Annotated in this window: 40 protein-coding genes and 1 tRNA gene (1 of these 41 running past the window's edge); 21 read left to right on the top strand and 20 right to left on the bottom strand. The window is 64.0% G+C overall.

Annotated features, from left to right (window positions below):
- The 3 genes from SAS01S_RS02725 to SAS01S_RS02715 all read left to right on the top strand — a co-directional run.
- On the top strand, positions 1-631 hold the 3' portion of the coding sequence (locus SAS01S_RS02725; RefSeq protein WP_066804428.1) for an alpha-amylase family glycosyl hydrolase. 968 nt of this gene lie to the left of the window's left edge; the window shows 631 of its 1,599 coding nt (coding positions 969-1,599); its start codon lies beyond the left edge, outside the window; the stop codon is at positions 629-631.
- Positions 628-1,653, top strand: coding sequence for a glycosyltransferase family 4 protein (locus tag SAS01S_RS02720; RefSeq protein ID WP_066804424.1), 1,026 nt, complete (start codon positions 628-630; stop codon positions 1,651-1,653). The genes SAS01S_RS02725 and SAS01S_RS02720 overlap by 4 nt, the downstream gene beginning before the upstream one ends.
- A 139-nt stretch (positions 1,654-1,792) precedes the next feature.
- Positions 1,793-1,868 (top strand) — tRNA-Thr (locus SAS01S_RS02715).
- A gap of 99 nt (positions 1,869-1,967) precedes the next feature.
- Here the strand turns inward: SAS01S_RS02715 and SAS01S_RS02710 are convergent.
- The 6 genes from SAS01S_RS02710 to SAS01S_RS02685 all read right to left on the bottom strand — a co-directional run bounded on the left by SAS01S_RS02710 (position 1,968) and on the right by SAS01S_RS02685 (position 13,338).
- On the bottom strand, positions 1,968-3,989 hold the full coding sequence (locus SAS01S_RS02710) for a glycoside hydrolase family 97 protein (protein WP_066804421.1): 2,022 nt from the start codon (positions 3,987-3,989) through the stop codon (positions 1,968-1,970).
- Between the two features lie 21 nt (positions 3,990-4,010).
- Positions 4,011-5,039, bottom strand: a complete 1,029-nt coding sequence (locus SAS01S_RS02705) for a cupin-like domain-containing protein (RefSeq protein ID WP_066804418.1) — start codon at positions 5,037-5,039, stop codon at positions 4,011-4,013.
- A complete protein-coding gene (locus tag SAS01S_RS02700; RefSeq protein ID WP_066804415.1) occupies positions 5,032-6,513 on the bottom strand; it encodes a tryptophan 7-halogenase in 1,482 nt (493 codons plus the stop codon). The genes SAS01S_RS02705 and SAS01S_RS02700 overlap by 8 nt, the downstream gene beginning before the upstream one ends.
- Positions 6,510-8,078 carry a tryptophan halogenase family protein gene (locus tag SAS01S_RS02695; RefSeq protein ID WP_066804412.1) on the bottom strand — a complete coding sequence of 523 codons (1,569 nt, stop codon included), beginning with the start codon at positions 8,076-8,078 and terminating at the stop codon, positions 6,510-6,512. Before SAS01S_RS02695 ends, SAS01S_RS02700 begins: the two co-directional genes overlap by 4 nt.
- A gap of 71 nt (positions 8,079-8,149) precedes the next feature.
- The gene (locus SAS01S_RS02690; RefSeq protein WP_066804409.1) at positions 8,150-11,566 is read right to left on the bottom strand and encodes a TonB-dependent receptor; all 3,417 of its coding nucleotides are present in this window, start codon (positions 11,564-11,566) and stop codon (positions 8,150-8,152) included.
- A 332-nt stretch (positions 11,567-11,898) separates the two neighbouring features.
- Entirely contained in the window at positions 11,899-13,338 is a 1,440-nt protein-coding gene (locus SAS01S_RS02685) for an MFS transporter (RefSeq protein WP_066804406.1), read from the bottom strand.
- A gap of 138 nt (positions 13,339-13,476) precedes the next feature.
- On the opposite strand from SAS01S_RS02685, the gene SAS01S_RS02680 reads away from it, so the two are divergent.
- Entirely contained in the window at positions 13,477-14,493 is a 1,017-nt protein-coding gene (locus SAS01S_RS02680) for a LacI family DNA-binding transcriptional regulator (RefSeq protein ID WP_066804403.1), read from the top strand.
- A 149-nt stretch (positions 14,494-14,642) separates the two neighbouring features.
- Here the strand turns inward: SAS01S_RS02680 and SAS01S_RS02675 are convergent, their stop codons facing one another.
- The 8 genes from SAS01S_RS02675 to SAS01S_RS02650 all read right to left on the bottom strand — a co-directional run bounded on the left by SAS01S_RS02675 (position 14,643) and on the right by SAS01S_RS02650 (position 29,062).
- A complete protein-coding gene (locus tag SAS01S_RS02675) occupies positions 14,643-16,151 on the bottom strand; it encodes a tryptophan halogenase family protein (protein ID WP_066804401.1) in 1,509 nt (502 codons plus the stop codon).
- Positions 16,148-17,197, bottom strand: a complete 1,050-nt coding sequence (locus SAS01S_RS02670; RefSeq protein ID WP_066804399.1) for a cupin-like domain-containing protein — start codon at positions 17,195-17,197, stop codon at positions 16,148-16,150. The genes SAS01S_RS02675 and SAS01S_RS02670 overlap by 4 nt, the downstream gene beginning before the upstream one ends.
- Complete coding sequence (locus SAS01S_RS02665) at positions 17,190-17,903, bottom strand: SapC family protein (protein WP_066804397.1); 714 nt, start codon at positions 17,901-17,903, stop codon at positions 17,190-17,192. Before SAS01S_RS02665 ends, SAS01S_RS02670 begins: the two co-directional genes overlap by 8 nt.
- Positions 17,904-18,018: 115 nt before the next feature.
- Complete coding sequence (locus tag SAS01S_RS22370) at positions 18,019-18,597, bottom strand: hypothetical protein (protein ID WP_157082643.1); 579 nt, start codon at positions 18,595-18,597, stop codon at positions 18,019-18,021.
- Between the two features lie 10 nt (positions 18,598-18,607).
- Positions 18,608-22,828: an RHS repeat-associated core domain-containing protein gene (locus SAS01S_RS22075; protein ID WP_084238434.1), complete on the bottom strand. Its 4,221-nt coding sequence runs from the start codon at positions 22,826-22,828 to the stop codon at positions 18,608-18,610.
- A gap of 197 nt (positions 22,829-23,025) precedes the next feature.
- Positions 23,026-23,238, bottom strand: coding sequence for an RHS repeat domain-containing protein (locus tag SAS01S_RS22365; protein WP_157082642.1), 213 nt, complete (start codon positions 23,236-23,238; stop codon positions 23,026-23,028).
- 231 nt (positions 23,239-23,469) lie between these two features.
- Entirely contained in the window at positions 23,470-26,661 is a 3,192-nt protein-coding gene (locus tag SAS01S_RS02655; protein WP_066804393.1) for a TonB-dependent receptor, read from the bottom strand.
- 145 nt (positions 26,662-26,806) lie between these two features.
- Positions 26,807-29,062: a beta-glucosidase gene (locus SAS01S_RS02650; RefSeq protein ID WP_066804391.1), complete on the bottom strand. Its 2,256-nt coding sequence runs from the start codon at positions 29,060-29,062 to the stop codon at positions 26,807-26,809.
- 268 nt (positions 29,063-29,330) lie between these two features.
- Here SAS01S_RS02650 and SAS01S_RS02645 point away from each other — a divergent pair, with 268 nt between their 5' ends.
- Together SAS01S_RS02645 and SAS01S_RS02640 are read left to right on the top strand one after the other, a co-directional pair.
- Positions 29,331-31,817, top strand: a complete 2,487-nt coding sequence (locus SAS01S_RS02645; RefSeq protein ID WP_066804389.1) for a glycoside hydrolase family 3 N-terminal domain-containing protein — start codon at positions 29,331-29,333, stop codon at positions 31,815-31,817.
- A 126-nt stretch (positions 31,818-31,943) separates the two neighbouring features.
- Complete coding sequence (locus tag SAS01S_RS02640) at positions 31,944-32,963, top strand: LacI family DNA-binding transcriptional regulator (RefSeq protein WP_066804487.1); 1,020 nt, start codon at positions 31,944-31,946, stop codon at positions 32,961-32,963.
- Here SAS01S_RS02640 and SAS01S_RS02635 read toward each other — a convergent pair.
- The 3 genes from SAS01S_RS02635 to SAS01S_RS02625 are packed head-to-tail and all read right to left on the bottom strand — an operon-like array spanning position 32,923 to position 37,057.
- The gene (locus SAS01S_RS02635) at positions 32,923-33,789 is read right to left on the bottom strand and encodes a LysR family transcriptional regulator (protein ID WP_218016237.1); all 867 of its coding nucleotides are present in this window, start codon (positions 33,787-33,789) and stop codon (positions 32,923-32,925) included. The genes SAS01S_RS02640 and SAS01S_RS02635 overlap by 41 nt on opposite strands.
- Before the next feature lie 32 nt (positions 33,790-33,821).
- Positions 33,822-36,224 (bottom strand): sodium:solute symporter, encoded by a 2,403-nt coding sequence (locus SAS01S_RS02630; RefSeq protein ID WP_066804386.1) that lies wholly within the window; start codon positions 36,222-36,224, stop codon positions 33,822-33,824.
- The gene (locus tag SAS01S_RS02625) at positions 36,224-37,057 is read right to left on the bottom strand and encodes an HpcH/HpaI aldolase/citrate lyase family protein (RefSeq protein WP_066804382.1); all 834 of its coding nucleotides are present in this window, start codon (positions 37,055-37,057) and stop codon (positions 36,224-36,226) included. The genes SAS01S_RS02630 and SAS01S_RS02625 overlap by 1 nt, the downstream gene beginning before the upstream one ends.
- Before the next feature lie 242 nt (positions 37,058-37,299).
- Here SAS01S_RS02625 and SAS01S_RS02620 point away from each other — a divergent pair, with 242 nt between their 5' ends.
- From SAS01S_RS02620 to SAS01S_RS22360, 8 genes are all read left to right on the top strand, one after another.
- On the top strand, positions 37,300-39,531 hold the full coding sequence (locus SAS01S_RS02620) for a TonB-dependent receptor (RefSeq protein WP_066804379.1): 2,232 nt from the start codon (positions 37,300-37,302) through the stop codon (positions 39,529-39,531).
- A 13-nt stretch (positions 39,532-39,544) separates the two neighbouring features.
- Complete coding sequence (locus SAS01S_RS02615; RefSeq protein WP_218016236.1) at positions 39,545-40,498, top strand: PfkB family carbohydrate kinase; 954 nt, start codon at positions 39,545-39,547, stop codon at positions 40,496-40,498.
- A 10-nt stretch (positions 40,499-40,508) separates the two neighbouring features.
- Complete coding sequence (locus SAS01S_RS23110; protein WP_066804376.1) at positions 40,509-42,653, top strand: formylglycine-generating enzyme family protein; 2,145 nt, start codon at positions 40,509-40,511, stop codon at positions 42,651-42,653.
- Positions 42,637-44,481 (top strand): glycoside hydrolase family 127 protein, encoded by a 1,845-nt coding sequence (locus SAS01S_RS02605; protein ID WP_218016235.1) that lies wholly within the window; start codon positions 42,637-42,639, stop codon positions 44,479-44,481. The genes SAS01S_RS23110 and SAS01S_RS02605 overlap by 17 nt, the downstream gene beginning before the upstream one ends.
- The gene (locus SAS01S_RS02600; RefSeq protein WP_066804373.1) at positions 44,478-46,037 is read left to right on the top strand and encodes a carboxylesterase/lipase family protein; all 1,560 of its coding nucleotides are present in this window, start codon (positions 44,478-44,480) and stop codon (positions 46,035-46,037) included. The genes SAS01S_RS02605 and SAS01S_RS02600 overlap by 4 nt, the downstream gene beginning before the upstream one ends.
- 2 nt (positions 46,038-46,039) lie before the next feature.
- On the top strand, positions 46,040-47,245 hold the full coding sequence (locus SAS01S_RS02595) for a CaiB/BaiF CoA transferase family protein (protein ID WP_066804370.1): 1,206 nt from the start codon (positions 46,040-46,042) through the stop codon (positions 47,243-47,245).
- 136 nt (positions 47,246-47,381) lie between these two features.
- Positions 47,382-47,540, top strand: a complete 159-nt coding sequence (locus SAS01S_RS22070) for a DUF3309 family protein (RefSeq protein ID WP_084238430.1) — start codon at positions 47,382-47,384, stop codon at positions 47,538-47,540.
- Between the two features lie 96 nt (positions 47,541-47,636).
- Entirely contained in the window at positions 47,637-47,819 is a 183-nt protein-coding gene (locus tag SAS01S_RS22360) for a hypothetical protein (protein WP_066590396.1), read from the top strand.
- Between the two features lie 48 nt (positions 47,820-47,867).
- Here the strand turns inward: SAS01S_RS22360 and SAS01S_RS22065 are convergent, their stop codons facing one another.
- Positions 47,868-50,855 (bottom strand): response regulator, encoded by a 2,988-nt coding sequence (locus SAS01S_RS22065; protein ID WP_084238429.1) that lies wholly within the window; start codon positions 50,853-50,855, stop codon positions 47,868-47,870.
- Between the two features lie 299 nt (positions 50,856-51,154).
- Here SAS01S_RS22065 and SAS01S_RS02585 point away from each other — a divergent pair, with 299 nt between their 5' ends.
- Positions 51,155-51,325, top strand: coding sequence for a hypothetical protein (locus SAS01S_RS02585; protein ID WP_157082640.1), 171 nt, complete (start codon positions 51,155-51,157; stop codon positions 51,323-51,325).
- A gap of 37 nt (positions 51,326-51,362) precedes the next feature.
- The gene (locus SAS01S_RS02580) at positions 51,363-52,358 is read left to right on the top strand and encodes an ATP-dependent DNA ligase (protein ID WP_066804364.1); all 996 of its coding nucleotides are present in this window, start codon (positions 51,363-51,365) and stop codon (positions 52,356-52,358) included.
- 19 nt (positions 52,359-52,377) lie between these two features.
- Here SAS01S_RS02580 and SAS01S_RS02575 read toward each other — a convergent pair whose 3' ends face one another.
- Positions 52,378-52,938 (bottom strand): DUF4142 domain-containing protein, encoded by a 561-nt coding sequence (locus tag SAS01S_RS02575; protein WP_066804361.1) that lies wholly within the window; start codon positions 52,936-52,938, stop codon positions 52,378-52,380.
- 200 nt (positions 52,939-53,138) lie between these two features.
- Between SAS01S_RS02575 and SAS01S_RS02570 the strand changes: the two genes are divergently transcribed.
- Complete coding sequence (locus SAS01S_RS02570) at positions 53,139-53,327, top strand: hypothetical protein (protein WP_066804358.1); 189 nt, start codon at positions 53,139-53,141, stop codon at positions 53,325-53,327.
- 24 nt (positions 53,328-53,351) lie between these two features.
- Here SAS01S_RS02570 and SAS01S_RS02565 read toward each other — a convergent pair whose 3' ends face one another.
- Entirely contained in the window at positions 53,352-53,549 is a 198-nt protein-coding gene (locus SAS01S_RS02565) for a hypothetical protein (protein ID WP_066804350.1), read from the bottom strand.
- 158 nt (positions 53,550-53,707) lie between these two features.
- On the opposite strand from SAS01S_RS02565, the gene SAS01S_RS02560 reads away from it, so the two are divergent.
- The 4 genes from SAS01S_RS02560 to SAS01S_RS02545 all read left to right on the top strand — a co-directional run bounded on the left by SAS01S_RS02560 (position 53,708) and on the right by SAS01S_RS02545 (position 57,592).
- On the top strand, positions 53,708-53,953 hold the full coding sequence (locus SAS01S_RS02560; protein ID WP_066804347.1) for a hypothetical protein: 246 nt from the start codon (positions 53,708-53,710) through the stop codon (positions 53,951-53,953).
- Between the two features lie 2 nt (positions 53,954-53,955).
- Positions 53,956-56,163 carry a hypothetical protein gene (locus tag SAS01S_RS02555; protein WP_157082639.1) on the top strand — a complete coding sequence of 736 codons (2,208 nt, stop codon included), beginning with the start codon at positions 53,956-53,958 and terminating at the stop codon, positions 56,161-56,163.
- A 151-nt stretch (positions 56,164-56,314) separates the two neighbouring features.
- Entirely contained in the window at positions 56,315-57,271 is a 957-nt protein-coding gene (locus SAS01S_RS02550; RefSeq protein WP_245656724.1) for an SDR family oxidoreductase, read from the top strand.
- A gap of 24 nt (positions 57,272-57,295) precedes the next feature.
- Complete coding sequence (locus tag SAS01S_RS02545; protein WP_066804343.1) at positions 57,296-57,592, top strand: plasmid stabilization protein; 297 nt, start codon at positions 57,296-57,298, stop codon at positions 57,590-57,592.
- The last annotated feature ends 79 nt before the right edge of the window (positions 57,593-57,671 follow it).

Genomic DNA, 57,671 nt, shown 5'->3' with positions numbered 1-57,671 from the left:
GGTGATCGGCAGCCATGACGCCCCGCGCATCGCCGCGCGGCTGGGCGAGGCACAGGCACGCGTCGCGGCAATGCTGCTGCTGACACTGCGCGGCACGCCGACTCTGTACCAGGGCGACGAGCTCGGGATCGGCAAAGTGACAATCCCGCCGGACCGCATCCGCGATCCCCAGGACCTGAGACAGCCCGGCATGGGCCTCGGTCGCGACCGCTCGCGCACGCCGATGCCGTGGGACAGCTCGGCCAATGCCGGGTTCAGTACTGCCGAGCCCTGGCTGCCGCTCAACGACGACTGGCCGCTCCGCAACGTTCAGACCCAGCAGCAGGATAGCGGATCGATGCTGTCGCTTTATCGTCAGCTGCTGCGCTGCCGGCGGGAGTCGTCGGCACTGGCGCTCGGCGCGTTCGAGCTGGTCGCGGCGGACGGCGATCTGCTGGTCTATGACCGGTTCGACGATTGCGAGCGCGTGCGAGTGGCGCTCAACCTCGCCGCCAACGCGATCAAATTGCCCTTCGACTTCGACCCCGCCGCGCAGTTGCTGGTCGGCACCCACCCGCGCGAAAGCCTGGGCGACATGCTGCGCCCGAACGAAGCCATCGCCTTCCGCCTGAATGGCCCGGACGTATCATGAAGATCGCGATGCTGGCACCGATCGCCTGGCGTACCCCGCCGCGGCACTACGGACCATGGGAGCTGGTGACCAGCCTGTTGACCGAGGCCCTGGTCGCGCGAGGGGTCGACGTCACGCTGTTCGCGACTTTGGACAGCATCACCTCGGCCAAACTCGACGGCGTCGTCCCGGCGCCTTATTCGGAGGACCCGACGATCGACGCCAAGGTGTGGGAATATCGCCACCTCTCGCATTTGTTCGCGCAGGCCGATCGCTTCGACCTGATCCACAATCAGGCGGATTTCCCGGCGCATGCCTTCGCGCCGCTGGTGCACACGCCGATGGTGACGACGATCCACGGCTTTTCGTCCGAGCGCATCCTGCCGATGTATCAGCCATTCCAGGATCGCATTCACTACGTCGCGATCAGTGAGGCCGATCGGCACCCGTCGCTGCGTTACGCCGCCACCATCCATCACGGCATCGCGCTGGACGAATTCCCGTTCGAGCGGGACGGCGGCGACGGCCTGTTATTCTTCGGCCGCATCCATCCCGACAAGGGCGCGAAGGAGGCGATCGCCGCGGCGCGCAGTAGCGGCCATCACCTCGACATCTACGGCATCGTCCAGGACCAGGCCTATTTCGACGCGACGGTAGCCCCCGAACTCGACGACCAAATCCGATATCATGGTCCAGTGGGCGGCGCCGATCGGGCGCAGGCGCTCGGCAAGGCGCGGACGCTCCTCCACCTGATCAATTTCGACGAACCGTTCGGCCTGTCGGTAGTCGAGGCGATGGCGTGCGGCACGCCGGTCATCGCCACCCGGCGCGGCTCGATGAGCGAATTGATCGAGCATGATAGGACCGGCTTTCTGGTCGATGATGCGGAGGGCGCGGTTCGCGCGATCGCCCGTATCGGGGAACTGGATCGCGCCACAGTTCGGCAGCGCGCCGTCGAGCGTTTTTCGGTCGACCGCATGGCCGACGAGTATATCGCGCTCTACCGCTCGGTGCTGCAGCGTACACAGGTCAGCAACGGCTGATGTACGCGCTGCCCGCAATCGACTGCAGACAAAACGTCATTTCCAGGGGGTTTGGAAGGCGCGATCGCGACGGCGCGCTTGTCAGTCTCCGACAAGCCTGATAAGCGCCCCGCCTTGCCGTGCCGGAAGGCGCGCGCGGGCCGCCTTAGCTCAGCTGGTAGAGCATCGCATTCGTAATGCGGGGGTCACAGGTTCGAGTCCTGTAGGCGGCACCAGTACATAAGAGATACGATAGTTCATCTGAGCCGAATCCTTCCGATTTGACTGGCGCTCAGCTCGACTGATCCGCTCACCCCGCGGAATGGAACTAGCGGCTATCCGATCAAGCGAAACCTTATCGCCGTGCCGCCGCCGGGCGCCAGGTCGAGCGTAAGCACATCCTTTGATGTCACCACCTTCTTCTCGATGGTGATCGCCAGCGGATTGACCCGGTAATCGGCATTCGGCCCATCGCGATAGATCTGCGCCTCATACTTCTTGCCCGGCGCAAGGAAGGTCAGCGGTTGCTTGAGCGACCGCCCATTCTCGTCGGTGATCGCGCCCAGGAACCAGTCCTGCCCACCGCGCGGCTGGCGCGCGACGACGACGTAATCGCCGATCTCCGACTGCAGCGTCTTCGTCACTTCCCAATCGGTCGGCACGTCGCGAATGAACTGGAACGCGCCCAGATTCTTCTCGTAATTCTCGGGCAAATCGGCGGCCATCTGGATCGGACTGTAAAGCACGACGTACTCGGCCAGTTGCGTGGCGATGGTCGACTGTACGCGCCGCGTCACGTCGTCCTTGCCGTGCGCGACGTCGAAGATGCCGGGGGTGAAATCCATCGGCCCGCCAAGCATGCGCGTAAACGGGATGATGGTGAGGTGCTCGGGCGGATTGGTCGGCACGCCCCAGGCGTTGTATTCCTGTCCGCGCGCGCCTTCGCGGGCGATCATGTTGGGCCAGGTACGGCGGAGGCCCGTATCCTTGACCGGCTCGTGCGCGTCGATCGCGATGCGATATTTGGCGGCGGTTTCGGCGACGAGCAGATTGTGGCGGACCATGAACTGGCCGGCGAACCATTCGCCCTTGCCGTCGCGGTCGAGGATGTCGCCGGCGTGGCGGACGTAGCCCGTCTTCACCGAGCGCACGCCATAGCTGCTGTAGAATTTCATCGCGTCGTCGAGCTGGTTTTCGTAATTGACCACGCCGCCGCCGGTCTCGTTATGCCCGATCAGCTGGACGCCCTTCGACTTGGCATAGGCAGTGATCGCGGCGATGTCGAAATCGGGATAGGGCTTGGTGAAACTGAACTTGTCGCCATTGGCGATCCAGTCGCCATCCCAGCCCAGATTCCAGCCCTCGACCAGCACCCCGCTGAACCCATATTTGGCGGCGAAGTCGATATAGCGCTCGACATTGGCGGTGGTGGCACCGTGCCGCATGCCGCTCGACCAGGTGGTCTTGTCGAGATGCATTTCCCACCACACGCCGACGAACTTGCCGGGGGTGAACCACTTCTGGATGTCGGGGATCTTGCTCGGCTCGTTGAGGTTGAGCTCGATCCGGCTGTCGGCCAGCGCGCCCGGCGTCGCGCCGATCAGCACCGTCCGCCACGGCGTGGTGAAGGCGCCGGTCTTCTTCACCAGCGTGCCGTCGGGCCACGGCATCAGCCAGGCGGTCAACGTGCCTTCGCCATTGCCCTGCAGCAGCATCGACGGGAAATCGATCATCGCCGCTTCGTGGAACGAGAGGTAGAGGCCGTTGGCGCCCTTCATCGTCAGCGGCGTCTCGGCCAGGGTGATGCGGCGCGCGTCGGTCTGGGTATAGAGATACTCGTCGCGTTCCTGGCCAAGGCCTTGATACCACCAGGCCTGATAGGCGCCGAGCGTATGGAATTGCGTCCGCTCTGCGGTGACCGCGACCTCCTGTCCAGCGGGGATGCCGGCATAATCGTAGCGGAAGCCGAAGCCGTCATCGAACAGTCGGAAGGTGACATCGACCGCCTTGTTGAGCGCGGTGTCGCCGCTCAGCGTCACGGTCAGCTGGGTGTGATTGTCGCGGATCACGCGCTCTTCGCCCCAGGGCTGTTCCCAGCTGGTGTTGGAGGTAGCGCGGCGCGGATTGCCGATCGCGGTGTAGCGCGCCGCGGTCTCGCCCTTGAACGTCAGCCCGAGCTCGGATGGCGCTAGCACGACATTGCCCTTGCGCGAGACTTCGTAGAGCGCCTGGCCGTTGTCGACCCACACGCAAACCTCGATCACCTTGCCCGGCGATTGCGCGCATTCGCGCGTGGCGGCCGCGGCCGAGGCGGTCCAGCCGAGCGCGGCGATCAGGGCAAGCGAGCGAAGGATCATCGGGTCTTTCCTTGGGGAGAGTCAGGAGGATTTGAGCAAAGCGGTGCGAAGCTGCTGGCGCAGCGCCGCACGGGCGGATGGAGACATCGAGCCGAGCGGCCCGCGGAGCAGCGGCGGGAGGTGCGACGTGACATCGCCGCGCTCGCCGAAGACATAGGCGGCGATCATCTCGCGCCAGTAATCGCGCTCGCCCTGCGGCAGATCGCGGAACGCGAGCAGCGCGGTCAGGAAGGCGTCATTGGGCTCGTCGCTGCCGCCCCACCAGTAATTGACCATCGCATTGTAGGGATCGAGCGAGGTGACGTGGTGCCACCAATAGCGCGGCATGAAGAGCGCCTCGCCCGGCTCGAGAAAGGCGACGCGCGCGGCGGCGATCGCGTCGGCGTAACGCGGGAAGCGCGCGACATCGGGCGCTTCGGGATCGACCAGCGACAAGGGCGGGGGATTGTCGGGCGGGCCGATATACAGGTTGCTCACCTGATCGGGCGGGAACAGCACGAAGCGCCGCCGCCCGGCGATCACGCAGGCGAGGTTGTGGTCGCGATCGTTGTGCGTGCGCGTGTGCACCGCGCCGCCCAGCCACAGCCGCGGGCCGATCCCGGGGAGCAGCGGCATCGGGTTGTGCTCGACAAAATCGGGCATCACCTGGTCGAGCCGCAGCATCTGGATCGCCAGCGTCGGCGCACTGGGCTGGCCGATCAGGCTCTCGATGCGATCTAGTGTGGCACCGAGCGGCGCCTGACGCTTGGTGAAGGTGAATTCGCGCAGATCGGGGCCGTAGGCGAATTGCCCCTTGTGTCGCGCGGGCGCTTCCATGACGGGCACCGGCACGCCGCGATCGAGGCGACGGAAATAGGCGCCGAGCGTCGCTGGTCCCTGCATACCAGCCGCCAGCGCGGGCCAGGTGTCGAACAGCCGTTGGACGATCACCGGTTCGCCCGCGGCGACGATCGCGGCGAAGTCCTCCGCACCGGTCACGCCGCGTTTCTCGACGCGCGGTAGGCTGTCGAGCGCGGCGGGATCGCGCGCCAGGCGGACGAGCTCAACCATTGGCCGTCCCCAGCGCCTGAGCATGCGTCGGCTGGCGCAGCACCGCGTCCCTGACGAAGCCGAGCATCGTGCGGAACTGCGCCTTGACGGTGTCGGGCGATGTCGCGTCGATCCGCGGCGGATAGCTTTCGGGCGTGACGCCCAGACCGATCAGCAGCGCCCGCCAATTGTCGGTCGGGATGCTGTCGTCCTCCATCGGCGGCACCTCACCGCGCGCGCGGAAGGTCGCGACGATATGCGCGAGTTCGGGCGGTTGTGGCGCCGCGCGCCCGCTGTCCCAGAACAGCCCGGGATAGGGCGCGAGCACGTAGAAAGCGGCCTGATAGTCGCGCAGCCGCTCGAACGACGATCGCATCAGGCGGTTATATTCGTCGCGGCTCGGGGCGACGTCCTGCCCGGTCGGGAAATAGGTCAGTAAGGTGATCAACCCGAGCTGGACCGCAATGAGGTCGAGATTGTGGATCGGGTCGAGCGCGCAGGCCGCAGAGCCGATCGCGACGCAATTATGCGCCCAGGCCTGCTCGCGTCGCCCGGGATCGGACGGCCGCAGGACCGCATCGCCGAGCGCCAGCCCGGCCGCGGCACCGAGCCGGGCCAGCGCGTCCTCGGGTTCGGTCAGCGCGCTCGAAAAGGCGTGGATCACATGGGTCGCTGTCTGGGTCGGGTAAAGCGTTGCCCAGCCGGGCTGCCAGGCGCGCAGCTCGGCATAGGTCGGGATCGGCGCGAAGGGTTGCGCGCGGGCCGCGAACACGCGGTCGGCCGGAAAATGCGCACGCCAGCTTTGCTGGTCGATCCCGAGCGTCTTGCCGATCAGCGCGGCATCGCTGCCGGTCACATCGACGAACAGCTCGCCCGCAATGCGCTCGCCATCGGCGACCAGTGCCGCGATGTCGCCGTCGTCGCCGCGCTCGATCGCGATATGGTTGGCGGTGCGCATCGCCACGCCGATCCGCGATGCCACATTCTTCAGCCCGGCGGCATAAGCGATGGCGGGCAGGTGATAGCCGTAATCGGCGCGGCCATAGGCTTCGCTCGCTTCGTCGGGGATCATCACCCGGCCCTGGCGCGCGGCGGCGGCAGTCAGCGAGAATTGCTCGAGCGCGACGTCGAGCCCAAGTTCGCGTGCCTTCGCCCAATAAGGGAAGAAGTCGTTGCCCTCGATCGGCGTGCCATAGGCGCCATAAGCGTTGAGGAAGTGGCCGTGGCCGCCGAGCATGTCGCGGATATTCTGCCCGAGCGAAAAGGCGCCGCCGCTCGCGCGGAGCAGGCCGGCTTCGTCCAGCCGGAGTCGCGTGTGGAGTGCCTCGATCCCGGGCAGCGTCGCATAGACGTCGCTGACATGGAGCAGGCTCGGCAGCTCGATCACGGTAACCGCGACGCCGGCCGGCTTGAGCGCGGCCTGGAGCACGCTGGCCGCGAGCCACAAAGGCGCGTCGCGGCCGAGCAGGACGAAGTTCTGGACGCGCGCGCTCATGCCGCCGGCTCCAGCGCGGGAGCGGGGCAATAGGATCGGATGAAGTCGCCATGCCCAGTCATGTCGGCCGCATTGACCTCGATCCGGTATTTAAGATCGGCGAGCCTGGCCGCGAGATCGTCGAGCGGGACCGCCTCGGCCAGCGGGTTCCAGGCGGCGGGCAGCACGCCCTGGCCGACCAGCACCGCGAGCCAGCTATCGCGCGAGAACAGGCCGTAGCGGTAATCGGGTGCGGCGGCGGACGCGCGGAACAAGGCGATCTTGTGAGCCAGGCTCTCGGGCAGTTCCATGTTGCGGACATGGTCCCATAACGGCTGCCCGTGCCGTCGGTTGGCGGTGTAGTGGAGCACCAGGAAGTCGCGGGTGCGATCGTAATGCACCTCGAAGAGCCGGTTATATTCGGCCGCCAGCCGCGGATCGATTCCGCTGCGCCGTGTCGGCATCAGCCCGATCAGGTCCATCACCGCGGCCTGGATCAGGAAGATCGAGGTGGATTCCAGCGGCTCGAGAAAACCGCTGGCGAGCCCGACCGCGACGCAATTGCCCGCCCAGGCGGCGGCGCGGCGTCCGGCCTGGAACCGCAGCAGCCGCGGCTCGCCGAGCGGCGGCGCGTCGAGCGCCCCCAATAGCACATCGCGCGCGCGCTCCTCGTCGGTGAAGCGGCTGGAAAAGACATAGCCGTTGCCGGTGCGGTGCTGCAGCCCGATCCGCCACGTCCAACCCGCTTCCTGCGCGGTCAGCCGGGTGAAGGGGAGCAACGGCTCGGCACGCATATTGGGAACGGCGAGCGCGCGGTCGCACGGCAGCCAATGGCCCCAGTCCTGCCAGCCGACGTCCATCGTCCCGCCGACCAGCAGCGAGCGGAATCCCGAACAGTCGATGAACAGGTCGCCGGCGATCGTCGTGCCCGAGGCGAGCGTCAACGACGCGACATGGCCGCTGGCGGCGTCGCGCGCGACGTCGACCACCTTGCCCTCGATGCGCGTGACGCCGAGCGGCATAGCCCAGCGGCGCAGGAATTGCGCGTAGAGCCCGGCGTCGAAATGATAAGCGTAAGCGTAGGTCGCGCGGATCGACTTGGGGTCTTCGTTGGGAAATTCGAACGCATTGTTGCGGCACGCGGCGATCGCGAACGAATAATCGTGCAGCTCGGACGCGCGGCCGGCGGCGTATGCGCGAGCCCAGTGATGCTGGAAATCGACCCCCGCCCAAGGCTCGCCGAACGTGCCGAAGGGATGGACGTAGCGCTCTCCGGGTTGATCCCAGCCGACGAACTCGATGCCGACCTTGAAGGCGGCCTGGGTCTCGCGCATGAATTGCGCCTCGTCGATCGCCAGCGTGTCGTTGAATACCTTGATATGCGGCAGCGTCGCTTCGCCGACGCCGACCGTGCCGATCTCATCCGATTCGATCAGCGTGATCGCATAGTCTTGCGCGGGCAGCAGCTTGACCAGCGCCGACGCCGCCATCCAGCCGGCGGTGCCGCCGCCGACGATGACGACCTTGAGCGGATCGGATGTCGACGATTCTGGCTTCAGCGAGTCTGGTCCTGGTGCCGGCGCCATGATGCTTTTCCCTCACAAAGATTGGGCGCCGCCGTTCCTGGGAAGGTGGCGGCGGCGCCCAGTGGAGGAAATCAGAACTTGAACCGGCCGCCAACCGAGAAGCGGCGGTCGACCACGCCCCAATTGGCATCCATGAACACCGGCTTGGCGCCCGGCGTCGCCTTGGAGTCGCCGAACACCTGTTGCTGATAGACGGTCCGCGTATTGAGCAGGTTCGAGCCTTCGACCAGGAACTCGAAATTCTTGACCACCGATATGCGCAACGATCCGTCAAGGAACCCGGCGGCCTTCTGGAACACCGGCAGGCCGACGCAGCAGTCGAGGTTGTTGGTCAGGAAGCGCGACCGCCAATTGTAGGCGACGCGCAGCGCGACCGGGCCCTTTTCGTACAGGCCGACCAGGTTGAACGAATGTTTCGAAATCCCCGCCAGCATGTGCGAGTCGATCACCGCGCCGCGCCCGCCGCTGACGTCGAGCCCCGCGCCCTGGCCGCCGGTACCACCGGCATCGAGCGCGCCGACCGCGATCAGGTTCGAATTGCTGATCCCCGATTGTTCGACGAAAGTGTAATTGGCCTGGATGCCGAGACCCGAGAGCAGCCCGGGCAGGAAGTCGAAGAAGGTCTGGTAACCGACCTCGAACCCCTTTAGCTCGCCGCCGTCCTTCTGGTTGCGCGGGCCGCGCAGCAGCACCGTCTGGGTCGAGCCGTTGTTGGTGAACGGACGCTCGAACTGACCGTAGGAGATCGCGTTGTGCAGCTTCTTGTAGAACAGATCGACCGTGAACGACGATGACTTACCCATATAGCGTTCGAAGGTGAGATCGAACTGGTCGGCGGTCATCGGCCGCAATCCGGCATAACCGGACTCCGCGTTGAACACGAAGTTGTACCCCGTCACATTCTCTTTCACGTGCGCCGCGGTCGGTGAGTTGTAGACGATATACGGCGAGTCCGGGCCGGTATTGATGATCGGCGAATTGATCGACACGAAGTTGCGCAACAGGCCGAAATCGGGCCGCGACAGGCCGCGCGAATAGCCGAAGCGGATGTACGTCTTGGAGTCTAGCCCAAACCGGATGTTAAAGCTCGGCAGCACATTGGTATAGGACGCCTTGAGCGTGTTGGGTGAGCCGCCGCCGCTGGCGAACGCCAGGACTTGCGGCGTCAGATAGCAGCGCGGCTGCACGATCGCGGTGCCCGACAAGGGCGTCGCGCAGGACGGCAGCAGGTTGAGCGCAGTATTGGCCGGATAAGCGACCGCGCCGTCGCTGGTAACTTCGGTACGGATCACGCGGACGCCGACATTGCCCTGGATGCGCACGCCGCCGCCGAAGATCGGCTGATCGCCGCCGAAATTGAGCATGGCATAAGCGGCCTTGGTCCGTTCGGACGTCCTGGTCACCTCCGATGGGGTGAAGCAATTGTCGACCGTCGCCTCGGGCCGGTCGCAGATCGCGGTATAGCCCGGCGCGATCGGCGAATTGGTGGCGGCGCCGCTCAACGATTGCAGCAGCTTGGGGAAGTTCTGCAGCGTGTCGCGATTCAGATAGACCAGCGGGCCGTTATTATAGGCGCTGCCATTGTAGAAATCGCTGCCCAGGCTGGTCGATTCCCAAATCCCGGCGCCATAGCCCTTGAAGTTGGAATTGCACGCAGCGGCCGGGTTGGGCGTCGTATTGTCGGCGTTGAAGCCCGCGCCGTTGCAATTCCAGCTCGCCGCGATCGGGGTCCAGTTGAAGGTCGAATAGCGCACTGTCTGGTTACGATCGGCATAGCGCACGCCGACCTTGAGCGAATCGAGCCAGCCGCCCTTGTCGAAATCGTATTGCAGGTCGCCCTTGAATGCCCATTCGTCGGCGTCATTGTCCTCGACATGGCCCTGGATGAACGGGATCCAGTAATTGTGCGGATTGGCCAAGCCGCCAGCGGCGTAATTGACGTTTGATCCCGGTAGCAGCTTGACTTGCGGCGCATTGCCGTCCGTCAGGCTGTACTGATAATTGGCCATCGATCCAACCGCGACCAGGATGTCGTTATTGCTGGTCGACGCGGTGACGCGCTGGCCGTCGAGCGTCAGCTTCAGATTGTCGGTAATCTTCCAGTCGATATTGGCGGAGAAGTCCTTGGTGCCTTCGCTATGATCGAAATTGCGCGCCTCGTTCTGGAAATAGAGCCCGTCGCGAAGCGTGGTGCAATGACCGGTGCCGCAATTGTTGACGAACGGCATGCCGGGCACCGCCGAGCCTGTATTGATCGCATCCTGATCGCTGGCGCTCCAGCTTCCGTTCCAACTGCCATGACCCTGAGTCAGCACGCCCGATTGCAGCATGCCGTTCGACCCGAAAACCAGCGCTCCGCTCCCGTCGGCTGCGCCCAGGATGGTCGAGCTACGCGGGTTGAACGCCGGCGTGCCATAAGCATTGCCATCGAGGATCGCGTGCGAGGCGCGCTCCAGCCAGGCGTTGTGATATTTTGAATCCGTGTACTGGACGGTCAGCAGGAAGCGTTCGGACTTGTCCTGGAACTGGCCGGCGAGCGCGATGCCGCGCCGCGTGCGGTCGTAATCGACCTGCGAATAGCGGATGCCGTCAGGCGCATAGGCCCAGCCGGTGCCGCCGAACGGATTGGCGGTACAGCCGATCAGGCCGTTCGAGCCGACATTGGCAGTGCCGTCGGGCTTGAGCGCGCCTGCCGAGCAATAGGTATCGATCTTGTCGAAGATCACGCTTTCGGTCCGCGTGATGACATGGCTGCGCGCGAAGTCGGCCATGAAGCCGAACTTGCCGATCTCGGTGTCGAACGTATCGCTGATCAGCGCCGAGAATTCGCCGGTCCACTTCTTCGAGCGGTCGCCATAATCGGCCTTGGCGTTGCCGGTGACGACCAGCCCGTTCTGGTCGAACGGCAAGCGCGTGCGCAGGTCGACGGTGCCGGCGATGCCGCCCTCGATCATGTCGGCGGTCAAATTCTTGTAGACGTCGACGCGCGACATCAACTCGGGCGAGATGTCGTTGAAGTTGAGCCCGCGCTGGGCGTCGGCGGAGAAGCTGTCGCGGCCGTTGAACTCGGTGCGGACCTGGGTCAGGCCACGGACCAGCACGCCGGCGGCTTCGCCCGACGGGTGGGTCGAATCGTCGGTCGACTGCAGCCGCGACACGGTGATGCCGGGAACGCGTGAGAGCGCGCCCGACACCGAGGTGTCGGGGAAGGCGCCGATATCGGTCGCGCTGATCGAATCGACGATCGTCGCGGCGTTGCGCTTGGTCTCGGCCGCGTCGCCGAGCGCGCGGCGCACGCCGACGATCAGGATGTCGTTATCCTCGGCAGCCGATGAGCCGGTGTCCGCTTGCGGCGCCGCGGTCGGGCTGGCGGCTGCTTCCGGCGCGGTCTGCGCTTGTGCGCCGGTCGCGGCGAACATCGCCAGCGTCATCAGCGAGGTGCCGCTCCACAGAAGGCCGCGGCCACGGCTCGAACCCAGTTGCTTCATCGATCACTCCCCTATGCACGCCTCTCATGCGGAGGCTTTATCCCGTTGCTCGCGCGTCCAGGCTGCATGCCCGGCGCGCGGCGCGAATCACCGTTTGTGGAATCCCTGCGGCGCGTCGTCGCGTGCCATCTGCCCCTTCATCCCTCCTATGCGGCCCGGCTTTTCGCGGTGCGCGCGACTCCATCGATTGCAACCCAATGCAACGATTTGCGCTTTGTTGCGTAAATTTCCGTACCGCGCAAGCGCTGTTTTCGTGCCGATCTACTAGCGAATCGCAAAATTTCAGGGATTGTTGCGCAAATTCCTCAATGCAAAATTTGCATAAGGCGTTTTCACAAATCGGGGATGAAGAGCGCGGCCAGCGCGGCGGCCGTCATCGCCGCCGCGGCAAGTCCGAGCGCGAGGATCGCCTGGTTTCCGAGCCAGTGATGAACGACCGCACCGAGCAAAGTCGCGGCAACTAGCTGGGGCAGCACCAGGAACATGTTGTGGATGCCCATATAGACGCCCATTTTCCGCGGCGGCACCGCGCTGGCGAGCATCGCATAGGGCAGCGACAGGATCGCCGCCCAAGCGCAGCCGATGCCGATTGTCGGCACCCACAGCCAGTAGGGATCGTCGATCAGCACGAACCCGGCCAGCCCAAGCGCGCCGAGCGCGAGGCTCGCCGCATAGAGGTTGCGCCGTCCGATCCGCCCGGCGATCCAGGGCAACGCCAGCGCCGCGATCGCTGCCACGCCGTTATAGCCGGCGAACAATACGCCCACCCAGTCGGCACCGGCATTATACGCCGCCGAGCTGGCGTCGGCGGTGTGATAATGGTGCGCCGCCACCGCGGGGACGGTGTAGATCCACATTGCGAACAAGGAAGTCCAGGTGAAGAACTGGACCAGCGCCAGGTGCCGCAGCAAGCGCGGCATGTGCAATATGTCCTCAACGATCTCGAACACGCCGAGCGATTGCCGGCCGCCGCGCCGCATCGCCACCGCGGCGAGTTGCGCGAGGCCGAATACGAAGGCGATCGCGGCGAGCACGTAGATTTCGCGCTCCAGCGCTTCGGCATAAGCGAAGCCGGCGATGGCGATCCCGCCCAGTATCCACAAGGCGCCGCTGCGCGCGAGCGTCGCCGCGCCGGTCGTGCTCGGTACCGCATGGTTGACCAGATCGGGGGCGTCCGCCGCGAGGCTCTCGGGTGGGCGCTCGGTGGTGGTCAGCACCGTCCAGGCGACCGCCGCCAGCAACCCGACCGCGCCGATATAGAAGGTCAGCCGGACCGAGGCCGGCAGCAGGCCAGGCGGGGCCGTCGCGGCGACGCCGAACCAATGCGTCAGGATCCAGGGCAAGGCCGAGGCGAATACCGCGCCGGCGCCGATGAAGAAGACCTGGACCGCGAAGCCTTCGGTCCGCTGTTCTTCGGGCAGGGCATCGGCGACCAGCGCGCGGAACGGCTCGGCAGCGATGTTGATCGAAGCAGTGAGCAGCCACAGGGCAAGGCTGGCGGTCCAGATGCTAGCGGCGTTAGGCATCGCGACCAGCGCGATCGCGGTCAGAATCGAGCCCGCCAGCAGAAACGGCCGCCGCCGCCCGAGCGGTCCCCAGGTGCGATCGCTCCAATGGCCGATCAGCGGCTGGACGAGCAGTCCCGTGATCGGCGCCGCGATCCACAGGATCGGCAATTGGTCGAGCTGGGCGCCTAATGTCTGAAAGATCCGGCTGGTGCTGCCGTTCTGCAATCCCCACACGATCTGCACCCCGAACAGGCCGCAGCACATGTTCCAGATCTGGCCGATCGTCAGGCGCGGCCGTGGTGTCGGTAGCGGTCGTGAAATGCCAGCGCTCCCCTCGCTCGCTTGCAAAACCTGCCCTTCGCTCCTTAAGTCGGCGCCGGTTACCGGGTCAGCTTGAGCGTAATGGGCACCAACAGCAACAACAATACGACGCTGCAAGACCTCGCCAAACTGGCGGGCGTCTCGGTGTCGACGGTGTCGCGCGCGCTCAACGACGAGCCGGTGATCAGCGCCAAGACCAAGCAGCGTATCTGGGCATTGGCGCGCGAGCACGATTATCCGTTCCGCCATTACATGCCCGCCGCCCCGATCGGCGCGGAGGGCTCGATCGCGATCGTCACCCCGCACATGCGCGGTCGGCCGGTGCCGCTGACTCACCCGTTCTTCCTCGAACTGATCGCGCAGATCGGCGAGGCGGCGCGCGCGCGGTCATGCGACTTCATGGTCAGCCACACCTCGCCGGAAAATTACGACGACCTCGTCCATGCCGTCACCACCAGCCGCGCCAGCGGCGTGATCTTCCTGGGCCAGGGCATGCTCCACGACCAGCTCAACCAACTGGCGACCTCGACCAACGGACATTTCGTGGTGTGGGGAGCGCATATGCCGGGACAGAAATATTGCTCGGTCGGCTCGGACAATATGCTCGGCGGGCGGCGCGCGACCTTGCACCTGGCCCGCATGGGGCGGCGCAACATCATGTTCCTCGGCGGCAGCGATCCCGAGGCGTTGCAGCGCCGCCGCGGCTATATGGAAGGCGTACGGGAAAGCGGGATCGAGGCCGATCCCAAATTGGTCGTGGCGGTGGAGTTCGAACTCGAGGCGGCCGAGGCGGCGGTGGCGCGGCTGATCCATCGCGGCGTAGTGTTCGACGGCGTCGTCGCCACCAGCGACTTGATCGCCCTGGGCGCGATCCGTGCGATCAAGCGGGCCGGTCGCTCGGTGCCGGGAGACGTGTCGGTAGTCGGCTATGACGACATGCTGCTCAGCCGGCTGAGCACGCCGACCCTGAGTACGATCCGCCAGGATACCGCCGAGGCGGGACGGCTATTGGTATCACGCGTGCTCGATTTCTCGCCGGATCATTTACCCGTTCACCTGCCGACCGACTTGATCGTCCGCGAGTCTTGCGGTGGGTGACGGCCTTGGGGGGAGCGCCTCGCAACACCAAGCACGCGCTAAAAGGTCGGTCCCAAAGCAGATCAAATCGGGTCAAGACCCGAGGACCTTTTTTGGTTTCCAGGAAGCGCGGCGAGTCCTTTAGGCGCACCACTCTCCCCTTCAGCCTCTCAGCGCGCCGCAACCGCCGGCTCAGGCGCGACGTAGCGCTCGAGGAATCGGGCCAGGGTCGGCAGCTGCGGCAGCCGGGCCTTGATCCCCGCGTCGAGCCCGTCCAGGGCCTGGCGAAGATTGGCATCGGGCAGCTGGCTCGGCAGCAAATGCCAGGCATCGGGCATCAGGCCCTGCCCCATCATTACCTGGCACCAGGAATCGATGCGGAAAATCTCGTCCTGGTCCTGATGCGCCATCGCCTGTTCCCGGAACAATTCGAGGCGGGCGGCCAAGGTATCGGGCAATCCCATCTGCGCCATGCGTTGCCAGAACGGCTCGTCGCGGTGGTTCAATGCATAATGCAGGATCACGAAGTCGCGCACATGCGTCCATTCGGCCTCTGACCGTGTGTTGAAGCGCGCGGCCAGCGCGTCATAGTCGCGCGTGAACGGGAAGGACTGGATGAAGCGCGTGATCGCGATCATCACCAGATGGATGCTGGTCGATTCGAGCGGCTCGATGAACCCGCCGGCAAGGCCGAGCGCCAGGCAGTTGCGATGCCATGCCCGGCGGCGCATGCCCGCGGTGAAGCGGAGCAGCCGCGGCTCGAACAACGGCTCGCCGTCGAGCGCGGCCAGCAGCGCCTCGCGCGCGGTGTCGTTGTCCATATGCTCGCTGGAGAAGACCAAGCCATTGCCGACCCGGTGCTGCAGCGGAATACGCCAGCGCCACCCGGCGTCGTGCGCGATGGCGCGGGTATAGGGCACGGGCTCGCCGGCGCTCTCGGTCTGGACCGCGAACGCGCTGTCGGTCGCGAGCCAGGGACTCCAATCCTCGAACCCGGCCTTGAGCGTCTGCTCGATCAGGAGCGCGCGAAAGCCGGTGCAGTCGATGAAGAAATCGCCGTCGATCCGCTCGCCCGATGCCAGAACCAACGCGCGAATGTCGCCGCTTTCCGGGTCCTGCGACACCTCCGCGATGCGGCCTTCGACGCGCTTTACGCCGTCGGCCTCGGCGATACCGCGCAGGAACCGCGCATAAGCGGTGGCGTCGAGATGATAGGCATAAGCGAGGCCAAGCTCGGGATCAGTGGAGAAACGGTTTTCCGCCGCCGCGCGCAGCTCGAGCGAATAATCGCCGTAAGGACGCCCGAACCCGCGCTTCCGCGCCTCCAGCCAGAAATGCTGGAAATCGGCGACGAACACGGATCGCCCGACCGAGCCGAAAGAGTGGAAATAGCGGTCGCCCGGCCGGTCCCAATCCTCGAAGCCGATGCCCAGTTTGAAGCTGGCATTGGTCGCGCGGACGAACGCGTCCTCGTCGATGCCGATGAACGGATGGAAGGTGCGGATCGTCGGGATGGTCGACTCGCCGACGCCGACCGTGCCGATCTCGTCGGATTCGACCAGCACCACCTCGATCATCGGGCTGAGATGCTTGGCGAGCGTGGTCGCGGCCACCCAACCCGCAGTGCCGCCCCCCGCCACCACGACGCGTCGGATCCGATCGGGAGTTGCTTCGGTCATCGATTGAGCTGCCTTTGGATCAAGGCGCGCAACTGCCGCGCCGCCATGGGGTCGAGGGACGCGAGCGGCCCGCGGGCCGGCGCCGGCAAATGCGCCGCCGGGCGCTCGGCCGGGCCGAAGATGTAATAGTCGAACATCGCGCGCCACGCCTCTTTCTCATGCCCCGGGCGATCGCGTAGGGAGAGCATGGCGTGGAGCAATGTCGTCATCGGCGTGTCGAGGAAATCGGGCGCCGCGTTCCACCAAAAATTGACCAGCACATTGAAGTCGTCGAGCGCCTCGACCTGATGCCACCACAAGGCCGGATAGACGAAGACGTCGCCGGGCTCGAGCTCGGCGATCTCGCCGGCCGCCGCCGCCTTTGGGAAATCGGGAAAACGATCGAGATCGGGCGCGGCGAAATCGACCATTGTGACCACTTGCCCGCCCGGCGTCGGTGCCAGGGGTCCGGGATAGAGATTGGCCACCTGCTCCGGCGGGAACAAAGTGAAGCGGCGGTGCCCGACCGCGCAGCATGCGGCATTGTTCGACATGTCGAAATGCGCGGCCGCGATCGTCCGATTGCCGAGCCAGATGCTGGCGAGCGGCGGATGCTTGGCGAACAGATCGTCCGCCGGCGTCAGTTCGTTCTCCGTGCGAAAGCCGGGGAAGAAAGTGTCGAGATCGGTCGAACCGATATAGAAAGCGGGCGCATCGGGCTTGCCGCGTTGTTCGAAAATGCGCGCGATAAAGGCGTCGAATGCGACACGTTCGCCACGGAAGTTCATCGCGGTCGCTTCTACGTTATAATGGAAGCGGCCGCCGGTTGCGGGATCGGCGGTATAGCCGACCACCGGCTGTCCGCTGTGGAACCGCATCAGATAGTCTACCGCGCGTTCCGGCGACTCCAGTCCTGCCTGGACCAGTGGCCAGTCGCGCGCGGCGCCCTTCAGGATGGTCGGCACCCCTTCGGCAACGATCGCGGCGAGGTCCGGAGCGGCAATGTTTCCGTCCAACTCGCGGGTTCGCCGGGTGACGGCGATCCGGACGGGCGCGGCATCAGCCATCACGGCGCCGCTTGCGCTCGACCAAGGCCGTGATGTTGCCGAGCGAGGATGCCGCCCAGACCGCCGGCCGCAGGAAATCGTCGCGATGCAGCGCGGCAAGCTCGGCACCATCGAGCGCGGCAAGGCGGTCCTGCGCGATCGTATAGCCATCGGGCACGGTGAAGCGGCGTCCGTCCTCAGTCTCTATCCGCAACTCGACCGGTTGGATCAACCCATGCGCTTCGAACGCGGCGAACATGGCGGGCGCGACTTGCGATCCGACATAGACGCGCTGCAAGGCGGCCGAAACGTGATCGAGCAACGGCGCATTGCCGCCATGGTCGAGGAAGATCGCGGCGCCCTCACCGCCCTGGCGCACGCGCGGATGCGACGGGTCGATATGGATCATCGGTTCGCCGGCGACGCCGTCCGGCGGCACCCCGATCGAGAAGGGGCCGCGGCTCATCAGCGCGGGGATATAGCGCGCGTCCCAACGTGTGCCGTCGAGATAGAGATTCTCATCGGCGTCGAACCCGAGCAGGACGGTCGCGCGATAGGCGCCGGCGGGATCGCGCCGGAACAGGATCGCATATTCGCGCTGCAATTCTTCGAATTCGGTGGCGAACACCATCGTCTGGTTGACGGCATCGCCATAAGCGGCGCCACGGTCGAGCACGACCCGCAGATCGGCATGGTCGACATTGTTGAGAAGGACGGGATTCGCCATCGTTACCAGTTCTTAGACGAAGAAGGCCGCTTGTGCAGCGCGTAAAAGCGCAAAGGCCTACGTGATCGACGAAAAGCAAGTCTGCCTTGTCACGAACTATCATATCGAAATTCAATTAAAAACAGCTATTATGGTAATACCATTTTGGTTTATAGGAATCTTCAACTACATATGAAGTAACGTTAGCCATTTTTCTATGAGTATAGGCGGATAGCGTATAAGATTTAATCTTATCTCCTTTTATACTTATATCTGACACGCTTATTATCAGCTCAAGACCCCTTAGTCCAAAATACCGGCGGCGTCCAAACAACGCATCTCTCGCACATCCATCCTTTAACGCAGAAGCCAAAAATCGGCCCCTATTATTCCAATCAGATGACGGATCACGTGACAAAAGATTATCCCCTATACCACCGTCTCTGACTGAGAATAAATAGCACTGGGCCACTCCAGAGAAGCTTATTGACTTTGATTTTTGATAGAAAGGAGTTCCACACACTATCCTGTAGGCATCCTTCCCATTCACATCTTTAACGATCCTATCGAACCCAACAGCATCTTTATCCGCGTCATTAACTCTCATGGAAAATATGCTGCTTGAAATGATAGGCCACGCATGATCATTGCGCGCGGCCGTTAATACCAAAAATACCGGCATCGCTGCAGCCAAAATTACGCTGTATCTATTCACGTTTGCCTCTTCACTTCGCGGTCGGGCACTGTGCGAGAGCAGGGACGGAGAAATCAATCAATTGAACCCCGCCGTCATCGCTCGCGCTAGGTAGCTCAATAATAACCGTGCCCGGATATTCTGATTGCAACGCGTCGCGTACATTCATGCCTGCAATGGGGGATTTTCCTCCAATGATATCTGTAACGCCGGTAAATAGATCCGGAAGGAGATTATCGATTACCGGAAGCCCGGTCACTGTTCTACCGGATATCTGAGCCCTATAGGTATTTAGCATAGCCCGCCCTCCGAATTGGCTGTCGATGACGGCGGCGGAACCGGCCGCGACCGGCACGGGTGCATTTGGTGTACTAAAACCACCGGGCTTACCGATGAACGATGCATTTCCCTTTAAGACGCGGGTTAAGGTAGGCCCACAATCCTTGTTCACGCCTAGCCCCGGCGTAGGTAGCGGGGGCGCAGGTTGCCCTCGGCCATTGCTTTCTGGCGTTCCCGGAAAGCGCCACGGGCTATCACCAAAGCCCTGCGCACAGTCTCCACGATCTGCGCAGGTTTGAACGCCATGGATCTCAGGGGGGGGGCCGTTCCATACGCCATCAGTTCCTGACGGATCCCTGCCATTCACCGGGTCGCTCTTGGCATAATTATACCAGTTCATTCCATCACCATAGCCGATGGGATCGGTCTGCATGAACCGGCCAAGCGTCGGCGAATACATTCGCGCCTTGTAGTAATAGAGGCCCACCTCTGGCAGCCAGGTTTGACCAGTATATTGGAACCGCCCCTGGTTGCCCGCGGCAGGGATGCCATATTCATCATAAGTATTGATGCTGGTGGCGCTGCCGCTGGCATTAGTAACAGCCACCACAGAGCCGCGCTCATCAGCTACGAACCAACGTTTGTCGGTCGTGCCCGGGCCTTCGTACCAAACTAGCGGCTCGTCTGTACCGGCGCCGTAAACATAGCGGCGCTGCGGGTTGGCCGACACACCCCACAGATACTCTCCGACGATGTTGCCGCCGTCACTGGCGAACCGGGGATAAGTGGATGAGAGGTTGTACCCCTGCAGCTCGTCGAGCGAGCCATATTCCAGAGTGCTGGCGGCACCATTGGTAGTAATGAGGTGGTTGACCGCATCATATCCATAGGTCGAGCTGCCGGAAGCGTTGAGATTGCCCCGCCCGTCATAGCCCAGATTCACGCTGCCCGACGCGGTGTATTGGTTGAGCCCGTTCGCTGTGTAGGGGCGGTTGACGTTCACGCTCCCCGTCCAGCCATAAGCTGTGTTCGCGCTTAGACGCGACACGATCTGACCCGCAGGATTGTAGCCGAAGGTGATCGCATTGTCCTGACCACTCGCGGTCGGATTGCAGTCGAGCGTGCCGCCGCCGGCGAGATCGAGCCGCAGGCAGGTCAAGCGCGATACGCCGTCATAGCTATAGTACGTCGCCACACCGTTGCCCCGCGTCAGGCTCGTGCGGCGTCCTAGATCGTCATAACCGTAGGTGGCGAGCGTCGTTACCCCATTCTCAAGGACGGTCGTCATCTCGTTCAATGGGTTATAATTGTAACTGACGTAGAGCCCATCGGGCCAAGTTACTCGCGTGCGGCGGCCGGCGGCATCGTACTGATAATTGAGCGTCGTGTAAGGCTGCACGCGCGAGGTCAACCGACCGAGCGCATCGTAGCCGAGCGTTTCGGGCGAGCTGCCGCCCGCCCAGCTCGAGCTGGTCAGCTGGCCGAAGAGATTATAGCCATATTGCCGGCTCAGCGAACCATTCTCCGTGCGCGACGTCACGCGGTTGAGATTGTCGATCGCGAAGGCAATCGTGCCGCCATCGCGCAGCCGCTTGTTCGTAACGTTACCGTTGGCGTCATAGGTGAACTGCTCATAGTCGGTCGTCGAACTGACGCCCGAGCCTTTGGTGGTCGAGGGGTATTGAGTTTTCACCAGCCGGTTGAACCCGTCATAGGTATAACTGGTCTTGTTACCCTCTGCATCCGTCACAGATGATACCTGCCCGTTCCCGGTATAGGCTGTCACCTCGGTTGAAGCCTCTGGCGTTCCGTACCCGGACGTGACGTTGGTCAGCTGTCCTGCCGCATCATACGTGGTCCGAACGATGCGGTCCGAGCCGAAACTTCCCGACTGAGCCGTGCAAGCATCCGTGGTAAGGGACGACCATCCGCTCGGGTTCATCCTGGTGGTAGAACACTGCAACCTGCCGAAGGTGTCGTCATAGCTAAATTGAGCAATGGAATAAACAGTCCCGCCCGCTGATTTGGTATCGCGAAGGGGCCTGCCGGCCGAATCAAAATCGAAATCTTCGGTCTGCGCGATGGTAAAATTGGATAGCCCGGATGCATTTAGCCCATCGGCCGTGCCGATCTCGGTTTTGGAGATCTTCTCGAGGCCATTGTAGGTGAGGCGGACAGCTCTAGCCTTGGCTGGGCCGGCACCGTCCGGATCAGGCGAAAGGATCGCGACCGGCCTGCGGCTAAAACTGAATTTGCTAAGCGTCGTATCCGCTGATCCCGCAAGCGGACCATCCGCGGATATCCGGTTCCCGACATCGTCGTAGGTGAAGGTCTGCGTTGAACTCACCGACCCGTCACCGGCCGAAACGGTAAGGGACGTGACAAGGAGATTGCGACCGTAGGTATAACTGGTTTTGGTTTCGTCTGCGGTCCCAACGCAGGTGGACGTGGTGCGGCATCGCGAGACGGTCGACAGGACATAGACGCCCGAAGAACTCGAGCTGCCATTTTGATCCAACTGAACGTAGCTAAAGCGCGTCTGCGGACGTACGCCACCGACTGCTGCGGCCGGCAGGGTAACAGTCAGCACTCCACCATGCGTGGGATCATAGGTGTAATCGGTGACGTTGCCCTTAGCGTCCGTCGTCGACGAAGGCTTGTTGCATGTGAGGGGATTGGCGCACGAGGTCGGATAGGATGCGGAGGCCTCGACAAACGGACTTTGACCAGATGCCGGTTTAGGAGTGTACGTTACAGAAGTAAGATTTCCCCTCGCGTCGTACGCGTATTCTCTGTAATCCAACTCCGGATATGTTACCCTCGATATCAGATTATTCGCATTGTAAGAATATGATGTCTTTCGACCTATCGCATCCGTGTAGGACAGAACAAGCTTTTTTGATATATCTATTGTATAAATTTTGGATGAACTTCCAGTTGTTGCAGTAACGGTCCGCGTGCCAGTCGAATCGACGTACGTATAGTTCGTAATATAATATTGAAACAAATCTGAGTAGCCGGTATTCGGATTTGTGTGTGTGTCGTATTTTGTAATCGACGTTACGGCGTAAGCACTGTCAATAAATGTGCTGCCATATCCGATCGAAGTCGCCGCTAAACTTGATCCCGGCGGGGTTACCGACGCGATTCGGCCCGTTGAATCCATCGAAAAGCTTGTATTGTTTCCATCGCTATCGGCGTAAGCCGTACCTGTCTGAGTCAACGAACCTGTCGCCAATCTCGGGTATTTTCTCTGGTTATTTAGATCGAGGTTGCACATGTTGACGGTGACGTCGCACGGATCAGCGAGCTGATTCATGTCGTCAATCATTATCGCGTATTGCCATTTAGGAATATCAGTCAGGTTATACAGCGCATTCCCCTGATAGGTAATCTTAGCATGATATCCTGTATTGCTCGTCACGGACTGTGGTCTGTAAGCGGTATGACCGCTTATCGAAGCTGAGCTATAATAATATGTAAGTACTTTCCCATTGGGATAAGTGACGGAGCTCAGACCGAGGTAATTCTGGCCGTCGATCGGCGACGGGCCTCCGAATACGTATTTCGTCCCGTCGGGCGCCGTGAGGGTGTTGGATGAAAGCGTAAAGCCATCAAGCGTAACCGGCGTATAACCGCCTCCCACGATATTAAAAACGTGGGTCCGACCGTCGACGACTGCGCTTACAGTGCCTGTACCACCAGTCGTGGTGAGATAACCGACCAGCGTATCGGTGTAGTTTTTCCCGATGATCGTTCTCGTCTCGGAAATACCCGTTGCCGGGTCTCCAACCACGATTGGCTCGGTCGTGTACGTGAACTGACCGGTCGAGACGTTGACACCATTTTCGTCGATGGGACTTTGTACCGGCGGAGGCGTGGTGAGAATAGTTTGTGCGAACGCTGGCCGACAAATTGCGGAGCCCGTCATTAATGTTAGGAGTGTCGCTGCACGTCGCACATTGTTGGCCATAAACTCTCCTAAGGTTCGAGTTCTTCGGGACACGCATCGCGATCTCAGGCCCGCACAGGCGCACGACCCCTCGAACCGGCAGATACATGCCGGCGAGAGCCAAATCGTTTTGATCTATTGCACTCAGGCCCTGCCCAAATCGCAGACCTATTGGAGCTTGCGCCGGTCGCACGCACCGGCCGACAGAGGCATTTGCCTTACGGCGCGCCAGTGACCTTCACATTTGTGCGGTTGTCGGCATGATCATGTGAATATTCGGTGGTCACACCGTTATTCACCGAGCCGGTATGGACGACTTTGATCAAGCGACCTTTGGCATCATAGGTGTAGGTGACGGTTTCCGCCGCCCAAGCGCCCGCTGCCCAGAACACAACGCACGATGCGATTGCTGAAGCTAATATGCGCTTCATTCTCGCCTCCCTGTTATAAGTCGGCCCCTCCGACTCATGGGCCGATCATGCTCCCCAAACGGGCAGTTCGTCAATGATTCTTAGGTAGTTACCGCCATATTGGGCTCAATTTTTTGAGCGCCGGCTCGGTCTATAGGAAGGCGCTTTGGAGAAGGCAGCAATTACTCGACGATCTCTTTTTGATGTCGCCCGAAACTACTGCCTTCTCCCTCTTCAACGCATGATGGCAGTTTAGAACTTGAAGCGCGCACCGACCAGATAGCGGGCCGACCCTTCGGCCAGATACCAGGTGTTGCTCGGATCGCGGCCATAGGTCCGGACACCTTCCTCGGTGAGGTTGATGCCTTCGAAGCTGACCGCGATGTTCTTGGTGATGTCGTAGCTGACGTTGAGGTCGAGCTGACCATAAGGCGCGGTGTACACCGGGTTGTGATAGCTGTCACGGTTGAGCTGGCTCAGGAACTTGGCGCGCCAGTTATAAGCCAGGCGGGCCGATATCCCGTACTTCTCATAGATCAACGTGACGTTGGCGGTGTCCGACAGACCGACCAGCGCGAACTGGTCGACATTGGGATTGGCTGCCACGTCGATGCCAACATCGCCGCGCACCAGGGTATAGCTGGCGGCGAGGCCGAAACCGGTCCGACCGAAGAAATACTGGCCGGCGATCTCGACGCCGTAAATCTCCGCGTCCTTGTTGTTGATCGGCGTGTTGACCGAGAAGTTGAACAGCGGGTCGTTGGCGTCGGCAAGGATGTCGACTGCCCCCAGCGTCTGGTCGACGAAAGGCTGATCGAGTGCACCATTGTGATAGTTCGCCTGGAACGCTGCATTCGCCGCCGCCACGTTGCCGTTATTCTGCTGCAACAAAGCGGTATAGGTGAACAGGTTCACGTCGGTGATGCCGGCGTGCAGCGCATTGGTCAGCTGGTCCTTGGCTATACCCGAACGCGTGCCGGGAGCGGCCGATGTCGGATCTCGCAAACCGAACAGGTTGCGATTGACCAACGTGTTGCCGATGAAGTTGTGCACGCGCTTGTCGAAGAAGCCGACCGAGAAATAGCTGTCCTTGTTCGGATACCATTCGAGCGAGACGTCGAAGTTATCCGAGTCGAGCGGATTGAGATCGGTATTGTTGGCAAAACCCGTCGCGGTACCACCGATCGCGGTCGGACGCGGCGGCGCACCGACAGTGGTCGAGGCGAACAAGCTGCCATAGGGAGCGCGCGCGATCGTCTTCGAGTAAGAGAAGCGCCCCTTCAGCTTGTCGGTGAAGCCGATCGAGAAATCCATCGACGGCAACAGATTGTTGTAGCTGCCCTTCGATGTCAGCGCTTGACGGTCGGCCGAGTTGAGGATGTTGAAGTCGTTGTCCGCCTGCCAGACGATCGCGAGCGGGACGGGCTGCAGCGACTGGGCCGTTACCTTGGTGCTTTCGAACCGGGCGCCGGCGACGAGCTGCGCCTGCATGTTGCCGATCGTGCCGTTCCAGGTGACCTGGCCATAGACCGACCAGATGCTTTCCTTGACGCGGTTGAAACTGTTGGCGTCGATATTGTTCTGGTGGCCCACGCCGTCATTCGTGATGCCGATATAATGCTGGTACAGCGTGTTGTAGAGCTTGGTCGCGTCCTCCGTACGCCAGGCGACCAAAGTATTGGCGTCGGCGTTCGGGTTGTTGTGGGTGAACTGGCACGCCGTGCAGAACTGGAACACCTGCCCCGGCGCCACGGCATTGATCTCGGGCGGCAGTGAATTGCCCCAGTCGCCGAGGACCTGACGCGTATTATACTGGGTCTGCAGCGTGTTGGTGGTGCGATAGCCGCCGCCGAAATCGAACTTGCTGCCACCGCCCAGATCCCAGGTGCCGTCGAGCCGCAGTTCCTTGATGCGCTGCGACTGGGTCGAGGCGAATTGGCGCTGGATCGCGCCCGACAGATCGCCGGCATCGAGCTTGTTGTTACAATTGCCCTTGAAGAACGGCGTGTGGTTCGGGGTTTGGCTCGGCGCGCAGTCGTTGAAGGTCAACGTCTGTTGCGGGAACCCGCCCGGGGTGGTGGTGAGCGAGTGCGAGGTCACGACCGGCAGGTTGAACGCGACCGTGGTCGAGGTCTGGCCATTGGGATTGTCCGGCAGGCTTTCGGCCTTGCCGAGATGCCCGTCGAGCACGAACTTCAGACGATCGGTCGCCTGCCAGTCGATATTCAGACCGACATCCCACAAACGGTTCTTCTGTGCGCGATAGGCTTGCTCGAACGCCTCATCCTTCACGCCGTTGATGGTTTCGTGAAGGTAGGAGGTCGTCGCGACACCGTTGGACGCGTCGTCGAACGTCACCTCGTCGAACGGACGGTTGAACCAGTTGGACTGGGTCGAACGGCGCTCGGATGCCCGAAGCTGCGCATACATACCGTCGGCAGTGATGGTCAGCCCGTCGGTCGGCCGGAATTGCAGCATCGCCTGACCGTTCAACCGCTCGCGACTGTCCTCGGAGAAATGATAGCGGCTGTCATTGGGCACCGAGACCAGGACGTTCGGATTGGTCGGCACGTTGTTGAGCTTGGTCGAGCCGTTGACGAAGCCATTGTTGGTATTGAGGAAATCCGACAAGGTCCGGATGTTCCAGTCGTCGCTCGCCACGGTCGGGACGCTGAAGTTGCGCTTCTGATAGCTGCCGAACAGCGAGACGCCGACCTTCTGATCCTTGTCGCTCCAGCTGAGCAGGCCGGAAACTTCCGGCGTCACGTGACTACCGCAGCTGATGCAGTCGTCGGCGCTGGTATCGTAGCTGGCCTTCGCGCCGATCGTGCCGGTGAACCCACTTTCCCGCGCATCGAGCGGGCGCCGGGTGACGACGTTGATCGCGGCGCCGATGCCGCCCGACGGAACCGCGGCGCGACCAGTCTTGTAGACTTCGAGCGTCTTGACCCCTTCCGCGGCGAGGTTCGCGAAGTCGAACGACCGACCGAAGCCGCCCGCGCCGTCGCCACCCTGGTCGCCGCCTACCGAGACGATATTCGATGTGGCGAGCTGGCGGCCGTTCAACGTGACAAGGTTATATTGTGCGCCGAACCCGCGGACAGTGACGGTCGAGCCTTCGCCATTGACGCGGTCGATCGACACGCCAGTGATGCGCTGGAGCGATTCAGCCAGGTTCGTGTTGGGGAATTTGCCGATATCCTCGGCCGAGATGGCGTCGACGATACCGTTGGAATTGCGCTTGATCGCGATCGAGCGCTCGAGCGATGCGCGAACCCCGGTGACGACGATGTCACCGCTCGCTGCGGCCTGATCGTCGGCCGGTGCCGGCGGCGCCGCGTCAGGCGCGGCCGTTTGCGGTTGAGCCTGAGCGGCAGCCACGCCCGGCGCTGCAAGCCCGACCGCAAGTGCCAGCGCAGACGCAGAAATTCTCAATGTCCTCATGCCCCAGATCCTCCCTACCTGGCCGGCATCTTCCCATGCCGACACGACTATTGATGTTAAGCGATGTGCTCTCGCCTCGACTGTCTTCGTATCGAGTCCGACATCGATGTCAATATCGGACAAAGCCCAATTCGGATCGTTCAGTTTAGCGTTGCGCCAAGGCAACACTGGTCGATTGCAGCGGATGCGCAGCGTCGGTTGCCAAGGTCAGTTTGTAACTACCGGCAGCCTGCCGCCACCGTCCGCCTTGCCAGCGCGCCAGCACGCGCGGATCGGCCGCGATCGTTACGGTTCGCGTCTCGCGCGGCGCCAGTGCTTCGCGGCTCCATCCGGCGAGTCGCAGCGGACTGCCATCCGGTAATGTGACGTAGAGCTGCGGCACGGCGACGGTCGCGCGGCCACTTTGATTGGTGATCGCAACCGTCACGCTGGGCTTGGCCCCGCCGGTGAAGCGGGCCTTGGCATAGCTCACTCTGGCATAATTGAGGCCATAGCCGAACGCGAACAGCGGCTGGCTGCTCTGCGCTGCATACCGACGGTAACCGACATTGGCGCCTTCCTTATAGTCGACATCGAACGATGCGACCGGCTCGGCGGTCCCCGAACCGGCATTGCTCGCGGCGTCGTTCTTCAGGCTTTCCAAGCCGATAGGCCCGGGGCGCGGCAACTGCGTCGACGCGCGCGGGAACGTCATCGGCAAGCGTCCGACCGCGTCGACATCGCCGAACAGGACGCGCGCCATCGCTTCGCCGCCGCGCTGGCCGGAATACCAAGCCTCGACCACTGCCGGCACGCGGTCGATCCACGGCATCAGCACTGGGCCGCCAGTCTCAAGCACTACCACCGTCTTCGCCTGGGCCGCGGCGACCGCGTCGATCAGCGCATCCTGATTGTCGGGCAGCGCGATGTCGCGATTATCCTCGGCCTCGGTCGCCCATTGCGTGGCGAAGACGATCGCGATGTCGGCGTCGCGCGCCGCCGCCGCCGCGGCGGCGGGATCCTTGCCGTCGACATAGGAAATCTGCGCGCCCGGCGCGATCGCCCGGATCGCCTTGAGCGGCGAGGAATTGTGATAGGTCACGCGCACGAACGACGCCGCCGCACCCGAGGTCAGCGGGATTTCGATCGGCACGCCGCCGACCGAACGCACCTGGCTCGACCCGCCGCCCGACAGCACGCCGACATCGGCATGGCCGCCGATCAGCACGATCTTCTGCGCGCGTTTCGCCAGCGGCAGGACATTGCCCTGGTTCTTGAGCAAGACCATCGAGGCCTCGGCCACATGCTGCGCAACCGCGGCGTGCGCCGGATAGTCGATCGGCTGCACCGCCGCCGGCGACGGATCGTCGTAAAGGCCGCTGGCGATCACGCCGGTGAGGATGCGCCGCACCATCTCGTCGAGGCGCGCCACGGGGATCGTGCCGTTCGCGACCGCGGCGGCGAACGGCGCGCCGAAATAGATTTGCTTGTCAAGTTCCTGGCCCGATTCCTGGTCAAGGCCCGCCATCGCCGCCTTGACGGTCGAATGGACTCCGCCCCAGTCCGACATCACCCAGCCGGGATATTTCCAGTCGTCGCGCAGGACCTTGGTCAGCAGGAAGCGGTTCTCGCACGCCCAGTCGCCGTTGACCTTGTTATAGGCGCACATCACCGAGCCGGGGCGGCCGTCCTTCACCGCGATTTCGAAGGCGAGAAGGTCGCTCTCGCGCAATGCCGCCTCGTCGATCCGCGCGTTCAGTATGGTGCGGCCCGTCTCCTGCGCGTTGAGCGCGAAATGCTTGACGGTCGAGACAATGTGGTTTGATTCGACCCCGCGCACCGCGGCCGCGACGAGCGTGCCGGCAAGCAGGGGGTCTTCCCCCAGATACTCGAAATTACGCCCATTCCAGGCATCACGGGTCAGGTTGACCCCGCCGGCGAGCAGGACGTTGAAGGTCTTGGCGCGCGCTTCCGCGCCGGCCATCGCTCCACCGGCATAAGCCAGTTTGGGATCGAAGGTCGCCGCGGTGGCGAGACCCGAGGGCAAAGCCGTCGCGACGTCGTCGGTGCGCAGATTCATCTGGTTGGCGACGCCCAGACTGGCATCGCTCTCCCGCAGAGTCGGGATGCCGAGCCGCGGCACGCCTGGCACATAGCCGGCCGAGGGGACCATGTCGGCCGGGCGGGGCTCGATCTTGTTGGGGAAGAGCCCATGGATATAGGTCAGCTTCTCCTTGAGCGTCATCGCCTTGAGCAACGCTGCGGCGCGCGCCGCTGCCGACAAGTTCTTGTTGCGCCAGGGTTCTGCGACGCGATTCGACTCGGCGGCGGCGGGCTTCTGTGCGGCTTCACGCGCAGCGAGTGCTGCAGGCAGGCTGACGGTACCGATGCAGATCAAGGCACCGAACAGACGAGACTTCATCGCGGATTCCTCAATCGAAATGATAAAAAAAAGCGGCCGCCACAGCTTGCAGCGGCCGCTAGCCCGCCGGCGCAAAGCGCGGCGGGGGGAGGATTCGAGTCTCGGAAAATGGGGGAAGCGAGCACGTCGAACGGCAGAGCTCGCGCGGCGGTGATCATCCCTCTCCCCTTGTTCGGTTTTTCCGAAATGCTTGACGTTGATCGCCAAGACCGACATCGATGTCAATGAGTTTCGGCGAACGGCGCCTGCAGAATGATAAGGGGTGGAGATGATTCGTAGGGGAGCGCCGTTGGCCGGCCTAGCCATGGCCGCTTTTGCATTTGGCGTGCCCGCGTCGGGGCAGACAGCATCGCCCGCACCCGCTGACACCTCTCCCGCTACCCCATCCAGCGTCGCGAACCCGGCGACCTGGCCCGCGATCAGATCGCCGGTGCGCGAAGATCCGGCCATCGAAGGCAAGATCACTCAGCTGATCGCCCGCATGTCGCTCGAACAAAAGGTCGGCCAAATCGTGCAAGGCGACATCGCCTCGATCACGCCCGACGATGTCCGCAAATATCAGCTCGGCTCGGTGTTCAACGGCGGCAACTCCGACCCGGGCGGGAAATATAACGCCCCCGCCAAGGACTGGCTCGCGCTGGCCGATGCCTTTTGGGATGCGTCGACCAGCGACGATCCCAATTTGCCACGCATCCCGGCGATTTGGGGGATCGACGCGGTGCACGGCCATTCGAACATCGTCGGCGCGACACTGTTCCCGCACAATGTCGGGCTCGGCGCGATGCGCGATCCCGCACTGATGCGGCGGATCGGTGAAGTGACCGCGGTCGAGATGCGGGTGACCGGGATCGATTGGACCTTTGCGCCGACCATCGCCGTGGTCCGCGACGACCGCTGGGGCCGCAGCTATGAAGGGTTCGGCGAAGTCCCCGAGATCGCCGCCAGCTATGCCGGCGCTTTGGTCAAGGGGTTGCAGGGCAAGGTCGGCGCCAGGGACTGGCTGAAGGGTCCTCACGTGATCGCCACCGCCAAGCATTTCCTCGGCGACGGGGGCACCAGGGACGGCAAGGACCAGGGCAACGCCCAGGTGACCGAAGCTCAGCTCCGCGACCTGTTCGCGCCGCCCTACGAGGCCGCGATCAAGGCCGGCGTCCAATCGATCATGATCAGCTTTTCGAGCTGGAATGGCCGCAAGATGACCGGCAATCGCAGCCTGTTGACCGGAGTCGTCAAGGATCGCTGGAACTTCGACGGCTTCTTGGTCAGCGACTGGAACGCGCATGCCCAGGTCGAAGGCTGCACCGCGTCCGACTGCCCTCAGGCGATCCTCGCCGGGCTCGACCTCTATATGGCGCCCGACAGCTGGAAAGGTATTTGGGAATCGACCCTGCGCGAGGTGAAGGCGGGGACGATCCCGATGAGCCGGCTCGACGACGCCGTGCGCCGCATCCTGCGGGTCAAGTTTCGCGCCGGCATCTTCGATGCGAAACGGCCGTCCGAACGCGCTTATGCCGGGCAATATGACCAGCTCGGTTCGCCCGATCATCGCGCGGTCGCGCGCCAGGCGGTGCGCGAATCGCTGGTGCTGCTGAAGAATGCGGGCTCGCTGCTGCCGCTGAAGGCCGGCGCCAATATTCTCGTCGCCGGCGATGGCGCCGATAACGTCGCCAAGCAGGCGGGCGGCTGGACATTGTCATGGCAGGGCACCGGCACCCTCCCCAGCGATTTCCCCAATGCCACCTCGATCTGGCGCGGCATCGAGAACGAGGTCAAGGCCGCCGGCGGCAAGGCCAGCCTGTCGGTCGACGGGCAGTTCGCGACGAAGCCGGACGCCGCGATCGTCGTCTTTGGCGAGAATCCCTATGCCGAATTCCAGGGCGACCGCAGCGACGTGGCGTTCGACGATCCCGCCACGGTCGACACTCTGGCGACGATGAAGCGGTTGAAGGCGGCGGGCGTGCCGGTGGTCGCGGTGTTCCTGTCGGGGCGCCCGCTCTGGGTGAACCCCTATCTCAACGCATCGGACGCGTTCGTCGCCGCCTGGCTGCCGGGATCGGAAGGAGAAGGCATCGCCGACCTGCTGTTCGGCAAGGCCGATTTCCGCGGGAAGCTGCCGTTCAGCTGGCCCAAGCGCCCCGATCAGGCGCCGCTCAATGTCGGCGATCCAGGCTACGACCCGCTCTTTGCCTATGGCTTCGGCCTCACCACGCGCGACAAGGGCGACCTCGCCGCGCTTCCGGAAGATCGCGGCACGCTGAAGGGCGACCGCAACGTCCTATTCGCGCGCGGCAAGCCGACCAATGGCCGCCGCTTCCTGTTCGGCACCGAAGCTGCGCTCGCGGCCGATCCGGATCCCGCCCTGATATCGGCGCGATCGGCCGACCGCGGGGCGCAGGAAGACTCGATCCGGATCGCCTGGACCGGCAAAGCGAGCGCGACGGCGGCCTTGATAGGCGAGCCGGTCGACTTGACGCGCGAGGCCAATGGCGACGTCGCGCTGGTGATCGACCTCAAGGTCGACGCGGCGCCGACCGCCCCGGTTCTGCTGGGCGGCAGGGACGTGACCGCGCGGCTAACGGCGCTGGCAGCTAGCAAGCAATGGGGTCAGATCGCCGTGCCCCTGCGCTGCCTTGTCGGCACGCCGCTCGACCGCGTCGCCCAGCCGCTTACGCTGACCACGGCAGGCCATCTCGACCTAACCGTCTCCGCCATCCGCTTCGCCTCGCCGCCGGAAGGGGTGGTCGATTGCCGCTGAGCGTCACCATTGCGGGTAACGTGAGACGGGCGGAATCGCCCTCATGACGTCCCGGCCTTGCTTCCGCGCCAATTGGTATTATCGCACGGCCTCATCGGCCGCTCGGCCGGCGGATATTTGCATGGCATGAAGACGGTCACCATCAAGGACGTCGCGGAACGCGCGGGCGTATCGCCCAAGACGGTGTCGCGCGTCATCAACGATGAAGTCCATGTCCGCCCCGAAGTGCGCGAACAGGTCATGCGGGTGGTCGCGGAACTCGATTACCGGCCCAATGCGTTCGCGCGCGGCCTGTCGAGCGCCAAGTCTTTCCTGATCGGGATGTTCTTCGACGATCCCGCATCGGTCTATGCCGCCGACCTGCAGCGCGGCGCGCTCATCCGCTGCCGCGCGCTCAGTCATCACTTGCTGATCGAACAGGTCGACCGCGTCCAGCCCGATTGGATGGCGCGGCTGGATGCCACCTTGCGGACGGTGAAGCTGGCCGGCGCGGTGCTCACCCCGCCGATCTGCGACTGGCCGGACCTGATCGACATGCTCGAGGCGAACGAGGTGCCGATCGTGCGGATCGCGCCGGGCGACGCGCTCGACCGCACGCCGCAAGTCCGGATGGACGACCGCGCCGCCGCGCGCGAAGTGACCGAGAAGCTGATCGCGCTCGGTCATCGCGATATCGGCTTCATCAAGGGCAATCCCACCCACAGCGCGACCGTGCGGCGGTGGGAAGGGTTTTGCGACGCCATTACCGCCGCCGGCATATCGATCCCGCCGAAACGCGTGTTACAAGGGGATTTCACGTTCCGCTCCGGCCTGATCGCGGCGGAGGCGATCCTGGGCGAGGGCGAGCCGCCGACCGCGATCTTCGCCAGCAATGACGAGATGGCGCTGGCCGCTTTGGTCGTCGCCATGCGCCACCAGATCGCGGTCCCCACTGCCTTGTCGATCGTCGGGTTCGACGATGCGCCGGTGTCGCGCATGGCCTGGCCGCAGCTCAGCACCGTGCGCCAACCCAATCCTGAAATGGCCGCGGCGGCGATCGACCTGCTGATCGGTCCGGGACAGCAGACCCGCGACGGGAGCGCCTGCGTCGAATTGCCCTATGAGTTCATCGAACGCGGGAGCCTCGCGGCGATTCCGCGTCATTAGGTTTCTGCTCGGCTGACAGGCGCGCGCTTTCCTGCAGCAGCACGGTCACCAGCCGCATGCGAACGCTTGAGCGTGACCAGACGATACCGATGCGCCGCCCGATCCGCCGCTCGGGCAGTTGCAGGCGGACGATGTCGATCCCCTCGGGCCAGGGCGGGGTCCAATCGGGGACGATCGACACGCCCAGTCCACGATCGACCATCATCGCGATCGCGTTCAGAGCGTTAAGCTCGAACCGCTCGCGCGGGACGATGCCGAGTTCGTTCAAATAGACTTCCGCCGACCGACCGCCCCATTGATTGCGGTCGTAGCGGATCAGCGGTTCCTCGCGCAGCAGGTCGAGCGGATCGCGATCGGCCAACGCGCGCGGCGCCAGCACGATCAACGGTTCCTCGCGCAACAACAGCCAGTCGCAGGTCTTGGGCAGCGGATAGGGTGCTTCGAGCACCAAAGCGGCATCGAGCTTACCCGCTTCGACATCGACGAAGAGTTGCGCCGAATTGCCCGACTGGATGTGGATGTTGACCTGGGGAAAGGTCTTGCTCACCGCGGCCAGGATGTCCGGCAGCAGCCCAGTCAGCGGCGTGGTGCAGGCGCCGAGCCACAACTCGCCGGTCACTTCGCCTTCCTGCGCGATCCCGCGCAGATCGGTCGCGTCGCGCAGCAGCTTGCGCGCCGGCGCCAGGACACGCGCGCCCTGTTCGGTCATCCGCATCGTCCGCCCGACGCGAAGCAGCAAGGGCGCGCCCATCTCTCGTTCGAGCGCGTGGAGCTGCTGGGCGACCGCCGACGCGCTGATGTTGAGCACGCGCGCCGCGGCGGCCATCGATCCCTGGTCGACGACCGTGACGAACGTCCTCAGGAAGCCGGTGTCGATAGTGCGGACTCCTCCGATTGCGCCGTGCCGCGGCGGGGCGTGAAGATCGTGAGGCCCTCGAGCGAATGGCTGGGCGGCGGGAACAGGAAGCTGGCGACATAGCCGATCGCGATCGACGAGGCGATTGCCAGCGCGAGATAGAGATAGGGATGGACTAGGCCGAAGATCCACACGACGAGCGTGATGATCGATGCGAGCACGATGCCGATCGCCACGCCCTGCCAATTGGCGCGGCGGGTGAACAGGCCGAGCGTATAGGCGCCCGCGCAGCTGCCGCCGAACAGGCCGAACAATTCGATGGTGAGATCGAGCAGCGAGTGGATGTCGAGCCGTGAGAGGATGATCGCGATGGCGATCCCGACCAGGCCGACGCCAACACTGGTGATCTCGGCGAAGCGGACGATCTGGCGCTGGCTTCGCCCGGGGATCAGCCGATCGTAGAAATCGACCGACAGCAAGGTCGCGACGCTGTTGATGATGCCCGACAACGTGCCCATCGCCGCCGCGATCAGGCCGGCGATGATCAGCCCGACCACACCATGCGGCAGCTCGGTGCCGATGAACGAGGGGAACACCGTGTCGATCGGCAGCAGCGGATTGAGCTGCCCCGGATGCACCCGGTAATAAGCGAACAGCACCGTGCCGATCATGTAGAACATGAAGGCGCTGGGCAGCAGCACCGCCGCGAACAGCCAGACCGAGCGCCCCGCGGCCTTTTCCGATGGGGTCGCCAGCACGCGCTGCATCAGCACCTGATCCTTGGGGAAGGTCAGCACGACGTCGAACAGGACAAGGATGGTGAACGCCCAGACCGTCGGCTGGGTGACGTCGAAGCTGAAGTTCAGCATCCTGGTCTTGTCGAACGCCGCCGCGGTATCGACGATCGTGCCAAAGCCGATCTGCCAGACGATGAAGCCGATCGCGAACAGCGCACCGCAGGTCAGCACCAGCACCTGGAACACATCGGTCCACACCACCGCGCGCATCCCGCCGAGCGCGGTATAGACGATGGTGAACAGACCGACCACGACGATGCACGCGACGATGTTGGTGTCGGTGATCGTGCCGATCGCCATCGCCGGCAGAAACAGCACGATCCCCATCCGCCCGCCGATCTGCATCATGATCCACAGCGCGCTCGACAGCATGCGGATCGCGGGGTGAAAGCGCTGTTCGAGATAATTGAACACCGACACCAGGTTCAGGCGGCGGAAGATCGGCACGACGAAGACGGCGACGAACATCAGTCCGAACACCGTCGTCATCTTCGACATGATATATTCCCAGTCGGTCTCGAAAGCCTTGGCCGGGACCGCGAGATAGCTGATCGAGCTGATCGAGCCGGCGAACATGCTGATCCCGGCGGCCCAGAACGGAATGGTGCGCGAGCCGAGGAAGAATTCGCTCGACGATCCCTGCTTGGCGCGCCGGTAAAAGGTCAGCCCGATACCGAGCATGCCGAACAGATAGACGGCGATGATCGCCATATCGATCGGCGAGATCGACTGGCGCGCGGATTTAAGCGTCAAAGCCGAGAAAGCGAGACCCTTGCCGTCACGCCAAGCCGACAGAATGCCGTCGCCCTGGCTGACGGCGGCGACTGCCGGATGCGGCAGCGCCGATCCCAGCGGTGACCAGGCGTCGGTGATCGCGCTGTAGCTGTAGAGACGCGCGCCGTTCGCGCCGCCGATGAGATAGAGCAGATAGGCTTGGCCGATCGCGCGCGCCGAGCCGGGCGCAACCGTACCGGGCGCCGGCGCACCCGCGCTCCAACCCTTGAGCCGTATCCAGCGCCATTGCTGGCCGCCCGCCAGCGTGACGAAGATCCCGCCATTCTGCGCCGCGAGCGCGGCCGGCACGCTGCCGCCCGGCCAGGCGTCGAGCTGCTTCCAGGCATCCGCCATGGTCCAGTCGAGGCGAAGAAGATGTGCCGCGCCGCGGGCGTCTGTTCCGGCCACCAGCACGGCGTCGGGTTCGAAAGCGGCAGTGGCGGACGTGAGCGGCACCGGTAGCGGCGGCAAGATGCGCTGCGTGAGGGCACCGCCTAAAAAATGGAGCCCGGCGACCAGCTGCGCGCTGCCGTCAACGCCGCGGCCAATGAGCAACGTACGGCGGCCGTCGCTTATGACCGTCAGCAGACGCCCAAAGTCTATATTCCGCGCATCTGCCTGCGACCAACCTCGTGGCCCCAGCACGAACGCGCGCTTGCCGCCCATATCGATCGCTACCGGACGGCCATCGATCGCTGCGAGCAAGACCGGCCCGGAACTCGGCAGCGTCGGAAGACTTGTCGCGACCGTCGACATCGGCGGCTCGGCAAAAGCCGGTCCCGCGCACCCGATCAACAGGCAGGCCGCGAGCAACAGCCCGAGCAGCGAACGCATCAGGCTTCGCCCGCGCGGCGAAGCGTGTCGCGCGCCGCGGCGACCGCGGGGGCATCGGCCATTGCGCCGTCGAACAGGAACGCGCCATGGCCGCGCGTGCCGGCCTCGGCCGCGGCTTCCAACAGACGCCGGGCGCGCGCCACGTCGCCGCCTCGGTCGAACACCTCATTGGCGATCGCCACCTGACGCGGATGGATACAGCTCTTGCCGGGATAGCCGAGGCTGCGCGCGAGTTCGGCCTCGGCGCGGAACCCATCGTCAGCGGCAAGGTCGGGCCACGCCCCGTCAAAGGCGAGCCGCCCGTGCTCGCCCGCCGCGAGCCGGATCGACCATAAAGCGGCATGGACGTGGCGAAGGTCGTGCCGATCCACGCCGAGCGACGCGAAAAGGTCGTTGAGCCCGACCTGCAGGCCGATCACGCGCGGATGCGCGCCGGCGATTCCGGCGCCCTGGGAAATTCCCCGCGGGGTCTCGATATTGACCAGCAAACCAGCGGCGATGCCGGCCGATTCCATTTGTACGGCGACCATCCGCACCGCAGCCGGCGAGCCCGCCTTGGGGAGGTTGACACAGTCGACGCGGAGGCCGGCCAGCGCGGCCAGATCGTCGGCGAAAAAGGGGCTTTCGAGCGCGTTGATCCGGACGATCATCCGCTTGGCCGATGAGAGGACAGCGTCCGAGCGCAGCCATTCGACCAGGCGCGCGCGTGCCGCCGCCTTGTCGCCGTCAGGCACGGAATCTTCGAGATCGAATGACAAAGCGTCGGCATCGCTCGCCAAGGCCTTGGCGAAGAATTCGGGTCGCGAGCACGGCACGAACAACTTGCTGCGCATCGCAGCTCCCTCCCATGTCGTCGCACCTTGCCTGATGCGGTCGACCGGTCTGTAGCGCGGGAAAAGCGCATAGTTGCTGCGTTCACAGCACAGGAAAACTGTTGTCTCACCGCCCCGAAGCGTAGCCATTCTTGGGTCGGGGAACCACAGAAAATCTTGGGTGTGAACGCAGCACTCTGCCGCTTTTGCGTGGCTGAGGCCCGCTCTAGGCTGCTGCAAAAATACGCCGGGGAGGATTTCCAATGAACAATCATGCGCGTCTGACGCTCGCCGCCGCTCTGTTGTCGAGCGTCGCTTTGCCGGCCTTTGCCCAGGCTGGTCCCGCCGCTTCAGAGCCGCAAACCGCTGACGCGGCCGCGCCTCTCGACGACGGCCAGACCAGCTCAAGCCAGCAGGATAGCGCGGAGGATCGCGGCGAGATCGTCGTCACCGGCAGCCGTTCGCCCAAGGCGGTCGACAAGATCGCCGGTGCGGTCACCGTCATCACTTCGGCCGAAGTGAAACGCTCGCTGACGATCACCGAGGACGCTACCGCGGTATTGGCCCGCACGGTGCCCGGTTATTCCGAGTCGAACCAAACGCTCAATACGCTGGGCGAGACGATGCGCGGCCGCACCGCGCTCTATTTGTTCGACGGCATCCCGCAGTCGACGCCGCTGCGCGACGGCAGCCGTAACGCGACCTTCACCGACATGGCGACGATCGAGCGGATCGAAGTGATCGGCGGCGCCTCGGCAGCCGAAGGCATCGGTGCCGCGGGCGGCATCATCAACTATATCTCCAAGCGCGCGACCGAGCCCGGCACGCATTTCGGCGTTTCCGGCCGCTTCGGCACCCAGTTCGACGACGACAGCTCGGTGTGGAAGGTCGGCGCGACGATCGCGCACAAATCCGACGGCATCGATATCTTCGCCGCCGCTTCCTATCTCAGCCGCGGCATCACCTATGATGCCAAAGGCCGCCGCATCGGCCTCAGCGCGTCGAGCTCGCTGGCCGATTCCAAGCAGATCGATTTCTTCCTCAAAGTCGGCAAGGATTTCGGCGCCAACGAGTCGCAGCGGCTCGAGGCCGAGGCGAGCTATTTCAAGCTCACCGCCAATGGCGATTATCATTATGTCGCCGGCGTCCGCCCCCCGCAGGGCAAAGACCAGACCACGGGCATCCCCGACACCGCCGAGCCGGGTCCACCGGTCGATCCGCTCACCGGCCAATTGCTGTTCAAGCCCGACTTCAACCGGTTCCAGCAATATGCGGTCAATTACACCAACAAGGATCTGGTCGGCGGTAGCCTGGTCGCGACCGCCTATTACGCCAAGCAGGAGATGCGCTTCCCCGGCGACAACGCCATCGACAAGCAGGATCCGAAGATCGATCCGACCGGCAAATTATACGACCAGTCCGAAATCCTGTCGAAGAAATACGGCCTGCGCACCTCGTATACGCACCCCGACTTCCTGCTGAAGGGGCTCGAATTGCGGTTCGGCGTCGACCTGGTTCACGACCAGACCCAGCAATATCTCGCGGTGACCAACCGCGTCTGGGTGCCGCCGATGAACTACACCAGCTTCGGCCCCTATGTTCAGCTCGAATATGAGATCGGTCCGATCACACTGAGCGGCGGCATGCGCCATGAGGACGGCCGGGTGAAGGTCGACGACTATACCACCACCGCCTACCGCAACAGCGTGTTCGTGAAGGGCGGCACGCTCAAGTACAAGAACGATCTGTTCAACGCCGGCGCGATCGGCCGGCTGGGTAGCGGCTTCTCGGTTTATGCCACTTATGGCGAGGGCTTCACTTTGCCCAATTTCGGCATTCCGCTGCGCAACGTGAACGTGCCGGGCAAGTCGGTTGAGGGACTGCTCGACCTCGAGGCAGTGATCTTCAAGAACAAGGAAGTGGGCTTCAACTGGCGCGGCAAGCAGGGCAGCTTCGGCGTGTCCTATTATCAGTCCAAGTCGGCCCTTGGATCCAGCCTGTCGGTCGATCCGGTGACCAAGGATTATGTCCTCAACCGCAAGCCGATCAAGATCTACGGCATCGACGTCACCGCCGAATTCCGCCCGACTTCGACCCTGCGGTTGAACGCCTTGTACAGCCACGTCATCGGCAAGACCACCAAGGCGAACGGCATCACGTCGCCCCTGGACGTCCAATTGGGCATCATCAACATCGCCCCCGACAAGCTCAACGGCCAGATTTCGTGGCAATTCAACCCGCAGGGGTCGGTCTCGTTCGGCGCCAGTCATCTGTTCGGTCGCGACCTCAACACGATCAACGAGCATACCAAGGGCTATACCTTGTTCGACGCCACGGCCAATTACAGGGTCGGGCAGGTCGGCACCTTCTCGCTCGGCGTCGAGAATCTCTTCAACAAATTCTATTTCCTGAGCTCGTCGCAGATCGATATCTATCAGAATTATTTCGCGGGCCGCGGACGGACGGTGTCGTTGACGTTCAGCCGCAATTTCTGAGGCGAGAAGGGCCGTGGGCGATCGCTCCAAACCGTCGGTGCTGATCGCCGGCTCCGCCAATGCCGATTTCGTCGTCCGAGCCGCCCGCATTCCCGCGGCCGGCGAGACAATGCTCGGCGGCGATTTGGCGATCTTTCCCGGCGGCAAGGGCGCCAACCAGGCGGTAGCCGCGGCCCGCGCCGGCGGCATTGCCACCCGGATGGTGGCGGCGCTCGGCGATGACGACCTCGCGCGCTTGATCGCGACGTCGTTGACCAGCGCCGGCGTCGAGCTCGATGTCCGGTGCTCGTCGCGATCGACCGGGGCTGCCCTGATCACCGTGTCCGATGAGGGCGAGAATGCGATCACCGTCGCGCCCGGTGCCAACGCCGATCTCGGCCCGGACGATTTGCCCGATCTCGATGGCGTGTCGTGGCTGGTGATGCAGCTCGAAACACCGCTCGACACGGTTTTGGCGTTCGCTCGAGCCGCGCGCGATCGCGGGATCAAGGTACTGCTCAACGCGGCGCCGGCGCGTGCCCTGCCCGCCGCCCTGCTCGCGGCGGTCGACCTGCTGGTCGTGAACGAGGATGAGCTTGGCACGCTGGTCGACACCGAGGGATCGATTGCCGAGCGGCTAGCGCGCACCGGCGTCGCCACCACGGTGGTGACGCTGGGCGGTCGAGGCGCCTGCGCACGCATCGGTGAGGACTATGTGCTCCAGCCGGCCTTCGCCGTCACGCCGGTCGATACTACCGCCGCCGGCGACACCTTTTGCGGCGTGCTCGCCGCGGGCCTTGCGGACGGTCTCGACGTGCCGGCGGCTTTGGCCCGCGCCGCGGCGGCCGGCGCGCTCGCCACCACCAAGGCTGGCGCGCAATCGAGCATCCCGGCACGCGCCGAACTGAATGCGTTCATCGCCACTGCGCACCAGCATGGTCAGGACGACCTCGCCGCTTATTGTGGCCTGGGCCCGGCAGCGAATTGAAGAAAGTCCCATGACCAACCCGATCCGCACGACCAGCGACGTCAAATTCTCGCACGCGCTCACCGGCCCCTATCTGCCGACGCCGGGCAAGGTGCCCGGCTGGCCGTTCCAGGAAATGGGCCGCTGGAAGATCGACGCCGACGGCGCCGCCGACGAGTGGGTGCAGGGGCTGATCGAATGGCGCCGCGAGCATCTGATCCGCATCGGCTTCGACGACGAGCTCTACCGTCGCCCCGAACTGAAATGGTCGCAGGCCAACTTCATCCATCATCTGCTGATGATCGAGGACCGCTATTTCTACGATCCCGACACCGGCCGCTATACCGTCGACCGCTATCTCGACGATCTCGAGGCGCGGCTCGGCACGGTCGACAGCGTGCTCCTCTGGTACATCTATCCCAATATCGGCATCGACGACCGCAGCCAGTTCGACCTGGTCGACGCGCTCCCCGGTGGGATCGAGGGACTGAAGCAAGCGGTCGCCGATTTTCACCGCCGCGGGATCAAGGTGTTCCTGCCGACCATGCCGTGGGATAACGGCACCCAACCGGGCGAGGCACCGGACTGGGAAAGGATGGCCGCGATCGTCGCCGCGACCGGTGCCGACGGCATCAACGGCGACACCTATAGCGGGGTGCCGCTCGCCTTCCACAAAGCGTGCGAAGCAGCCGGCGGTGCGGTGGTGCTGCAGCCCGAGACGACGGCGCAGGCGGGCGACCATATCCTCAGCTGGAACCTGCAGAGCTGGACCAAGCGCGTGCCGGACGAGAGCATCCCGACGGTGCTCAAGCTCAAATGGCTCGAGCCCAGGCACATCATCAATATCGAGAATCGTTGGAGCCGCACACGGACCAACGACCTGCAGCATGCCTTCTTCAACGGCGTCGGTTACGTCGCCTGGGAGAATGTGTTCGGCTTCGTCAACCGCTTCACGCCGCGCGACGCCGAGACCTTGCGCCGGGTGGCGATGGTCCAGCGTTTCTTCGCGCCGCTGATCGTCAGCCCCGACTGGCGACCGTATGAACGCACCTTGCAGGCCGGGATTTTCGCCAGCCGCTTCCCCGGCGCTGGGCGGACCTTGTGGACGCTGATCAACCGCGCCGAATATGCCATTGATGGCGATCAGCTTGCGGTATCGCACAAGGCGGGCACGCGCTATTTCGATGTCTGGAACGGCGCCGCGCTCGATCCGCGGATCGATGGCGAGTGCGCGATCCTGACGCTCGACATCGCCGGGCGCGGTTTCGGCGCGATCCTCGCTGTCGATGACGGTGCGGCCATCGAAGGGCTGAACGCCTTCCTGGCCGAGATGCACGCTCGCGCCGCCACGCCGCTTGCCTCGATCTCCGCCAGCTGGAGTTCGGCCAAGCAGGAGCTCGTACCGATCGCGCCGACCGATCGCCACGCCGACGCGCCCGACGGCATGGTCGCGATCCCCGCCGGCGAGTTCGACTTCGCGGTGCACGGGATCGAGATCGAGGGTTACGCCGCCGACGGCGTCGATGTGCAATATCCCTGGGAGGACAGCCCGCGCCGCCATCATCGCCGCCGCATGGCGATCGACGCCTTCTGGATCGACCGTTTTCCGGTGACGAACGCCCAGTTCAAGACCTTCCTCGACGCCAGCGGCTACGCGCCTGCCGACGACCGCAATTTCCTGCGCCATTGGCAGGACGGCGCACCGCCCGCCGGATGGGGCAACAAGCCGGTCACCTGGGTCGCGATCGAGGATGCGCGTGCCTATGCCGATTGGGCAGGCAAGCGCCTGCCGCGCGAATGGGAATGGCACTATGCCGCCCAGGGGACCGACGGCCGCTCCTATCCCTGGGGCAATGAATGGGACGAGGCAGCGGTACCAACACCGTCGCTCGACCGCATGATGCCGGCGCCGGCCGACGTCGACGCGCATCCCGCCGGCGCTAGCCCGTTCGGGGTGATGGATCTGGTCGGCAACGTCTGGCAGTGGACCGACGAATATCGCGACGATCGAGTCCGCGCCGGCGTCCTGCGCGGCGGCAGCGCCTATCAGCCGCAGACCTCGCACTGGTATTTTCCCCAGGCCTATCGGCTCGACGAGCACGGCAAGTTCCTGCTGATGGCGCCGGCCAAGGATCGCTCGGCCGGGATCGGATTCCGTTGTGTCGCCGATCGCTGAACCGGCGATGCGCCTCGCACCGCTCAGCGCGGTGACCTTAAGCGGGCTGTTGGGCGACGCGATCGAGGCCAATCGCACCGGCAGGCTCTCGCGCTTCATCACTGACGAGCACAGCCCGGCGATCGCCTTGTTCGCGCCCGAGATCGTGGCCGGTGACGAGGAAGGCGATTGGTATGGCGAGCATGCCGGCAAATGGCTGGTCGCCGCGACGCGCGCGGCGGTGCGCGCCGGCGACGATGCCTTGCTCGCGCGCGTGGTGCGCGTCGCCGATTATTTGATCGAGCAGCAGGATGCCGACGGCTATCTCGGCAATTACGCGCCATCGCGGCGCTTCATGGTAAAGCAACCGCCCAAGCCGGTGACCTGGGACGGCGCACCGGCGCTGCGCACCTGGGACATCTGGACGCATTCCTATCTGATCCTGGGCCTGCTCGAATTGTGGAAAGCGGTGGGCGAGAATCGCTACCTGAACGCTGCCCGAAAGATCGGCGATCTATGCTGGCGGACGCTGAGCGAGGACGGGATCGCGATCACCGATCTCGGCAACCATTTCGGGCTGTCGGCGACCGTTTTGCTCGACCCCGCGGTCGAACTCTATCTGGCGACGGGCGAGCAGCATTATCTCGACCTCGCCCGGTTGGTGGTCGACCAGGCCGAGCGCGAGCCGCGCAACCGGCTGTTGAGCATGGCACTGGCCGGCGCCGACCCGTCGGAGATCGCCACCGGCAAGGCCTATCAATTGCTGTGGAACCTGGTCGGTCTCGCCAAGCTTCATCGTGCGACCGGCGAGGAGCACTACCTCACCGCCGTCCGTAATATCTGGCAAGCCGTGCGCGCGCATCACCTGACGCTGGGCGGCGGACCCTGGGGCGGCGTCGCGCATCGGTCGCGCGAGGTGTTCAACCCCGCCGGCGTGTTCAGCCCGGAAGCCTATGTCGAGACCTGCTCGACCATGGCCTGGATCCAGCTCAACTGCGAATTGCTGGTGATCCTGGGCGACGCCGCCTTCGCGCAGGAGATCGAACGCAGCGCCTATAACGACCTGCTCGGCGCCCAGGCGCCCGACGGCGAGGATTGGTGCTATTACTCCTTTCCCAACGGCAGGCGCACCCACACGACCTATTGGCGCTGCTGCAAGTCGAGCGGAGCGATGGCGCTCGAGGAGCTGCCCGCGATCGCCTATGGCGTGACCGCCGACGGCGCGCTGGCGGTCAATCTGCTCGGCGCGTCCGTCGCCGACATCGCCTTGCCGAACGTGGGTAAGGTCCGGCTTCGCCAGGAAACGCCTTACCCGTTCGAGGGGCCGATCGGGATCGAGGTGACGCCTGCTTCGCTCGCGTATTTCGGGATTCACGTCCGTATTCCCGATTGGGCCGAGCACGCCGCGCTTCGTGTTGGTGACGAGAGCGTCGCCGCCACGCCGGGCAGCTATGCCCGGATCGAGCGGTATTGGGCGCCCGGCGACGTGATCATGCTCGACTTGGCCATGCCGCCCCAAGTGCATCGCGCGACCCAGCGCAACGTTCAGGAGTCGCTGGCGCCCGGCGGCGAACCAGTGGCGCAGGAAGTGATGCGCTATGACTTTATCGCGATCACGCGCGGCCCCCTCGCTTACGCGACTGGGCTGGTCGACGGTTTCAAGCGCGGGGAGACGGTGCGCTTCGTTGGCGCACCGCTCGCCGTCGCCGATGGCGAGACTGTCCGCCTGGAGCCCGAAGGCCGTGCGCCGATTGTGTTCGAGCCCTCGTACCGGGTGGGCGGCCGGCGCGACGGAACCTGGCGGTTGACCTGGCTCGGCCTGGCTGACGATGCGGAGGCCGACGCATGACGGCTGGCGCACTCCTTGCGCCGACCCGGCGCGCGATGATCGCGGGGAGCGCCGCGTTGCTCGCCACCGGCGCGGCCCGGGCGGCGAGCGATCCGATCGTGATCTGCCGCGCCGGACGTTTCCAGGGTCGACGGCAGAACGGCATCGCGACCTTCCGGGGCATCCGGTACGGCCAGGCCCGGCGCTTCGCGGCGCCCGTCGCGGTGCCGTTGGTGCGGGAGACGGTACGTGCGACCGAGCCCGGTCCGGCTTGTCCGCAGCGTGGCAAGCGTCAGCCGCAATCCGAGGATTGCCTGTTCCTCAACATATGGACGCCCGCCCCCGACGCCCACGCGCGGTTGCCGGTATTGGTGTGGATCCATGGCGGCGGCTATGCCTATGGCAGCGCCAACGATCCGATCACCGATGGCGGCGGACTCGCCGCGGCCGGCGATATCGTCGTGGTCACGGTGAACCACCGGCTCAACGCGCTCGGCTATCTCTATCTCGCGCGGCTCGAAGCGGCATTTCCCGACAGCGGTAACGCCGGTCAGCTCGACCTCGTTCTCGCGCTGCAATGGGTGCGCGACAATATCGCCGCGTTCGGGGGCGACCCGGCGCGTGTGACCCTGATCGGTCAGTCTGGCGGCGGCGCCAAGATTGCGACTCTGATGGCGATGCCGGCGGCGCGCGGCCTGTTCCGGCGCGCGATCACGATGAGCGGGCAGCAAGTGACGGTGTCGGGTCCGGTCCATGCAACGCGCCGCACCCGCGCCTATCTGGCGCGGTTGGGGGTTACGGAAGCGCGGCGCCTACTCGATCAGCCGGTCGAGAAGCTGATCGAGGCGCTCGATGCCGACGATCCGGTCGAGCACAGCCCGATCTATTTCGGCCCGGTCCTCGATGGCCGGTCGCTGACGCGCCATCCCTATTGGCCCGACGCGCACCCCAACGGTCTCGGTGTCGATCTAATGCTCGGCGGGACGCGCGACGAAACCCGCGATTTCTCCGATCCCGCCTCGCCCGAGATGCGCGGCCTGAGCTGGGACGCCCTGCCCGACCGCATTGCCGCCGAGCTCCCGGTCGATGTGCTGCCCGAAGCTTTGGTCCGCACGTATCGCGCGCACATGCCGGCTGCTTCGCCGGCGGACATCTTCTACGCCGCGACGACCGACGGCCGCAGCTGGCGGCCGCAGATCATCGAGGCCGAGGCGCGCGCCCGCGCTGGTCGCCCGGCGTTCGTCTACCAGGTCGATTTCCAGTCCCCGACCAACCCCGATCGGGGCGCGTTCCACGGCGTGGATATCGGGCTGATCTTCGGCACGTTCGACGCGCCTTATGCCTGGACCGGTAATGGCCCCGAAACACGCAACGTGTCGCGGCTGATGCAGCGGCGCTTCGTCGCCTTCGCCCGCACCGGCCGTCCCGATCTGCCCGGATCGCCCGCCTGGCCCGCTTATGACGCGCGCCGCCGGGCAACGATGATCTTCGATGTCGCCAGCCGGGTCGAGGACGACCCGCGCCGCTGGCAGCGCGAATTGTTCGCCCCCGCCCCTTATACCCAGCCGGGAACCTGATCTTGACGAACGCCTTCCCTTCTTCCCCGTCCGCGTTCGACAATCCCGCGCGCACCGGCCCGCGCGGGCCGCTGTCGGGCATCGGCGTGCTCGACCTCAGCGCCTATATCGCCGGGCCCTATGGCTGCTCGCTGCTCGCCGATCAGGGCGCCGACGTGATCAAGATCGAGCCTCCGGCCGGCGACAATCTGCGCAACTATCCCTCCACGCTCGAAGGCGAGAACCGTGCCTTTCTCGGCGTCAACCGCAGCAAGCGCGGCATCGTGCTCGACCTCAAGGACGAAGCCGACCGCGCACGGCTGCTGGCGCTGGTCGCGCAGGCGGACGTGCTGGTCCATAATTTCCGCCCCGGCGTCACCGACCGGCTCGGGATCGACCATGCCCAGCTCGAGGCGATCAACCCGCGGCTGATCTATTGCGCGGTCACCGGTTATGGCGAGGAAGGACCGTTGCGCGGCAAAGCGGGGTACGATCAGGTGCTCCAGGCGATGACCGGGATGTGCGTGCTGCAGGGCAAGCCGCCGGTGCCCGAGCTGACCTATGGCTCGCCGGTCGACTATTACGCCGCGGCGTTGGTCGCGGCCGGCGTTTCCTCGGCACTGTTCGAGCGCGAGCGAAGCGGCAAGGGACAATATGTCGGCGTCTCGCTGTTGCGCAGCGCGCTGACGATGCAGTCGGCCCGGATGATCCAGGCCGAGGGAGAAGCGCACGACATCTCGCGCGACATGCGCTCGGGCGGGATCACTGGCCTCCACCCGACCGGCGACGGCTATCTTTATCTGTCGGCCAACACGCCGCATTTCTGGAATGCCTTGTGCGAGCGAACCGGGCTCGAGGCGCTGGCCCGCGATCCGCGCTATGACAGCGTTCGCAAGCGCGCCGAACATGCCGCCGAACTCGTCCCGCTGCTGCACGCCGCGCTCACCAAGCGCACCGCGCTCGAATGGGAGGACGTGTTCGGCGAAGCGGTTCCCTGTTCCGCCGTGCACCATATCGAGGAGATGTTCGACCATCCCCAAGTGCGCGCCGAGGCGATGGTGACGAGTATCGCGCACCCCGCGCTCGGCCATTATCGCGGCGTCTCACGCGCGATCAAATTCGCGCGCACGCCGGGTCCCGAGCCGTTCGCGGCACCGATGCTCGGACAGCATGACGATGACGTTCCCGCGGTGCCATCAGGCGAGGAATCCGCGGCCGGAATGCCCTGACGGCCGGTTCGCCAACGCCACTTCATAGACAAGGAAGGGGCGTCCTGGCGAAGAGCCGAGTTCGCTTCGCACCGACTCGTTGTCGGAACCGCATCTCCGTCCGCTGGTTGTACTCCCCAATCAGAACAGGAGCGGAATGATGCTTGGAACCATCCTTATAATTGTCCTGGTACTCGCCTTGATAGGCGCACTCCCGACCTGGGGTCATAGCCGCAATTGGGGATATGCGCCCTCGGGGGGCTTGGGACTGGTCGTCGTGATCCTGATCATCCTCCTGCTGCTTGGTAGAATCTGAACTTCACCCATCGGCCAATGCTCGGAAACAAATCCGCAGAGTGGGAACCGCGCAATGGCCCTGCCGGTTATCGTGCAGCAATAAAGGAGTGGAACGATGGCAGACGAGGATAGAACGACCGTGATCGAGAGAGGCGGTAGCGGAGGAGCGATTGCTCTGCTTGCCGTCGTATTGGCGGTAATCGCCGTAGTCTTGTTCCTGATGTTTGGTCAGAACATGCTCGGCAATACGAAAAAGGTCGACGCCGACATCAAGATCGACACACCAGCGAAACCGTAACCTATTCTGGGGACCGGCTTTTCCAACGCCGGTTCCCAATCTCTGTCGTTATTTCTCGGCTTCAGGGCAAGCGACGCCAAGCAGCCGAAGCGTATCTTGCAGCGTCCCGACTTTGTAGGGCTTGGCAATTACCGCCACGCTGCGGTCATCGCTGAATTGTCGCTTGAGCTGGGCAGCACGCGTGCTTGAGGCGATGACGATGGGCAAGTCCGAATAGAGCGCCCGCAACTCGCGCACCAAGCTGTCGCCGGTATAATCGGGAAGGTCGTCGTCGACTACGATCGCGTCGTAGCGCCCTTGCGCGGCGCGTACTTTACCGAGAGCTTCGCTGCCCGTCCCAGCCTCCTCGATACGCAATCCTCCTGCCACCATCGCCTCGACAAGAAGCGATCTTACCGTGGATTGAGCTTCCAGGATGAGCACGTTGCCGGTGCCGGTATCGATCATGTCGCGGACCTTCTGGGCGAGCGCTTCGAAGGTGAAAGGTTTGGTGATCATCTCGACCCCGGGATCGAGCCGGCCGCCATGGACGATGGCGTTGCGCGTATAGCCCGACGTGTAGAGCACCCTCAGGGTCGCCTGAAGCTTGCGGGCCTGGTCGGCCAGTTCGCGACCGCTCATGCCGGGCATCACCACGTCGGTGAACAGCAAAGCGACCGGATTCGCCTGTCGTTCGAGCAAGCGAAGCGCGGACGGACCGTCATGCGCCTCGATCACGCGATAGCCCAGCTCGCGCAGGCAATCGACCGTATAGGCGCGGACATCATCGTCATCCTCGACGACAAGCACCGTCTCCTGCCGCGGGCTTTGCTCGATCCCCGGCGTCGATCGCGCCGGCTCCTCGTCTTCGGCGCCACCGCTTAGGAGACGCGGCAGATAGATTTTGACCGTCGTGCCCTCGCCTTCCTCTGAGTAGATCTTGATGTGGCCGCCCGACTGCTTGACGAAGCCATAGATCATCGAAAGCCCGAGCCCGGTGCCCCTGCCGACCTCCTTGGTGGTGAAGAACGGCTCGAACGCCCGCTCGATCACGTGGCGCGGCATGCCGCTCCCGGTGTCGGTGACCGCGATCATGACATATTGGCCCGGCGGCACTTCCGCCTGCATCGCGGCATAACCCTCGTCCAGCCGAGCATTCCCCGTCTCGATCGTCAGTTCGCCGCCCTCGGGCATCGCGTCGCGGGCGTTGAGCGCGAGATTGAGGATCGCGCTCTCCAGCTGGTTGGGATCGGCTTCCGCCCGCCACAGGCCCGGAGAGGTCACGATCTCCAACCGGATCAGCTCGCCAAGCGACCGCTGCAGCAAATCGGACATGCCCGACACCAATTTATCGGAGTCGACCGGCTTGGGGGAGAGCGGTTGGCGGCGTGAAAAAGCAAGCAGCCGCTGGGTGAGCGCCGCCGCCCGCTCAGCGCCCTTCATCGCATTGTCGAGCGAACGTCTCGCGCGCACATCGCCAACGTCCGCGGCATCGAGCGCGCGCTGGGCAATGCCGATATTGCCAGTGACGACGGTCAGCAGATTGTTGAAATCATGCGCGATTCCGCCGGTGAGCTGGCCCACCGCTTCCATCTTCTGCGCCTGGCGCAAGGCTTCCTCGACCTCGCTGCGTCGAGCGACTTCCGCCGCGACCTGCTCCTCGAGCTCCTCGTTCAGCTCGCGCAGCCGAGTCTCGTTTTGCCGCCGTACAGTGATATCGAGGACGGTGCCGATGAACCGGACCGCTTTCCCCTCGTCGAACATTGCGCGGCCGCTCGCCGCCAACCAGCGCTCGATACCGTCCTCGATGCCGACGGTGCGATATTCGATCTCGAAATTGCCCGAGCCTTCGGGGTCGAGCGCCTCCTGCACCGCGGCGTCCGCGCTCTCACGATCCTCTGGGTGGACGCCCGCAAGGAAGCTGCCTTCATAACTGACCTCGGCGTCGGGCGGCAGGCCGAAAAGCTCCTTGCACTTGGCGTCCCAGCGCAGCTCGCGACTCACCGGATCGAAATCCCAGGTCCCTATGTCGGCCGCATCGTTGGCGAGACGCAGCCGGTGCTCGCTCGCGGCGAGTTCGGCTTCGGCGGCGCGGCGTTGTCTCAGCTCGAGCTGGAGCGCCTGGAACAAGCGCGCATTGTCGATCGCCACCGCGGCCTCTGCCGCAAGACCCTCGAGGCCACGCTCCGACTCCGGTGTGAAAATGCCGACCTCGGCATGACCGAAAAACAACCCGCCAATCACGTCGCCGTTGCGCGCGATCACCGGCACGGCGAGGTAGCTGCGGACCGGCAGATGCCCCTCCGGCATACCCTTGCGGGGAGCGTTGTGCCCGTAACGCGGATCCTTGGTGATGTCGTCCGAGCGAACGATGCCTTCGCCATTGAAAGTCGGCGCGAATACCGCGGTGTTGCGCGGCATGGGAAATTTCGAGAATGCCTCCTCGGGCGCGCCCGACAGCGTGTAGAGCATATAGCTCTCACCTGTGTCGTTCAGCACATTGTAGAAAAAGGCGCCGAATGCCGCCTTGGTCAGCTCGACACCGGCATCGGTCACGATCTGGACCAGCTTGTGCAAATCGGTCTCGGCGGCCAGCGCGGATCCGGCGCGGTTGAGAATCTCGAGCGCGCGCCGTTCCTCGAGCAAAGCCTCCTCGGCCTCGCGTTGCCGCGACCGGTCGCGCAAGATTTTGGTAAAACCGATGACGACGCCGTCGGCATTGCGGATCGGGGACATTTCCCCGGCCGCCCAGATGCGGCTGCCATCCATGCGTACGCGCCAGCCCTCTGCGCCACCGCCACGCCCCGAGTTCAGCGCGTCGCGGCGTTCGCTTTCCAGCGCCGCGACGCCGAGGCTTTCGGGAAACAACCCCTCGAGCGTGCCGCCGAGCATGTCTTCCTCTCGCCAGCCGAGCAGCCGATGCGCGCCTTCATTCCAGCTGGTGACCCGGCCTGCGACGTCGGTGGTGATGATGGCGGTATCGACCGCGCTGTCCACAATCTGCCGCCATTCGTCGGCGGTAATCGATTGGCGTTGTTCGCGACCCGCTGCGGTCATGCCTTCCCCTTTTTGCAAGACATTCCTGAACGACCAGTCGATTACATTGGTTGCAGCAGCACCGAGGGTCGGATTGGACAGATGATTTCATGCGACGGCCGGATCGCCCGAACGATACGCTCGTTTTGCTGCCGGGCAAGCCATCGCCGGCAAGGAATGCCCCATGGCCAAGAGGGCCAGCGGCGTCTTCGCCTGACGCCCGCACTCTGCTGGTGGCGTCCACTCGACGCCAAACGCACGCGCCGAGAATGAACCGCCCGACTCCTCGGGCGTTTTCTCTCCAACTCATGGAGAGGATCATGTCCAAACGCGAATTGATCGATACCGGTAGCGACAAAAGATATGTCCGACGCGACGAAAAAGGCCAGTTTAAGGAATCCGACGATGTCGGCCGGTCGCTCAGCCAGGATGTCCGTCACCATGCCAAGACGAAGGTGAAGGCCGGCCAGGGCGATCGCGGAGACCGGTGACGCCCAGGCATTGCCCTCGCCGCCCGATCGGTGACGGATGACGTCGAGCGCTTCGCTGATTCCGCTGGTGGCGCCGATGGAGGCCCGTCTCGCCGAGGATATCCCGGTTGGCGATGCTTGGCAGTATGAACCCAAATGGGACGGGTTCCGGTGCCTTGCTTATGTCGGGCAGCGCAATGTGCGGCTGTTCTCCAAATCCGGAAAACGGCTCGACCGATATTTTCCCGAAATTGCCGACATCCTCGCGCGTTCGGCGACCTCGACCTGCGTGCTGGACGGCGAGTTGACCGTCCGGATCGAGGAACGACTGTCCTTTGGCGCTCTCCAGGCGCGTTTGCATCCCGCGGCGAGCCGGATCGAGCGCCTGTCGAATCAGACGCCGGCGCACTATGCGGTGTTCGACTGTCTCCAGGACGGCGCCCGCAATCTCATCGACGCGCCGCTCAGACAGCGCCGCGCCGGATTGGCCGACCTGATGTCGAAGTTCGATCATCCCTCGGTGTTCTTGTCGGAAGCGACTCTCGACGAGGAACGCGCGCGGTGCTGGTTCGACGCAAGCGGCGGCGACACCGACGGCGTGATCGCGAAGGACCTCGACGCACCCTATCAACCGGGCGAGCGCGCGATGATCAAGGTCAAGCGCCAGCGTACTGCCGACTGCGTGGTCGGCGGATTCCGCTACGCCGCCAACGAGCGGATCGTGGGATCGTTGTTGCTTGGCCTGTACGACGATGCCGGCAAGCTCAACCATGTGGGGTACACCTCCGCGCTGAGCGTCGCCGAGCGCCGCGCGCTCACCCCGCGGCTCGAAAAGCTGGTCGCCAAGCCCGGCTTCACCGGTCGCGCACCGGGCGGCCCCAGCCGCTGGTCGACAGACCGATCCGGCGATTGGCAGCCGTTGAAGCCCGATCTCGTCGTCGAGGTCCAGTTCGATCACGTGACCGACGAGCGTTTCCGGCACGGCACGCGCTTCCTGCGCTGGCGCCCGGACAAGGCGCCGCGGCAATGCCGGATGGAACAGCTCGCGATGTGACGTGGCCGCTCCAACCGGCTCAGGGCTTGAGGTTCCTCGCCATCGCCAGATGTCCGCTGACGATCGGTATCACCTCGTTCGCGAAAGCATTGAGCGGCGGCTGATCGCCCTTGACCGAATAGTCCTTGAGCGCCGCTAGCGTGCGCTGATGGGCGTCGCGCTGGATAAGGACATATTGCTGATCGAAATCTGCACCCTTCTTCGCGTGCAGTTGCTCGACCGATTTCAGCTGGTCGGGTGCCAGCGTCGAGTCGGGAATGATCATGGGCGCGACCGATCCGGCCACCTTTTTCAGCTTCTCGGTCGAGTGGGTGTGCGCGTCGATCATCTTCTGCGCGAAATCCTTGACTGCCGGCGACTGCGCATTGGTCAGCGCGAGCTTCGACATCTCGATCTCGAATTCGTCGCTCGCCGCCATCTTGTTCACAAAGTCCTGCGCCGAGGGCGCGATCGGTGCCGCGCTATTGTGCAGATCGCCTGCGACATTGCCGCTCTTGACCGAGGGTGCGGTCGGCGAATTGCCGAGATCTGCGCTATTGGTGCGCTGAACGGCGTTCGGGTCGCCACAGGATCCAAGCACAAAAACCGACGCCGCAAGTAATGAGCAGGTTTTGGGGTTCACGGACTGTGCTCCTGTGACCAAAGATCATCGGTCAACCCGGCCGCGGCGCCGCGGGTTCCTCGAAAACCGGCGCGAATAAACACAAGTTAGTCAGATTGCTCGGTGCGTCCTGCCACTCTCGATCGTTGATGCACTGATCGGCAACCACGGAGAGAGCCATGACCGATAGCAAGACCGACACCGAAACCGGCGCGATCAAACCCACCACCGAAACCCGCGCGCCCAACCTGTCGACCGAACATCAGAAGGAAGGCGAGGCGCGCCGTCCGTCTGACCAGCTCGATCGCGATCAGGCCCCGGGCGAAGACGATGGCGGGCGCAAGACGTCCTTCACGGACAATGACTGACATCGCGCTAACGGCTTCGCTCGCTCATTGCTGCGCGGGATAGTCCTCCGGCTTCACTTGCCCGACATTCGGACGGTCCTCCACCGGTTCGGGCTTGTTGGCACGGGAGGGATCGTCGTCGGGTTGCTCGGCGAGGTCGGCGGTCGTCGTCTCGCCGGGATTCTGTTTGCGGATGTCGTCGCTGGGATCGGCGCCTTCATCGGCATTGGCACGGTCGACCATGGTCTTTCTCCTCGGTTGCCGTTCCACAACCTGAAGCCAGGGATCGGCGTTCCATCAAGCGCTTCAATCTTGATCCATTTTATCGAGAAATCCGGGACACCCACGGAAACGAAGTTCGCCCCGACGGTTGTCCGCCCCAAGCAGCAGGAGACCCGGAAATGGCCGACAAGAATGATGGCCCACACCTTTACGGGACCTCGGATCCCGACAATCCCCCTCCAGTAGCCGAGGGCGGCATGAGGGGCGAGCGCTCCGGCGATCAGGAAGACGATGCGCCGGAATTGGCGCGGACGCTGCGCGTCGATGGCCGCGAGGTCGTCGTCGAGGAAACCTCCGGCGCGGTGTTCGCGGATCAGAATAAGGGCGCGGCCGAGCAAAACGAGCCCGAGGGCGAGGCGAACTAAACATGATGCTCGATCGCACAGCAACGGGCGCAAGCCCTTACACGCTGGCGCTCCGCCAATTGCTCGCGGAGAAGCCCGAGCCGGTCGCCGCCTTCACCGCCGGCGATCTCGAGGTCGAGCTGATCTGCGGGCCGGATTCCTTATGGGCTGTCGTGCGGCGCGAAGGCCGCGGCGGCCTGGCGATCCGTTGCGCCTGTCTTGCCGGGCCGTTCGACTGCCGCGCCGCGCGCCATCAGGCTGGCGAGCTCGTCAGGCTGAGGATCAAGAGCGCGATGGGCGAGCATGTCGTCGCGCTCACTTTGGGTGAAACCCAGCCCGAATTGTTGCGGGTGTCGGTATGGCTGACCCCGGCGCGGCCCTTGCTCATTCCGTTCCTGCCGCGCGATCTCTATCCGCTCGACCGGAATGACGACCCGACCACTGCCCAAGGCCATGTCGAGGCGGCGCAACGCGGGTTGAACAGCGGCGCGCTGTTCTTCCGCATCGCCGAGCCCGATTTCGGGACGGTGCTCTATTTCCAGAACCTCACCGCGCTCAACGATTATTATCTCGCCACCGATACCAAGCCCGATGGCGCGGTTGGCGGCGAATGGCCCGAACTCGGCTATCTGCCGCCCACCCCGCCGCAAAGCGCGATGCCGCCGGTCGAGACGCTGGAAGCCGGCAAGGAGATCATGCTATCCGACGCGCTGATCGCCATCCGCGACCTGGACGACGGCAGCGAAGAACAAGGCGCGCTGCAATTCCTCCGCATGCTGGGCGTGGTCTACAAGGCGCTCGATCGCCCGGAGACCGACTTTCGCGACTGGGTCGAGCGGTCCGAACGCACGCTGGAGGATCTCGCAACGGCGGCCGAGGCGACCGTGCGGCATTATGGCAACCTCTATGCGCATCCTTATACCGCAAGCGAATATCCGGATTGCATGGTGCAATTGTCGCTGCTCTCGGCGATCCACGACTGGGGGCGCTGGCACGGCACGCCGCATCCGCTGGAAAAAGAATTCCGACGCGGCCTCAACAAGTTCCATGACCGGGAGCTGGGAACGCTGCGCCGCTATCTGCCCAATGTCGGCAGCGACAAGGACAAGGACGCCGTCGACAGCTGGTATCTCTATCACCCGCTGCTCAACCTCGCGAAGCTGGCATCGGACGGCGACCGCCCCGCGCGCACGCTGTTCATGAAGGTGATCGATTACGGCATCCGCGTCGCGCATCACTTCGACTATAAATGGCCGATCCAGTTCAACGTCCGCGACTTTTCGGTGCTGACCGCCACCGCCAATGACGATCGTGGTCAGACCGATGTCGGCGGTCTGTACGCCTATGTCATGCTGCAGGCGCATGCCCTGACCGACGACTCCCGCTTCCTGCACGAAGCGCGCGCCGCGATCGACACGGCCAAGGGCATGCGGTTCAATCTCAATTATCAGGCAAACCTCACCGCCTGGGGTGCCGCCGCGTGCATGCGGCTGTGGCGCATCACCACCGACGACAGCTATCGCGACCAGAGCTACGTCTATCTCGCGAGCTTCTTCCATAATTGCGAGATCTGGGAATCGCGGATTGCCGCGGCGCGCCATTACAAGAACTTTCTCGGCGCAACCTGCCTGCAGGACGCGCCCTATATGGCGGTCTACGAATGTTTCGACAGCTTCGCCGCGTTCGAACGCTATCTCGAGGACAGCGGTCCCGATCTCGACCCCGGCGTCCGGATGCTGGTGTCCGAATATTGCAAATATGCGCTCGATCGCGCCTGGTATTATTACCCCGACGCACTGCCGCAAGATGTGCTGGCGGAGCAGCAGCGCAACGGCCACATCGCCCGCAACCTCTCGTTCCCGCTTGAGGATCTCTACGCCGACGGTCAGAAGGCCGGCCAAGTCGGTCAGGAAATCTACGGCGCCGGCGCGGCGATGATATTCGCCACGCGCAGCTTCCACGATTTCGAAGACGTGCCGTTCAGGCTCTATTGCAACCAGTTCCTGCGCTCGGTCGAGCGAACGGGGCCGAACGCGTTGAGCGTCCAATTCGACGGCGGGGAAGGCTGCATGGCCGACCTTTGCCTGCTGCCTCGAAACGGAGCGCCGCTGCCGCGAGCAAAAGTCACGCTCGCCGACGGTGCCGTTGTCCGGCAATCGTCGCGCGATGGCCGCCTTTCCTATCGGGTGCCAGCCAGTTCGCGCATCGCCATTGCGTGGGACAGCGACTGAATGCGTCGGGGCCGGCGGACCCAACAAATCGCAGCTGTACCCCGCACGGCCTAATACTGACCCAGGTTATGCAATGAATTGATTTCGCATCTTAAACGATCGGAACAATCGCTTTTTAGGAGCGCTTCGCCCTCACAACCAGGAGAGCGAAATGTCCGATGCAATGACGGACGACGTGCAGCTGACGACATCCAAGGATCAGTCGCGCGCCGTCGATGAGGCGACCGAAGCGCTGATCGACCCGCAGAACAAATATCACAGCGAAGGCTTCGCCGAACAGAAACAGGAATGGCCGGGACTCCAGCGTGACATGGATCCGGTGCCGGATTGCGGCGAGCGAAGCTATCGCGGCACGGGGCGGCTCAGGGGACGCCACGCCCTGGTGACCGGCGGCGATTCCGGGATCGGCCGCGCCGCCGCGATCGCCTTTGCGCGTGAGGGCGCGCAGGTCGCGATCAACTATCACCCCAGGGAACAGCCTGATGCCGAGGATTTGAAGGCGGTGCTTGCCGAAGACGGCACCGAGCTCGTCCTGCTGCCCGGTGATCTGACCGACGAGCAGTTTTGCCTCAGCCTGGTCGACGATGCCCGCGAGCAACTGGGCGGGCTCGACTTGCTGGTGATCAATGCCGGTTATCAGCAGGCGCGCAAATCGATCGCCGAGATCAGCCACGAACAGTTCGATCGCACGATGAAGACCAACATCTATGCGATGTTCTGGATGTCGAAACGCGCGGTCGAGTTCATGCCGCCGGGGTCGGCGATCATCAACACGGCCAGCGTCAACAGCTTCAACCCGGTCGAGGATCTGCTCGATTACGCCACCACCAAGGGCGCGATCGAAATCTTCACCAAGGGGCTCGCCAAGCAGCTCGCCTCGAAGGGCATCCGCGTCAACGCGGTGGCGCCCGGGCCGGTGTGGACGCCGCTGCAGATTTCGGGCGGACAGCTGGAGGGCAAGGTCGAGAAATTCGGCCAGGACACGCCGCTCGGCCGCGCCGGGCAGCCGGCCGAACTGGCCGGCCTTTACGTAACGCTTGCCGAGCAGACCAACAGCTTCACCAGCGGCAGCGTGTTCGGCGCCAATGGCGGCACCGGCGTGAGTTGAGGGGCAAACGAAAGGAGAAGGACCATGCCTCGCGGAGACAAATCGTCATACACCGACAAACAGAAACGCAAGGCCGAGCATATCGAGGAAGGCTATGAGGATCGTGGCGTCGGCAAGGAAGAGGCTGAACGCCGCGCCTGGGCGACGGTCAACAAGGAATCGGGCGGTGGCAAGAAGTCCGGATCCGGCCGCGGCAAGAAGGAAAACCACGAAAGCTCGCGCAAAGGCGGCCGCAAAGGCGGATCGAGCCAGACCCAGGCCCAACGCTCGGCCGCGGCCAGGAAGGGCTGGGAAACCCGCCGACGCCAAGGCAACGGCTGACTCTGCTGGTCGCCGATGCCGCCAACCCGGTCCGCCGCGTATACGGCGTAAAAAATCGGCTGGCGGAACGCTAGTTCCG

The sequence above is a fragment of the Sphingomonas asaccharolytica NBRC 15499 genome (genome assembly GCF_001598355.1).
Classification (GTDB): domain Bacteria; phylum Pseudomonadota; class Alphaproteobacteria; order Sphingomonadales; family Sphingomonadaceae; genus Sphingomonas; species Sphingomonas asaccharolytica.
Note: the sequence above shows the minus strand (reverse complement) of the source record. Positions and strands in the feature narration are given on the sequence as shown.

Bases quoted from the DNA above. Each gene is read 5' to 3' on its own strand.
- SAS01S_RS02620 (WP_066804379.1), top strand. From the start codon at position 37,300: ATGAACAATCATGCGCGTCTGACGCTCGCCGCCGCTCTGTTGTCGAGC.
- SAS01S_RS02650 (WP_066804391.1), bottom strand. From the start codon at position 29,062: ATGAAGTCTCGTCTGTTCGGTGCCTTGATCTGCATCGGTACCGTCAGC.
- SAS01S_RS22070 (WP_084238430.1), top strand. From the start codon at position 47,382: ATGATGCTTGGAACCATCCTTATAATTGTCCTGGTACTCGCCTTGATA.
- SAS01S_RS02645 (WP_066804389.1), top strand. From the start codon at position 29,331: ATGATTCGTAGGGGAGCGCCGTTGGCCGGCCTAGCCATGGCCGCTTTT.
- SAS01S_RS02560 (WP_066804347.1), top strand. From the start codon at position 53,708: ATGGCCGACAAGAATGATGGCCCACACCTTTACGGGACCTCGGATCCC.
- SAS01S_RS02570 (WP_066804358.1), top strand. From the start codon at position 53,139: ATGACCGATAGCAAGACCGACACCGAAACCGGCGCGATCAAACCCACC.
- SAS01S_RS02555 (WP_157082639.1), top strand. From the start codon at position 53,956: ATGATGCTCGATCGCACAGCAACGGGCGCAAGCCCTTACACGCTGGCG.
- SAS01S_RS02710 (WP_066804421.1), bottom strand. From the start codon at position 3,989: ATGATCCTTCGCTCGCTTGCCCTGATCGCCGCGCTCGGCTGGACCGCC.
- SAS01S_RS02680 (WP_066804403.1), top strand. From the start codon at position 13,477: ATGGGCACCAACAGCAACAACAATACGACGCTGCAAGACCTCGCCAAA.
- SAS01S_RS02600 (WP_066804373.1), top strand. From the start codon at position 44,478: ATGACGGCTGGCGCACTCCTTGCGCCGACCCGGCGCGCGATGATCGCG.
- SAS01S_RS02565 (WP_066804350.1), bottom strand. From the start codon at position 53,549: ATGGTCGACCGTGCCAATGCCGATGAAGGCGCCGATCCCAGCGACGAC.
- SAS01S_RS02635 (WP_218016237.1), bottom strand. From the start codon at position 33,789: ATGGCCGCCGCGGCGCGCGTGCTCAACATCAGCGCGTCGGCGGTCGCC.
- SAS01S_RS02720 (WP_066804424.1), top strand. From the start codon at position 628: ATGAAGATCGCGATGCTGGCACCGATCGCCTGGCGTACCCCGCCGCGG.
- SAS01S_RS02705 (WP_066804418.1), bottom strand. From the start codon at position 5,039: ATGGTTGAGCTCGTCCGCCTGGCGCGCGATCCCGCCGCGCTCGACAGC.
- SAS01S_RS02640 (WP_066804487.1), top strand. From the start codon at position 31,944: ATGAAGACGGTCACCATCAAGGACGTCGCGGAACGCGCGGGCGTATCG.
- SAS01S_RS22365 (WP_157082642.1), bottom strand. From the start codon at position 23,238: ATGAAGCGCATATTAGCTTCAGCAATCGCATCGTGCGTTGTGTTCTGG.
- SAS01S_RS22065 (WP_084238429.1), bottom strand. From the start codon at position 50,855: ATGACCGCAGCGGGTCGCGAACAACGCCAATCGATTACCGCCGACGAA.
- SAS01S_RS02670 (WP_066804399.1), bottom strand. From the start codon at position 17,197: ATGGCTGATGCCGCGCCCGTCCGGATCGCCGTCACCCGGCGAACCCGC.
- SAS01S_RS02625 (WP_066804382.1), bottom strand. From the start codon at position 37,057: ATGCGCAGCAAGTTGTTCGTGCCGTGCTCGCGACCCGAATTCTTCGCC.
- SAS01S_RS02675 (WP_066804401.1), bottom strand. From the start codon at position 16,151: ATGACCGAAGCAACTCCCGATCGGATCCGACGCGTCGTGGTGGCGGGG.
- SAS01S_RS02585 (WP_157082640.1), top strand. From the start codon at position 51,155: ATGTCCAAACGCGAATTGATCGATACCGGTAGCGACAAAAGATATGTC.
- SAS01S_RS22075 (WP_084238434.1), bottom strand. From the start codon at position 22,828: ATGGCCAACAATGTGCGACGTGCAGCGACACTCCTAACATTAATGACG.
- SAS01S_RS02685 (WP_066804406.1), bottom strand. From the start codon at position 13,338: ATGTGCTGCGGCCTGTTCGGGGTGCAGATCGTGTGGGGATTGCAGAAC.
- SAS01S_RS23110 (WP_066804376.1), top strand. From the start codon at position 40,509: ATGACCAACCCGATCCGCACGACCAGCGACGTCAAATTCTCGCACGCG.
- SAS01S_RS02550 (WP_245656724.1), top strand. From the start codon at position 56,315: ATGTCCGATGCAATGACGGACGACGTGCAGCTGACGACATCCAAGGAT.
- SAS01S_RS22360 (WP_066590396.1), top strand. From the start codon at position 47,637: ATGGCAGACGAGGATAGAACGACCGTGATCGAGAGAGGCGGTAGCGGA.
- SAS01S_RS02695 (WP_066804412.1), bottom strand. From the start codon at position 8,078: ATGGCGCCGGCACCAGGACCAGACTCGCTGAAGCCAGAATCGTCGACA.
- SAS01S_RS02665 (WP_066804397.1), bottom strand. From the start codon at position 17,903: ATGGCGAATCCCGTCCTTCTCAACAATGTCGACCATGCCGATCTGCGG.
- SAS01S_RS02690 (WP_066804409.1), bottom strand. From the start codon at position 11,566: ATGAAGCAACTGGGTTCGAGCCGTGGCCGCGGCCTTCTGTGGAGCGGC.
- SAS01S_RS02655 (WP_066804393.1), bottom strand. From the start codon at position 26,661: ATGAGGACATTGAGAATTTCTGCGTCTGCGCTGGCACTTGCGGTCGGG.
- SAS01S_RS02700 (WP_066804415.1), bottom strand. From the start codon at position 6,513: ATGAGCGCGCGCGTCCAGAACTTCGTCCTGCTCGGCCGCGACGCGCCT.
- SAS01S_RS02630 (WP_066804386.1), bottom strand. From the start codon at position 36,224: ATGCGTTCGCTGCTCGGGCTGTTGCTCGCGGCCTGCCTGTTGATCGGG.
- SAS01S_RS02580 (WP_066804364.1), top strand. From the start codon at position 51,363: ATGACGTCGAGCGCTTCGCTGATTCCGCTGGTGGCGCCGATGGAGGCC.
- SAS01S_RS02545 (WP_066804343.1), top strand. From the start codon at position 57,296: ATGCCTCGCGGAGACAAATCGTCATACACCGACAAACAGAAACGCAAG.